Annotated in this window: 49 protein-coding genes; 19 read left to right on the top strand and 30 right to left on the bottom strand. The window is 39.0% G+C overall.

What is annotated here, in order from left to right:
• Positions 1 to 278 precede the first annotated feature (278 nt).
• Positions 279 to 2,237 carry a DNA topoisomerase III gene (locus ACQ96U_RS24430; RefSeq protein ID WP_431723893.1) on the bottom strand — a complete coding sequence of 653 codons (1,959 nt, stop codon included), beginning with the start codon at positions 2,235 to 2,237 and terminating at the stop codon, positions 279 to 281.
• Between the two features lie 305 nt (positions 2,238 to 2,542).
• Here ACQ96U_RS24430 and ACQ96U_RS24435 point away from each other — a divergent pair, with 305 nt between their 5' ends.
• Positions 2,543 to 3,085: a hypothetical protein gene (locus ACQ96U_RS24435; RefSeq protein ID WP_431723894.1), complete on the top strand. Its 543-nt coding sequence runs from the start codon at positions 2,543 to 2,545 to the stop codon at positions 3,083 to 3,085.
• Between the two features lie 17 nt (positions 3,086 to 3,102).
• On the opposite strand, the gene ACQ96U_RS24440 is transcribed toward ACQ96U_RS24435, so the two are convergent.
• Together ACQ96U_RS24440 and ACQ96U_RS24445 are read right to left on the bottom strand one after the other, a co-directional pair.
• Complete coding sequence (locus ACQ96U_RS24440) at positions 3,103 to 3,309, bottom strand: hypothetical protein (RefSeq protein ID WP_431723895.1); 207 nt, start codon at positions 3,307 to 3,309, stop codon at positions 3,103 to 3,105.
• A gap of 933 nt (positions 3,310 to 4,242) precedes the next feature.
• A complete protein-coding gene (locus ACQ96U_RS24445; RefSeq protein ID WP_431723896.1) occupies positions 4,243 to 5,661 on the bottom strand; it encodes a hypothetical protein in 1,419 nt (472 codons plus the stop codon).
• Between the two features lie 308 nt (positions 5,662 to 5,969).
• Here ACQ96U_RS24445 and ACQ96U_RS24450 point away from each other — a divergent pair, with 308 nt between their 5' ends.
• Both ACQ96U_RS24450 and ACQ96U_RS24455 read left to right on the top strand, forming a co-directional pair.
• Positions 5,970 to 7,064 (top strand): NAD/NADP octopine/nopaline dehydrogenase family protein, encoded by a 1,095-nt coding sequence (locus ACQ96U_RS24450; RefSeq protein WP_431723897.1) that lies wholly within the window; start codon positions 5,970 to 5,972, stop codon positions 7,062 to 7,064.
• A 177-nt stretch (positions 7,065 to 7,241) separates the two neighbouring features.
• Complete coding sequence (locus ACQ96U_RS24455) at positions 7,242 to 7,859, top strand: hypothetical protein (RefSeq protein WP_431723898.1); 618 nt, start codon at positions 7,242 to 7,244, stop codon at positions 7,857 to 7,859.
• A 169-nt stretch (positions 7,860 to 8,028) separates the two neighbouring features.
• Here ACQ96U_RS24455 and ACQ96U_RS24460 read toward each other — a convergent pair whose 3' ends face one another.
• Entirely contained in the window at positions 8,029 to 8,445 is a 417-nt protein-coding gene (locus tag ACQ96U_RS24460; RefSeq protein WP_431723899.1) for a hypothetical protein, read from the bottom strand.
• Positions 8,446 to 8,755: 310 nt separating this feature from the next.
• Between ACQ96U_RS24460 and ACQ96U_RS24465 the strand changes: the two genes are divergently transcribed.
• The 3 genes from ACQ96U_RS24465 to ACQ96U_RS24475 are packed head-to-tail and all read left to right on the top strand — an operon-like array spanning position 8,756 to position 12,229.
• A complete protein-coding gene (locus tag ACQ96U_RS24465) occupies positions 8,756 to 10,387 on the top strand; it encodes a DUF7401 domain-containing protein (RefSeq protein ID WP_431723900.1) in 1,632 nt (543 codons plus the stop codon).
• A gap of 48 nt (positions 10,388 to 10,435) precedes the next feature.
• On the top strand, positions 10,436 to 11,194 hold the full coding sequence (tsaA, locus tag ACQ96U_RS24470) for a tRNA (N6-threonylcarbamoyladenosine(37)-N6)-methyltransferase TrmO (RefSeq protein WP_431723901.1): 759 nt from the start codon (positions 10,436 to 10,438) through the stop codon (positions 11,192 to 11,194).
• A 54-nt stretch (positions 11,195 to 11,248) separates the two neighbouring features.
• Positions 11,249 to 12,229, top strand: a complete 981-nt coding sequence (locus tag ACQ96U_RS24475) for an NADPH:quinone reductase (RefSeq protein WP_431723902.1) — start codon at positions 11,249 to 11,251, stop codon at positions 12,227 to 12,229.
• On the opposite strand, the gene ACQ96U_RS24480 is transcribed toward ACQ96U_RS24475, so the two are convergent.
• The 3 genes from ACQ96U_RS24480 to ACQ96U_RS24490 are packed head-to-tail and all read right to left on the bottom strand — an operon-like array spanning position 12,226 to position 14,417.
• The gene (locus ACQ96U_RS24480; RefSeq protein ID WP_431723903.1) at positions 12,226 to 12,960 is read right to left on the bottom strand and encodes an amino acid ABC transporter ATP-binding protein; all 735 of its coding nucleotides are present in this window, start codon (positions 12,958 to 12,960) and stop codon (positions 12,226 to 12,228) included. The genes ACQ96U_RS24475 and ACQ96U_RS24480 overlap by 4 nt on opposite strands.
• Before the next feature lie 3 nt (positions 12,961 to 12,963).
• Positions 12,964 to 13,635, bottom strand: coding sequence for an amino acid ABC transporter permease (locus ACQ96U_RS24485; protein WP_431723904.1), 672 nt, complete (start codon positions 13,633 to 13,635; stop codon positions 12,964 to 12,966).
• Complete coding sequence (locus ACQ96U_RS24490; RefSeq protein WP_431723905.1) at positions 13,632 to 14,417, bottom strand: amino acid ABC transporter substrate-binding protein; 786 nt, start codon at positions 14,415 to 14,417, stop codon at positions 13,632 to 13,634. Before ACQ96U_RS24490 ends, ACQ96U_RS24485 begins: the two co-directional genes overlap by 4 nt.
• Before the next feature lie 549 nt (positions 14,418 to 14,966).
• On the opposite strand from ACQ96U_RS24490, the gene udk reads away from it, so the two are divergent.
• Together udk and ACQ96U_RS24500 are read left to right on the top strand one after the other, a co-directional pair.
• On the top strand, positions 14,967 to 15,587 hold the full coding sequence (gene udk / locus ACQ96U_RS24495; protein WP_431723906.1) for a uridine kinase: 621 nt from the start codon (positions 14,967 to 14,969) through the stop codon (positions 15,585 to 15,587).
• Positions 15,588 to 15,984: 397 nt separating this feature from the next.
• A complete protein-coding gene (locus ACQ96U_RS24500) occupies positions 15,985 to 16,371 on the top strand; it encodes a hypothetical protein (protein WP_431723907.1) in 387 nt (128 codons plus the stop codon).
• Between the two features lie 112 nt (positions 16,372 to 16,483).
• Here ACQ96U_RS24500 and ACQ96U_RS24505 read toward each other — a convergent pair whose 3' ends face one another.
• Complete coding sequence (locus ACQ96U_RS24505) at positions 16,484 to 17,452, bottom strand: DUF3137 domain-containing protein (RefSeq protein WP_431723908.1); 969 nt, start codon at positions 17,450 to 17,452, stop codon at positions 16,484 to 16,486.
• A 373-nt stretch (positions 17,453 to 17,825) separates the two neighbouring features.
• On the opposite strand from ACQ96U_RS24505, the gene ACQ96U_RS24510 reads away from it, so the two are divergent.
• Together ACQ96U_RS24510 and ACQ96U_RS24515 are read left to right on the top strand one after the other, a co-directional pair.
• A complete protein-coding gene (locus tag ACQ96U_RS24510; RefSeq protein ID WP_431723909.1) occupies positions 17,826 to 18,977 on the top strand; it encodes a TIM44-like domain-containing protein in 1,152 nt (383 codons plus the stop codon).
• 833 nt (positions 18,978 to 19,810) lie between these two features.
• Positions 19,811 to 20,236, top strand: a complete 426-nt coding sequence (locus ACQ96U_RS24515; RefSeq protein ID WP_431723910.1) for a hypothetical protein — start codon at positions 19,811 to 19,813, stop codon at positions 20,234 to 20,236.
• A gap of 34 nt (positions 20,237 to 20,270) precedes the next feature.
• On the opposite strand, the gene ACQ96U_RS24520 is transcribed toward ACQ96U_RS24515, so the two are convergent.
• From ACQ96U_RS24520 to ACQ96U_RS24545, 6 genes are read right to left on the bottom strand one after another with little or no spacing between them, the layout of a single operon-like run.
• Complete coding sequence (locus tag ACQ96U_RS24520) at positions 20,271 to 20,765, bottom strand: hypothetical protein (RefSeq protein ID WP_431723911.1); 495 nt, start codon at positions 20,763 to 20,765, stop codon at positions 20,271 to 20,273.
• Complete coding sequence (locus ACQ96U_RS24525; RefSeq protein WP_431723912.1) at positions 20,762 to 21,469, bottom strand: OmpA/MotB family protein; 708 nt, start codon at positions 21,467 to 21,469, stop codon at positions 20,762 to 20,764. The genes ACQ96U_RS24520 and ACQ96U_RS24525 overlap by 4 nt, the downstream gene beginning before the upstream one ends.
• 49 nt (positions 21,470 to 21,518) lie before the next feature.
• Complete coding sequence (locus tag ACQ96U_RS24530) at positions 21,519 to 22,733, bottom strand: hypothetical protein (protein WP_431723913.1); 1,215 nt, start codon at positions 22,731 to 22,733, stop codon at positions 21,519 to 21,521.
• Positions 22,734 to 22,786: 53 nt separating this feature from the next.
• Positions 22,787 to 24,133 (bottom strand): sodium ion-translocating decarboxylase subunit beta, encoded by a 1,347-nt coding sequence (locus ACQ96U_RS24535; protein WP_431723914.1) that lies wholly within the window; start codon positions 24,131 to 24,133, stop codon positions 22,787 to 22,789.
• 16 nt (positions 24,134 to 24,149) lie between these two features.
• Positions 24,150 to 25,937: a sodium-extruding oxaloacetate decarboxylase subunit alpha gene (oadA, locus tag ACQ96U_RS24540; protein ID WP_431723915.1), complete on the bottom strand. Its 1,788-nt coding sequence runs from the start codon at positions 25,935 to 25,937 to the stop codon at positions 24,150 to 24,152.
• Between the two features lie 46 nt (positions 25,938 to 25,983).
• Positions 25,984 to 26,244 carry an OadG family protein gene (locus tag ACQ96U_RS24545; protein ID WP_431723916.1) on the bottom strand — a complete coding sequence of 87 codons (261 nt, stop codon included), beginning with the start codon at positions 26,242 to 26,244 and terminating at the stop codon, positions 25,984 to 25,986.
• 764 nt (positions 26,245 to 27,008) lie between these two features.
• Here ACQ96U_RS24545 and ACQ96U_RS24550 point away from each other — a divergent pair.
• Positions 27,009 to 27,215, top strand: coding sequence for a YgdI/YgdR family lipoprotein (locus ACQ96U_RS24550; protein WP_215819589.1), 207 nt, complete (start codon positions 27,009 to 27,011; stop codon positions 27,213 to 27,215).
• A gap of 418 nt (positions 27,216 to 27,633) precedes the next feature.
• Complete coding sequence (locus ACQ96U_RS24555) at positions 27,634 to 28,551, top strand: glycerophosphodiester phosphodiesterase (RefSeq protein WP_431723917.1); 918 nt, start codon at positions 27,634 to 27,636, stop codon at positions 28,549 to 28,551.
• Between the two features lie 31 nt (positions 28,552 to 28,582).
• Here ACQ96U_RS24555 and ACQ96U_RS24560 read toward each other — a convergent pair whose 3' ends face one another.
• A complete protein-coding gene (locus ACQ96U_RS24560; RefSeq protein WP_431723918.1) occupies positions 28,583 to 29,737 on the bottom strand; it encodes an acyltransferase family protein in 1,155 nt (384 codons plus the stop codon).
• Between the two features lie 381 nt (positions 29,738 to 30,118).
• Positions 30,119 to 30,655, bottom strand: a complete 537-nt coding sequence (gene yfcD, locus ACQ96U_RS24565) for an NUDIX hydrolase YfcD (RefSeq protein WP_431723919.1) — start codon at positions 30,653 to 30,655, stop codon at positions 30,119 to 30,121.
• A gap of 309 nt (positions 30,656 to 30,964) precedes the next feature.
• Between yfcD and ppnN the strand changes: the two genes are divergently transcribed.
• Complete coding sequence (gene ppnN, locus ACQ96U_RS24570; RefSeq protein ID WP_431723920.1) at positions 30,965 to 32,344, top strand: nucleotide 5'-monophosphate nucleosidase PpnN; 1,380 nt, start codon at positions 30,965 to 30,967, stop codon at positions 32,342 to 32,344.
• Between the two features lie 129 nt (positions 32,345 to 32,473).
• On the opposite strand, the gene ACQ96U_RS24575 is transcribed toward ppnN, so the two are convergent.
• The 11 genes from ACQ96U_RS24575 to ACQ96U_RS24625 form a co-directional block, all read right to left on the bottom strand.
• On the bottom strand, positions 32,474 to 33,259 hold the full coding sequence (locus ACQ96U_RS24575; protein ID WP_431723921.1) for a substrate-binding periplasmic protein: 786 nt from the start codon (positions 33,257 to 33,259) through the stop codon (positions 32,474 to 32,476).
• 211 nt (positions 33,260 to 33,470) lie between these two features.
• Positions 33,471 to 34,631: a serine hydrolase domain-containing protein gene (locus ACQ96U_RS24580; RefSeq protein WP_431723922.1), complete on the bottom strand. Its 1,161-nt coding sequence runs from the start codon at positions 34,629 to 34,631 to the stop codon at positions 33,471 to 33,473.
• A 4-nt stretch (positions 34,632 to 34,635) separates the two neighbouring features.
• Positions 34,636 to 35,811, bottom strand: a complete 1,176-nt coding sequence (locus tag ACQ96U_RS24585) for a hypothetical protein (protein ID WP_431723923.1) — start codon at positions 35,809 to 35,811, stop codon at positions 34,636 to 34,638.
• The gene (locus ACQ96U_RS24590) at positions 35,811 to 36,908 is read right to left on the bottom strand and encodes a DUF3419 family protein (protein ID WP_431723924.1); all 1,098 of its coding nucleotides are present in this window, start codon (positions 36,906 to 36,908) and stop codon (positions 35,811 to 35,813) included. Before ACQ96U_RS24590 ends, ACQ96U_RS24585 begins: the two co-directional genes overlap by 1 nt.
• A 163-nt stretch (positions 36,909 to 37,071) precedes the next feature.
• A complete protein-coding gene (locus ACQ96U_RS24595) occupies positions 37,072 to 37,809 on the bottom strand; it encodes an iron-containing redox enzyme family protein (protein WP_431723925.1) in 738 nt (245 codons plus the stop codon).
• A 2-nt stretch (positions 37,810 to 37,811) separates the two neighbouring features.
• Positions 37,812 to 38,435: an FMN-binding negative transcriptional regulator gene (locus ACQ96U_RS24600; RefSeq protein ID WP_431723926.1), complete on the bottom strand. Its 624-nt coding sequence runs from the start codon at positions 38,433 to 38,435 to the stop codon at positions 37,812 to 37,814.
• Between the two features lie 100 nt (positions 38,436 to 38,535).
• Entirely contained in the window at positions 38,536 to 39,222 is a 687-nt protein-coding gene (locus ACQ96U_RS24605; protein WP_431723927.1) for a GNAT family N-acetyltransferase, read from the bottom strand.
• A 3-nt stretch (positions 39,223 to 39,225) separates the two neighbouring features.
• Positions 39,226 to 40,047, bottom strand: a complete 822-nt coding sequence (locus tag ACQ96U_RS24610; RefSeq protein WP_431723928.1) for an aspartyl/asparaginyl beta-hydroxylase domain-containing protein — start codon at positions 40,045 to 40,047, stop codon at positions 39,226 to 39,228.
• 513 nt (positions 40,048 to 40,560) lie between these two features.
• Positions 40,561 to 41,340, bottom strand: coding sequence for an RNA ligase family protein (locus ACQ96U_RS24615; RefSeq protein ID WP_431723929.1), 780 nt, complete (start codon positions 41,338 to 41,340; stop codon positions 40,561 to 40,563).
• Positions 41,341 to 41,401: 61 nt separating this feature from the next.
• Positions 41,402 to 42,670: an AAA family ATPase gene (locus tag ACQ96U_RS24620; RefSeq protein ID WP_431723930.1), complete on the bottom strand. Its 1,269-nt coding sequence runs from the start codon at positions 42,668 to 42,670 to the stop codon at positions 41,402 to 41,404.
• Positions 42,671 to 42,703: 33 nt separating this feature from the next.
• Complete coding sequence (locus ACQ96U_RS24625) at positions 42,704 to 43,354, bottom strand: RNA ligase family protein (RefSeq protein ID WP_431723931.1); 651 nt, start codon at positions 43,352 to 43,354, stop codon at positions 42,704 to 42,706.
• Positions 43,355 to 44,057: 703 nt separating this feature from the next.
• On the opposite strand from ACQ96U_RS24625, the gene ACQ96U_RS24630 reads away from it, so the two are divergent.
• Positions 44,058 to 45,509 (top strand): hypothetical protein, encoded by a 1,452-nt coding sequence (locus ACQ96U_RS24630; RefSeq protein ID WP_431723932.1) that lies wholly within the window; start codon positions 44,058 to 44,060, stop codon positions 45,507 to 45,509.
• A 109-nt stretch (positions 45,510 to 45,618) separates the two neighbouring features.
• Here ACQ96U_RS24630 and ACQ96U_RS24635 read toward each other — a convergent pair whose 3' ends face one another.
• Together ACQ96U_RS24635 and ACQ96U_RS24640 are read right to left on the bottom strand one after the other, a co-directional pair.
• Positions 45,619 to 46,089 (bottom strand): hypothetical protein, encoded by a 471-nt coding sequence (locus ACQ96U_RS24635; protein WP_431723933.1) that lies wholly within the window; start codon positions 46,087 to 46,089, stop codon positions 45,619 to 45,621.
• Between the two features lie 36 nt (positions 46,090 to 46,125).
• Complete coding sequence (locus ACQ96U_RS24640) at positions 46,126 to 46,413, bottom strand: coiled coil domain-containing protein (protein WP_431723934.1); 288 nt, start codon at positions 46,411 to 46,413, stop codon at positions 46,126 to 46,128.
• A 578-nt stretch (positions 46,414 to 46,991) separates the two neighbouring features.
• On the opposite strand from ACQ96U_RS24640, the gene ACQ96U_RS24645 reads away from it, so the two are divergent.
• The 5 genes from ACQ96U_RS24645 to ACQ96U_RS24665 all read left to right on the top strand — a co-directional run bounded on the left by ACQ96U_RS24645 (position 46,992) and on the right by ACQ96U_RS24665 (position 55,348).
• Entirely contained in the window at positions 46,992 to 48,020 is a 1,029-nt protein-coding gene (locus ACQ96U_RS24645; protein ID WP_431723935.1) for a hypothetical protein, read from the top strand.
• A gap of 53 nt (positions 48,021 to 48,073) precedes the next feature.
• On the top strand, positions 48,074 to 48,244 hold the full coding sequence (locus ACQ96U_RS24650) for a hypothetical protein (RefSeq protein ID WP_431723936.1): 171 nt from the start codon (positions 48,074 to 48,076) through the stop codon (positions 48,242 to 48,244).
• 560 nt (positions 48,245 to 48,804) lie between these two features.
• Positions 48,805 to 49,836 (top strand): hypothetical protein, encoded by a 1,032-nt coding sequence (locus ACQ96U_RS24655; protein WP_431723937.1) that lies wholly within the window; start codon positions 48,805 to 48,807, stop codon positions 49,834 to 49,836.
• 53 nt (positions 49,837 to 49,889) lie between these two features.
• Positions 49,890 to 54,734: an OmpA family protein gene (locus tag ACQ96U_RS24660; protein WP_431723938.1), complete on the top strand. Its 4,845-nt coding sequence runs from the start codon at positions 49,890 to 49,892 to the stop codon at positions 54,732 to 54,734.
• Positions 54,735 to 54,937: 203 nt separating this feature from the next.
• On the top strand, positions 54,938 to 55,348 hold the full coding sequence (locus tag ACQ96U_RS24665; protein ID WP_431723939.1) for a VOC family protein: 411 nt from the start codon (positions 54,938 to 54,940) through the stop codon (positions 55,346 to 55,348).
• A gap of 133 nt (positions 55,349 to 55,481) precedes the next feature.
• On the opposite strand, the gene ACQ96U_RS24670 is transcribed toward ACQ96U_RS24665, so the two are convergent.
• Positions 55,482 to 56,432, bottom strand: a complete 951-nt coding sequence (locus tag ACQ96U_RS24670; protein WP_431723940.1) for a hypothetical protein — start codon at positions 56,430 to 56,432, stop codon at positions 55,482 to 55,484.
• Between the last annotated feature and the right edge of the window lie 332 nt (positions 56,433 to 56,764).

Here is a 56,764-nt window from a genome sequence, read left to right on the forward strand (position 1 = left end):
CGTCAAATACTCTCTGAACGGCTAAACGTCTTAATAATGCTTTTTCTTCTGTTGATAACTGTCGGGCATCATATTTCATACTAATAAGTATGGCATAATTCTAGAAAGTATCCATTATTTCCGACTCGTTAGTATTTTTATAAGCACCCAGCAATGCTGTTATATAAATTAAAGTAGCTACCGCATGCTTTACAGCAGTAAACGTACCCTGTGGCTTCATCACTTTACAGCTATTCCCTTGTGTCTTAGGACTATAAAAACCCTTCATAATGAGTATATTAAGACTTTTTTTTACTTTTATATTTTCTTTTGATTTTTTTTTGCACCACTTGTCCCTTCCCTTTTAACTGCCTAAAAGCGCTGACATCCACTTGAGTAATTAATTGATGGAGTGTATTCACCATCGGCTCCATAAAACTTTTATAATTGGTTTCTTTATTACTGATGGACGTTAGTTGCGACTCCCATTGTGCGGTCATATCAGGAGTCGAGGCAATTTCAGGCAAACTAGCAATGAGCTGACGACCAGTCTCAGTCGAACGAATTGTTTTACCCTGTCGAATGAGAAATTGTCGCTTAAATAATAACTCGATAATACCTGCTCGAGTAGCTTCAGTACCAAGACCATCCGTTTCTCTTAATATTTTTTTGACTTCAGGGTCTCTCACAAAGCGAGCAATACCTGTCATGGCTGAAAGTAATGTGGCATCAGTAAAAGCTTTAGGGGGTTGAGTCATTCTTTCAGCTAGCTCACCCTTTAGACATTGAACAACGTCACCTTTCTTCACATTAGGGAGCTTTTGTTGATCTTCTTGATCACTGGCTTGAACATTGGTTTGCGTTACATCCGGCGCTTGAGTTCCAGCTTTTTTATTTTGGGTAAATAGCTTCTTCCAGCCTAAGTCAAAGGTTTGCCTAGCTGTGGCAATAAACTTACCACCATTGATTTCTACCTCTACTCGGCGATCATCATATTGCCATGCGGGGTAAAACTGAGCGAGATACTGTCTTGCAATAAGTTCGTAAATTTGTAACTCCACTTTCGATAGCCTGTTTGCATCGAGTTTACGCTCTGTGGGAATTATCGCATGGTGCGCTTCTACTTTTTTGTCATTCCAAGCTTTACTTCTTAAGCTGAGGTTAGCCTCATTAACTACAGTTGCTAATGAGTCACATACATGATCAATCGCAGCCAATACAGTATTAATCTGATTTAAGTGCTCTATGGGCAAATAACGGCAATCTGAACGCGGATAGGTAATCAGTTTATGCTTTTCGTATAAATCCTGACAGGTATTCAGCACCTGTTGAGCATTAAGCCCGTAACGTTTAGCCGCATCAATTTGTAAGGCTGATAAATTATAGGGTAATGGGGCTGCTTGTTGTTTACGCTTGTTGGTAGCGGCTGTAATGAGCCCTGGTTGACCAGTAATGCGTTTGACGACGTTTTCAGCCAATTTTTTTGAGAGCACTCGTCCTTCATCATCTTGATAGGGCTGACACGCTTCACTGGGTTGCCATTTGGCTCGAAATTGCTCACCTTTCTCTGTTTCCAATAAGGCAAATACTTCAAAATAAGGCTTTGATTGAAAATCTTCAATTTCAAGATCACGCCTAGCCACTAGACCTAACAATGGGGTTTGTACCCGCCCCACAGAAAGTACACCCTGATAACCTGCTTTTCTACCCTGAATAGAACACACCCTGCTCATATTAATACCATACAACCAGTCTGCCCGTGCCCTCGCTAAAGCAGAAATAGATAGAGGAATAAACTCCCGATTACTCCGTAAATTTGCCAGTGATTTTTTTATAGAGTTTGGGTTTAAATCATTAATCAGACAGCGTTTAACTGCATTACGCTGTTTATCTGGTACACCTGTGTAATTAATAACCTCATCGACCAAGATTTGCCCTTCGCGGTCGGGGTCGCCTATGTGTACTAAGTCACTTGCCTGCAGGATCAGTTTTTTTAAAATTTCAAATTGTTTTCTTGTTTTCGGTTTAACTTTCAGTTTCCACTCATGCGGAATAATCGGTAAATGGCCTAAATCCCACCTCTTATATTGTGGGTTATAGTCCTCAGGCTCTGCTTGCTCAAGTAAGTGTCCTATGCACCAAGATACACAGTCACCATTTCCTACCCGAATATAGCCATCCTGTCGTTGATGTGGTTTTGGTAAAACATCAGCGACAGCGCGTGCCATACTTGGTTTTTCAGCAATATAAAGCTTCATGCGTATACTTAACCAACCCGCATACTGTATAAATACACAGTCTAACTCAGTTTACCAAATAACTAAAGCATCAGGATGTGAATCAGATCCTATACAGCAAAGGCTATTCAATGAACAATTAACCTCTACCTTAGATGCTACCTCTATTGTAGTGGTTGTGTTAGGGAGGGCTTAAGTAAATGACAGAAGTTCAAGAAAATACTTAAGCTTGTTAAAATTGATACAGTACTTTTGTATCTCCCCTTTTTAAAGAGCCAGCACAACAGGCATCAGCTATAAAGTATACATAATGTTAAGGAAACCTCATGCCTTTTAAAACCTGCTTACTTGTTGTTTTTACAAGTTTTATACTTCTTGGTTGCAGTGGGCTAAACAAAAAAGGAAGCTCCTCAGTTCCAAATCAAGTCACACTACTCTTGAACCAACGTTTATTATTACAACAGGGGTTAGCAGATTACAGCCAAGCATTTCCTATACTAAGCTCAATTAGAACGTGCACACTACAAGACAAATCACGCCCCTTTTGTGGTTTTGCTTATTCCGATTACCAACGTCAATATATAATGGTAGAGGTTTGTTCCACACGAAAAGGTAGCGCAGATCGTCCTGGTGAAGGGCTCTACTTTATAACACCTGATAAGCAGGTCAGCTATTATCCCTGGTATTCACCACAGTTCAATAAATCTGCATGTCAAACTAAAAAGGGCACCTCCACAGAAGAAGCCAAATATATTCTTAAACTCGCAGGCAATCGTGTAGATAGATTAATTTATCTATTTAAGACAAATAATAAAGAAGCTTTCATCCAGTTAAACGTAAGCGAAAAGCAGTTAACTATTGTACAATAGATTTACTCTTTCAACGATTATCTATGCCAATGATGGCGCTGGTATTCCCATAAAGGATACCAGTGACTTGAAGCAAAGCTTTGTGACGAAAGATGCTGGTCAGCCGCTGATTTTTGAATAACCTGCATCCGCTGACGCCGCCTTAACTTAATCCAGTGCCATGATAATAAAAACCATTGCACACCTACATGACGCTGCAAGTGCACCTTAAAACTCTTTTTCATTACTTTTTACCTTCCAATTATATACTACATTTACAAGCAGCTTTTAAGGGTAACCATCGAGCATTGTTGGTATAACACTATTTTCCAGCCAGAACGTCAACAGGTAAGACAATCCGTTAACAACTCATAACCACGGTAAGCTAAAATGGAAAACCAGCTTGATGCATTAATAAAAATGACACTCCCTATCACTTCTTAAACCTTAGAAAACAAATGCTGTAATCCTAAGAACATTCCACGAAATATATTGCAATCCAGCAGAATGAATATTCACTATGCTTTATATTCATTTTATACTCAAAACATAAGCTTTAGATAACGGTGCTAAGCTACTTTCCCATATAAATTGAATGTATAAACAGCTGATAAAAAAAGTGCAACAACTAAGTTTAAAAATCACACTGTGATATATCTTCTTGTGCTGCAATTTAACAGCTACTCATAAAGCAATACTTACCACCAAATCCAATTCAGGTTATTGATAATAACAAAATAAATTAAATTATTTTATACGGTAATACCCGTATTTATACCTAAGAATAAAATGAGATGAGATGGTTTTCTGTAGTGCCTTATTATTAACACTATCTATGACAATTGATTGCTGCTTTATTGACAGCATAAGGAACTATTTTAGTCATTCCTAACAACTTTTTGTCATAAACCTGAAAACAATATTCTTTTTATAAATAGAGCGTCTATACAAACATCTGAACAATCACTCGCGGGAAGTTAAGAGGCAACATCTTTATTGTGATTTTTTTATTCATTAATACTTAACGATTTACGGCTATGCCTAGCTTAATTCAATCCGGCAAGTCAACTAGACAATAACCCACTATACTACAATTGGCATAGAGCTTCCATACTACACATCTATTCCAAATTAGGCAAATAGTATTACTGCCATCTTTCCGCTAAAGCAGACTTAACTTAACGGGGCATTGCCTTCTTCTCACATATCACCGCTAATTCCAATAATGGTTTAACATGATTACAAACAAAAATAATATGTTGCTTCGCTTTTAGCATCAGACTATATAAGTCAAAACGCTTTTGCTGGTATGCTGTTTCACATAATGCTTTATATCGCACTTCAGGAGGTCTTCGAAACTTCCAAAACTGCTGCACACCAAGCACAATAATCACATCAGCTTCTAGCCCTGCCAAGTTAGAAGTTAAGCTAAATAGGAGTTTAGGCTGCTTCTCTTTATGGTCATTATGACAGTTTTCATTAACAACAAGCGTCTGAATATATTTTGACCAGTGATCATTCAGTTTTTTCAATAACCACCCCTGATGAGAAACAATAAGCAACGTACTCACTTCAGTGGCAAAAAGTAATTCTTTGATGAGCTTATGGGTTAAATTTATTTCTTCTACAATATTTCTTACAGAATACAACCACGGACGCTGACCACTTCCTTTTTGATCCGCAACCCTTAATGAAGGCTTACCTAAGTTTAATAGCCCTCCCAATCGCAAAGCTGAGCGAACTTGTAGTTTCGATGATCGTAGTTGTGATGATAATACGATAGTTTCGTTTAGATTAACACCTAAGCGCTGTTGATCACTATCATCCATTGAGTACGCACTGGATAATATGACAGATGAAGCCGATTGGATTAAATGCTTAATCATTTCCCGCTGGAGGGGACCTGCTAAGTGGATATCATCTATAATCAGTAAACGACTTGTAATAGCAGAATTAGCATAAGCCTTTTTTAACAAAATAAGCCTATCATCTGCATCAATTCGGTAGGTATCCTTTCGTAGTAAATGTTGATATCCAGCATATACATTGAGTATAAACGCACGCTCTTGAGCATTTAATGTCTGCAACCACAATGTGATCTGCTGATTTAGTACTTCATCAGCATAAGAAAGCTGTTTCACCCAACGTAGCAATACACTTACCCACTCTAACTGCTGTATTTCTGTTTTTTTTCCTGAAGCCAGAATAGTTTCATATATCAGTTGTATACGTTCACCTTCAGAAACTACTTTCGGTAATGGGGTTAAAAGTAATGAGTCTAAAGTATGACAACAATTGAGATAGTGCCCCCCACTCTTTTGTATTTTTTTTTGTAGTTGCCAACAACTGTATGAGTTGGCCGAAATAACAACAATGTCCTTTTCCTGCCACCTCTGTTTCTCCAACTCCGTAATCAAAAGAGCCAGTAGTGAAGTTTTACCAGTACCACTGATACCTGAGACGCCAACAGCTTGTGCAGTATGTTTTACCTTATCCAATAAGACATGCAACCACTGATGTATGGAGAATTCAGAATAATCTATAGCCCCACAGGTATTCGTCAATGAGTGAACTGGTACAGTAAGATCATTATGCATTGTTTTGATTCTCAGTTCCTCATTGACACAAAATGTTTTAAACCTAATATAAAAGGAATTCCAGGTCAGTACCCATAGCCATAGCATCCTACACTTGTTTTACATTTTATCATGTCTTAATTAGGTAAAGACTAATAAGCACTTCATACTATTGACATGAAAATGCTATTTAAATGCTATTTGCGTTAGCTAAATAGCTTTGCTTTGCTTAAACGTATGCGATTCAAAAAAATGACAAAAATTCCCCATTCGCATACGTTGATCTTGTTTAAGTCCTACAAATGCTGGTTGGAAAGGGAGTTTAACCGATGAAAGTAGCTGTTATGGGCGCCGGTGGTGGTGGCGTTGCACTTGTAAGTCACCTTGCCCATTTGGGCTTCCAAACTGCCCTATATGCCCCACCTGAACACGCCAAGAATGCTTATGCTATTTCAGAGCAAAAGGGTGAAATCCATATTACAGGACATCACCCCCAAACCTGTAATGTTGACTTAGTCACACTTGATATAAGACAGGCTGTTCATGGCGCAGAAATCATTTTCATGATTGTTCCCGCCTTTGGTCAGGAAGCTCTTTTTGAAAATATGCTCCCTTTTTTAGTTGACGAGCAAGTCATTGTTGTTATGCCTGGTAACTTTGCTACCTATCCCCTGCAATACATGCTCGAAAAAATTCGTCCGACGCTAGATATTACTTTAATCGAAAGCTCCTCATTACTGCACGTTGCAGAAATAGAAGAACCAGGTACCGTGCATATAGCATCTCAGCATAAAAATCTGCTTGAATTCAGCGTCTACCCAGAATACCAAACAAAAAAAGCACAGACACTTTTACAAAAGTGCATGCCTGAAACTCACATCAAAATTGTCAATAATTACTTAGCCATTGGCTTAAATTCGCCAAATGGCATTGTTCACCCCACCCTAACAATTCTCAATTGTGGGTATATTGAAAGCACTCATGGCGAATTCTATTTTTACAAAGATGGAATGACGCCTGCCGTTTGCAAAATTATTAATGCTCTTGATAAAGAACGCCAAGCTATAGGTAAAGCTTATGGCCTAGAATTACCCCCCTTACTTGATATTATTCACCACTACTATGGTATTAATGCATTATCATTACGGGATTTTGCGCTAACCTCAGCCGTACATAATCAGCGTTACAGTGCACCAACCTGTTATAACCATCGGTATATTTCGGAAGATGTCCCTTATCTCTTAGTACCTTGGCTGTCTCTCGCCAAAGCCGCTAATGTAAATACGCCTATTCTGAAAAGTATTATTGCTATTGCCTCAGAACTGGTAGATTGCAACTTTGTGAAAAAAGGTCGGTTAATCAGTCGTTACCTCCCCTCTCAACCCGTCATCCCTCTTCATCTAAACAGCCAACAAGCCGTATAAAGATAACCACTTCACATAATAACTAAAACCATTTATCATAACTGGAGAGAAACACACCTCTCCAGTTATATGCTCTATTTCACCCAAATAAACCCTATTGCTTCCATTTCTCCTAGGAACATAGATCTGCAAACAGAGCATGTTGTAAAAATCTACTACCGTTACGCTTTTGTTTATATGAAGTCTTTATCTATCTTAGTCATCATGATCAGTATGATGTCTGGATGTGCAATTAAATCTGATCTATTACCTGCTCGTCCCCCCAAACCACTTGAGCCACAAGTGATGTCGGCAATGACAGTAAGGGTAGTTTCGTTTACTAACGGACAACTTTCTCCGCTTGGTGCAGCATACCGTACGAGTAATGATATATATCACCTTACAAAGTCGCTTGGCCTTCCCCCAAGCTATAGCCGAAATCACACAAGCCCACTGCAAATAAAACTGACTGTTGATCGGAGTGATTCACTCTATGAAGAGGGTTCATTGTGGTTTTACTCCACTGCTATGCTAGGTTGGCTGATACCAGCAAAAGTCACATATGCCAGCACTCTAACAGCAGAAGTGTTCCATCAAGATAAACGCCTTAAACGTTACCAATATCACGACCAGTTTGAAACTTGGTATTTTACATTTGGTTTTTTAGCCGGTTCTTCCCACTATCCAAGACAAGTAAGAGCTGATGTAGAAAGAAATATGCTGCATCATTTAATGCATGACATCCGGTTAGATCAGATGTTTTACAAAAAACACTTAACCCCCAAACTTATCGCAGACACCAAGCCTACTGACTAACCGAATGTTAATAGCATAATTAATTTTCTGTACGACTTACCAAGCAGAATCAGGTAGAAATATTAAACTTGTAGAAAGTTTGGCGGGAAAACTCTGCCAGTCAAATTGCTTTTTTCACTGGCAGATATTTTTAGAGGAAAGGTAATAACATTATTTTTAGCGAGTTTTTCTAGATTAGGGCAATAACCACTATGCTTAATAAAGCGGCACCTGCTGCAGTACCCACACAGGCAAATTGCCACTGCTGAACAAGCTGTTCTGCCCCATAAACTTGCTTTTCTCGATTTTTATAACTTTGAACCAATTGAGGAATCATATAAAAGCCCGCAGAGAAAAGGCCGGCCGCCACCGTCACCATGATAACAGCAGCAATAAATACTGGTTTAGATAATAAAAACATGAGAAAAACACAAAGTGTGGATACGGCTCCTAACACAGGAAAACCAAAGGGCAAGACTTGCTTTAATAGCAGTTGTTCACGAAGTTCATCAGTCAGTCGCCAAAAGCACTGAGGTAACAAAACACAAGCAAGTATAGCGGCTGCTAGCGTCAACAAACTAATAAGGGTAATGATTAAAAACGCCATGATGAGTCTCCGTGCTCGCTTTCGGCAAACAACTAACCTGACTTAGCTGTTATGATGTATCTTAATTATTCGTTTTTACTCAATAGATCAGTCGAAATAATCTGGTAAGCACTGTCAAAACGGACAGTGAGTATTTTATACACGATTAATGAAATACAAACTGCTGATTAAGTCTCTATTTCACATTCAAGTTGAGAACAACCTTCAAAGGCGTCAGAAAAAGTAGATTTATTTCACAATATATTGATGCTAGAGTGACTATCCGTGTTTAATCACTCGTAGCACGTTTCAAAAGAAAGGTTAATTATACATGCCATCTAACCAAGCTCTTGCAGCTCAGTTATTAGCATCAGTAGCACAAGAAATTGAACAAGCAGGCGACTCAACAGCACCAGACTGGCGCGCTATTTATTCAATGGGCTGGCGGACACCTGCCGACTTTATCAGTGAGCTTTTACCTATTGGCTTAGAATCATCTAATACTTTACCCTCATCACCTTTTCAAAACGAAGCCTTTGAACGACTTCTGTTTGCCAGCTTACTGCAGCTGATGATTGACATTCGAGAAGGCCGAACCAATGCAGAAGCTGGTTGGCAGCAAATACAGCTACAACTTGCCAAATACATGAATAATGAAGATATCAACGGCGAGGCAATGATGAGTATTATTGGCCTTCTTGCCAGCCTTGATTTGCCAATGGATGGAGAATTTATTGAGCAAACTAAAGATTGGCAGTCTGACTACTATTCCGACAAAGTAGATCAAACCTCAGAACTTGTTACTTTAGAACCTCAAGAAGCCCTTCAACTTTTACTTGATGAGGAAGCAATCCAAACGGAGTACGACTTCTATTTATTATTTGCTGAGCAGTTAACCTTTATTCGTGATTCCATATTAGACCCTTTACTACAGTCATTACTGCAGACTCATCATGATGATATTCGAGAAGGTACACTGCTATTTTTGCTTCACAAACAAAAAGAAGTACGACAAACCTTACTTAAGTTACTGCAAACTCCACAGTACCAACGATTAGTAACACCATTAGGACTTCGTCGTCTTATTACCATTCGAAACTGGATTGAAAAGTCCGAACAAGCCACTCTAGACCGCATAATTCGCAACGTCAGAAAACTTGGTACACCCTGTGCTCAATATGAAGTACCCAAAAACGCTCATATCGAGAAGGTATTCAGCTCTGCAGTCGATGGGGCTGGAGCCCAATCAATCGTCATTTTATGCAAAGAGTACGGCCAATATCGACTTATTGGTATTTTACTGAAAGAAAAGCTAGGGATTATTGATGGTTGGTTAACCCCCTTAAGCTCTAAGCGTAGTTGTGAAAACATTATTAGTCATTTACGACAGGAAGTGTATACGTTACCTATTTCTATTAACTACTTACAAACGGTATTACCCCATTTTTTAGCCTTAAATTCACAGTCAGGCCAGCCACTCACAGCAGAAGTTTTAATGACGTTAGAATATTGCGGTCTAAAACAATGGCAGCCCCAACCACTTGATTACCAAGAAATTTTGGCTCGCTGGCAAAAAGAATACCCAGAAATATTCACCTCTGATGCCTTACAGCAAGCCATGCGTAGAAATAAATTATGGGTTGTCAGAAACTTTGATTCACTCATGTGGTTTGAAAATGATGCCGACACGGTTAAAAAAGCACAGCATGTATTAGAAGAACAGCACGAAGGCCCCTTTGTTAGCTACCTACTTGAACCCTATCGTACTAAATGGCAAGCCCGTTTTATTCGATTAGCATTATGGGCTTATAACAATAGTCAAAAGCGTGGCCCTAAATGGCAGGACTTTGCCACACTAAGCTGGGCATTGAGCAATGATACTCCACTAGAAAGGATTTCAGTGTTTGACTGTATTGCTGCCGAGTCCCTTGCCGTTGCTGAAGATGAGTTATATGCTGAGTAGCCGCTGTTAAAGCGGCTAACTGTGCTGATTTAAAACAGGTTTCGCACTGTGTCTATTACCCCCATTTATTTAAAACCTATTGGTATTATCCACTCCTGTTTCAAGCAAAAATTTGGCATACCACGACAATCAAGGCTAGCACCCGCAGCAACAGCAGAGTTAGTGCTTTTACCACCTTATAACCGAGCAGAAGCGGTCAAAGGCCTTGAGCAATTTTCACATATTTGGATATCATTCATTTTTCACCAGATTCAAGGCGATGATTGGTTACCCACAATTCGTCCTCCCCGCCTTGGAGGTAAACAACGATTAGGTGTTTTTGCTACACGCTCTACTCACCGCCCAAATCCTTTGGGACTTTCCGCAGTAAAACTGGAAGAAATCTGTTTTCAAGGAAGTGAAATTTGTTTAAAACTAAGTGGCGTAGATTTTTTAGATAAAACACCTGTTGTGGATATTAAACCCTATCTGCCTTATGCTGATATCATTACTGATGCAACTTATGGTTATGCTGACCAGCCTTTTGATGACCAATCTCCACACAAGCTACCGATTTTATTCACCGCAGATGTACAACAGTTTTGTACTAACTACCAAGCACAAACGGGCCGAGCCTTGGCTCAACTTATTCAACAAACATTAACTCAAGATCCAAGGCCTGCTTATCTGCGTAATAAACCCGTATCAAAGAACGAACAACCTCGCTACCACGGTATATCGCTTTGGGATCTAAATATTCGCTGGTATTACTCCACAGCAGGAATCGTCGTGGATGATATTCAGTTTATTAATACAAATAATGTATAACTATATAATGTGAAGAGTATACATACACAATACACGTGTATTGAGGGACATAACATGCAAGCTATTCGTGTACATCAACATGGTGATATAGATGTATTACAAGAACAAATTACAGACATACCACAAGCAGGAAAAGGCCAGGTTTTAATCAAAATAATGGCCGCGGGTATTAATCCTGTTGACACCTATATTCGCGCAGGTAGCAATAATTACACGGCACAATTTCCATACACACCGGGCAAAGATGGCGCAGGCATCATAACCGCGTTAGGCGATGATATTCAGCACCTTAATGTGGGTGATCGGGTCTATTGTGCAGGCAGTATTACTGGTACCTGTGCTGAATATGCATTGTGTGAAGCAGCCCAGGTTCACCCATTACCTGATAACATTACATTTGCCCAAGGTGCCTGTTTGGGAACACCTTATACCACGGCTTATCGTGCACTGATTCAAAAGGCTCAGGCCAAACCCGGTGAAACAGTATTAATTCATGGTGCCTCTGGCGGTGTAGGAACAGCAGCGCTGCAAATTGCCAAAGCCCATGGTTTAAAAGTGATCGCCAGTGCGGGTAGTGACTCTGGAAGGCAACTGCTTACCCTACTAGGGGCTGATTATGTCATCGATCATCATCAAGCCGATCACCTGACACTTCTTCCTAAAAATATTATGGGTCACGGTATTAACATTATTTTGGAAATGTTAGCCGATAAAAATTTAGGTCATGATTTACCCGCATTAGCATTTAATGGCCGCGTTGTTGTGATTGGTAACCGTGGGGAGGTCAATATTAACCCTCGGTTACTTATGGCAAAGGATGCAACAATTATTGGTATGGCACTGTTTAATAGCAGTTCGGCAGAGTTATCAGAAGCACATGAGTATTTATACAGCGGACTGTCTCAGGGTCTGCTAGACCCGATTGTGCGCGATGAGTTTGCTTTAAGTGATACGGCTAAAGCCCATCAAGCCGTCATGCAGCCTGGTGCCGCAGGTAATATCGTGGTCACCCCCCATGGCAACCACGAGCATTAAACACCAAGGTGTTCTAAAAAGCGCTGAGTACGTGGATCTTGGGGAGAAGAAAAGAGTTGGTGGGGTGTTCCTCGCTCCACAAGCTCGCCATCACTCATAAACCACACTTCGCTGGCCAGTTGTTTTGCAAAACGCAGCTCATGAGTCACTACCATCATGGTGATTTCTTTTTCAGCAAGCTGCCGTAGTAATGTTAAAATATCAGCAACAATTTCTGGGTCCAGAGCCGACGTAGGCTCATCCAATAACATGACCTTACTATCAGTGGCCAAGGCACGGCCAATACCTACTCGCTGCTGTTGTCCTCCTGATAACATCGCAGGATACACATCGTGTTTATCCGCCAGCCCTACTTCAGCAAGAATACCCATGGCTTTCTTCTCTGCCTCTGCAACAGGCATTTTTTTTACCATAAGCAGGCTTTCCATAATATTTTGAACAGCCGTTTTATTTTTAAATAAAGCAAAATTTTGAAAAACAAAAGAAGTATATTGACGCAACTTTAACACTTGTTGTTTAGTATAGTGTTGGCTATCCAGTGTTAAATCATCAATCGTAATCGTTCCCGAAGTGGGCACTTCCAGATAATTTAAACAACGTAAAAGACTAGACTTTCCTGTACCTGAAGGACCAATAATAGCAATAATGTCCCCTTTCTTAATCGAAAAGTTTAAGTCATTAAAAACGGTTTGCGATCCATACGTCTTGCTGAGTCCACTTACCGAAATCATGATTTATCGATACCCCCGGCTTAGCCTTACTTCTAACCATTGCTGCCCTTTAGTAAAGAAAACAACAATAAGCCAATATACTAAAGCCACAACTAAATAGCTTTCAAAAAACTTAAAACTACTCGCCGCTTCTAACTGCGCTTTTGCCATGATCTCAGCGACACCTAATGTAAATGCGAGTGATGTTGACTTGAGTAAATCGATAAAATTATTCATTAACGGTGGAATGGCTATGCGGGCTGCCTGAGGCAAAATAATACGACGCATTGCCTGAATTTCAGTTAAGCCAATACTGAGTGCAGCCTCCCGTTGTGAGGACTCAACACTTAATATTGCTGCCCGCATGCTTTCTGCCATATAGGCAGCAAAATGCAGACTCAACCCAGCAATAGCCGCTTGAAAAGCTGTCATGTCTTTTAATGCGGGGAATAATTGAGGCAATCCGTAATACAACAAAAATAGCTGCACCAATAACGGTGTGCCTCTAAAAAATGAAATAAAAAGATCTGCCAGCCAAACCAGTCCTGACCACTTAAAAACTTTTATCAGTGCCAGCAACAGCCCTGTTACCAGGGCTATTACCAACGAAATTGCCGCCATACCAAGTGTAATATGTAAATACTTTAGAATTATTGGCAGTAACTCTAACGCATAATGCACATCAAATTGAATCATGGCTTCGCCGTTATATCTGCATCAAACCAACGTTTTGAAATACGCGCCAGAGAGCCATCAGCACGCATTGACACCAACGCATCATTAACCTGTTGTTGAAGCTTTTTTCCCGACTCATTGTTTTTGAAAGGTAAGGCATTAGCGATAGTTTCAACAGGTTTTCCAGCCAGTTTCAAAGGTAAACCCGACTTTTTAATCAGCGCCAAAACAGACACTTTATCCATCATAAAAGCATCCATCCTGCCTATCGCAACATCTTGCTCCATGCCCCCATCATAAGCAGTAACATTAATTTGGTCACCAACAGATGAACCTCGTAAAACCTGCTCAAAATTAGAGCCTAAGTTAACCGCCACTTTTTTGCCCACCAAATCATTAATACCTTGTATTGAGGTATTATCTTTATGGACCACCAACTGAGCACCATCGTAAACATAAGGAGCAGAAAATAAATATTTCTTCTCTCTTTCATCGGTAATAGTGATTTGATTTGAAATCGTATCGACTTTTCCTGTTTCCAACATGCCAAATAAACCCGAAAATTTAGCCGTTACAAACTCAATCTTATATCCCTGACGTTTACCAATCTCATTCCAAAGATCAATCTCAAAGCCTTGCAGCTTATCCTTTTCAACAAAGGTAAAGGGATAGTAACTGCCAGAACTGCCCACTCTAATTGTTTTTTCTGCAGTAGCACTTTCTGATGACTGCTCACACCCTGACAACATTACCATTAGTGGAAATAACACCCAAAGGGTACGCTGCAGCATACTATTGCTCATAAAAGTTCACCTACTAAAACTAAAAGTACCGATATGTAGTGGTTGGGTAATGACCTTTTACTTTGATAATATTTCATTACCTATCTTGTGATATCGCCACAAACGTCTATCCAGAAATGCCTGCTTTCACACTCACATGTAAAACATGCCCGCTGGGACTTACGTTTTGACGCGGAAGCATACCGGAATCTTAAGCTATTGAATAATAATAAAAAATAACACATTTATATTAATAGTGCATATAAAAGCACCATAGACTCATTATTCTCTTTTGAACGGATCTATTAAAGCAGGAATCGCCTCCCTTGATTTAATCTCCTCCCAGCAATGATATTGGCTTCGACTTCTTATCACTGTTGATCATAAACTCAATGTAGAGAAGAGATAGCCTATAATACCCACAGATATTCTCTTATTACTCAGTTACGCTCTTACAAACAAGCTAATATCGCAGATAGGTAAAAAAACTGATGCACTTCACATAGAATTTTCAGTAGAATCGCAAAAATTTTGACTCTGTATCGTGCAAGTTCCCTAAGGCTGTCATCGATGTCTCAAAAAACGATATTAGTGGGTATTGCTGGCGCATCAGCATCTGGTAAAAGCTTATTAGCACAGACGCTGGCCAAAGAATTACCATCAGAACACTTAGTTGTTATCTCTGAAGACTCTTACTACAAAGACCAAAGCCACTTAACCATGGAGGAGCGCGTCAAAACGAACTACGACCACCCTAGCTCACTCGATCATGGTTTGTTAATCCAGCACATGCAGGAGCTTAAAAAAGGTAATTCAGTGCAAGTTCCTGTTTATGACTATTCCATCCACAATCGCCGAACAGAAACACGTACTGTTCAACCTACCAAGGTAGTCATTATTGAGGGGATCTTGCTATTAGCTACTCCAGAGTTACGAGAAGAGTTTGACCTTCGCTTCTACATGGATACGCCACTGGATATCTGTTTAATTAGACGATTACAGCGAGATATCATCAGCCGTGGCCGAGATATCAACATGGTTATCTCTCAGTATCAAGAAACCGTTCGCCCCATGTATTTAAGATTTATTGAACCCTCCCGCCAGTATTCAGACTTAATCATTCCGCACGGCGGCAAAAACCGAATAGCGATTGACCTCATCAAGACTAAAATACACTCCTTAATTAACTAAAACGTGACTTTTCTGTAGTCATTCAGCAAATCATTCATAATAGTGCCTGTAAGCTGCAGGCACTCACTCTTCCACCCTCACTATCTTCTCCTTGTCTTGCCTGCGGCTGTTAGTCAATGAGTTATCCATTTTTTAATGTTGCCATAAAAAAGCAGTTTAACATCGCTGTCATCTGACTCGATTGACGTTTAAACCCATGTCGTGCTGAATTTAGCTATGTTTACAGGAGGGAAGAATGCATATTGTAAAGGATTACACTTTGAGTACTGTTTATCGCAGTGCACTTAAACCTTTAATAACCTTTGAACTGTCGTCCAATACACGCACACTAAGAATTCGGATATACAACTATTTGATAACAAAACACTTAAATCAACGCTAAAGTAAGGGCAAGGCAATGCAAAAAAAAATATACTTTTTAATCGCCTGTTGGTTAAGTTTTATACTTACTGGCTGCAGCCACATTGAAAAAATGCATGCAAAATACCCTCTTGCCGTATATTTCTCAGCCATCAACGATTATATTACCGTTCGCGCATATAGTCAGGAAGGAAACCCTATTGCAGGAGGCAACATCAAAGTTTTTAATGACTTTGACCGAGTTATTATTGATGAGTCTTTAAGTGATCGCGGAATTTACCGTTTCCGTTACCCCATTAACACCATCAAACTAACGGTTATCATCACAGATGGTGAAGGCAAGCAAGGAAAACGTTATATAGAAAAAGAAGATATACGTCCTGTCTACCCTGACCGTTATAGTCAATGGTGGCTAAATCCTTAGGACTTGTCTTGGTTTATAGCCAAAGTCAGTAGAAAAAAGTGAGTAACAACAACATAGAATGACTCTACTTATGAAGAGAAATAACCCTATTGTTGTTACTCAACTTGTTTGATTATGATGCGCGTGAAGTCAAACCAAGATCATAAAAAATTGTAAATACGCGCATTAAATCTCCATACCAACTCATCACATCATCGGCATAGAAATTTTCAAAGTATATATTTCTAGAACGGTCAAATATATGCTGACCATTGACAGCAATTGTAATATGACCCTTTTCAACCGTGATATACACATTATTGCCAAACTTTTGCTGCAAAGACAGTACCCTTAGCATAAAACGCTCTGATAGTAAGGTTTTGGCTAACATAGGGTCTGAAGTAAGAACGGCAAAACTACGTTCAAACTCTGCAAACTTTGTATGGTAACGTTCTAACCTTGCATAACATTTTGCATCCAAATACTCAGGATCAAAATCTGGCTTGCATTTTGGCAAAATGACAACCTGACTGTTATTAGCCTGCTCAAACTCTGCACGAATCAATACACCGTTAAACAGCGCTTTATCTTGAGCTAAGCACTTAATAACAGGATTTGAAGACTCATTTTGATGCTTTACAACAATCGTTGATGCTTCAAAATGAACACCATCATACTCTCCAGACAAGTAATCCTGACCAGAATAAGCATTGAATGGCAGAGGGATAAACTTTGCATCAGTGAAAATATGCTGTGAAACAATACGCGCAGGAGCGTAATGTAAATTCCCATCAACAAACTTAACAAGTTTGGGAAATATTTCAGCATAACATCGTTCATTAAATGCTTGTTTAGCCTGCTTGTACTGGTCATTTAACAACCAGCCAATAACAGCAGCGGAGATTAAAATAAAAAATAAAATCAATGTACTACTGGAAAAAACTAACGCAGCAATAATGATTGCAGCCAACCAAACCAGTAGACCTTTCTGCACACTTTGATAAAGGGTATTGCCTATCAGTTCGCTCTGCTTAACCAAATCTCCCTTACCTTCGGTAAATGCATCTACATAAAACGCGGTGAGTTCATCAATCGACTTCATGAAATACCTCAGTATTCCCTGTTTTATCATACTTTAAGGGTGAGCTTTTACATTATAAACATAACTAAGACGTCATGTTGCAAAAAAATTTCCCTGACAGGTTAATGGATTTGCAGCACTAAGTCCCAAAACAACATACTGACTTAAATCAGCTCAACCCCAAAATACATCTTCTCATGATGTAATGAGGACGGTAATTGAGCAACTTATGAATAAACAAGACACATGAATAAGCGTTCGTTAACGTGTACAAAAGTTGTTACTCTTGACACTCACCACATTCCTGAAGATAAACGCCAATTGCAGCAAACGTCCTGACTGGGCATAATTTCATCTTTAGCAGTAACCTTGTTTGAAATTTGGAGCTATCGCATTGAAGCGTCTGCAACTGGCTATCCTATACTGCATTGTCAGTATAATGTTCCACTGCCCCTTACTCTTAGCTGAGGAGGCCGCATCACCCGCCCCCTCGACAGAACAACAGGAATCCTCAACAACGGATTCTGAGAAAGATGACCGTATACTGGCAAATATTGTGGGTTCTGGGCTAGTCGCCTGGTTGCTATACGGTAGTGAATTTGATGGGCTTGAGCTAGTGGATATTGTTATCCTCTCTTGTGCCGTCTGTCTGGTAGTCTTCTGGCTCAGGCGTCAGTCTGGAACATCTCCATCTCAAGGGCATAATAGAGTCAGAGAAGAACCCACCTTTGTGGAACAATCACTGCGTAATGAACACTACTCAGTAGAAACAGGACTACGAGAAAGCAATCTACATCTTCAAGCCCAACGTACTGTCTATTCTGCGCCGCAACCGCAACCGCAACCGCAACCGCAACCGCAACCGCAACCGCAACCGCAACCAAGTGTACAGCCTGTTCGTCGGGATATCACAATTCCTTACACACCCCCCGTTCAAGCCCAACAACCATCTGCCGACCCCAAGGTACACTCTCCCTCACCTTTCTCAACAGAACCCACAGCATCTAGTCAGATGCCACCGTCTTCTCTTGGACAACAAACAACAACAGCAGATGTAGATCCAGTCGCTGAGGAAGTTGCCAACCCACCTCCTCAACCCAATACTCGGTCAGCAGCCGTTCAAGCTCTTGCTTCTTTGGAAGCAGAGCAAGTAAACCCCCACTATAACCAATTTGATCTACCACCGGACTTCAATCCTGAGCAATATTTAGAGCAAGCCAAAGAACACTTTAAACAACTCCATATTGCACTTATGACTCATAATGACAGTGTGCTAGCCAATCTAACCTCACCTGAATTATTTGAACAATTATTAAGCGAAAGGGATAGCATGGCTAACCAGCCATCTACGTCTATTGTCACTGTTTTCAATGATATTACCCATGCTAACCATATGGGAGATATCAGTATGCTCAGCATTAAGTTTCATGGCTGGATGAAACAGTCTGATCAAAAAGATGTGACAGCCTACGCTCATCTTTGGCACTTGGAGAAGCTGGCCTGTGATGACAGCTGGAAAATAGTAGGTATACAAAAACTTCGATAAGCCTGTTGATTACCATGATAACCAATAGTTTAAGCATCAAAAAAACAAAGTAAAAAGGCGCACAATAATGCTATATGGTTAAAGGTCTTCGATTATGGCAAAACGGTTAGCTAATACATAATTAGCAGCATGACTTTAATTGGTATTAATCTAATATAATTTTTTGTATTGTGATTCAGTCGATTTTATAATAGAATCAAAGACCTCTTGGTAGCTTCGGCGTAGTAAGCCATAAAAATATACGACCTTAAGCGTATACAGGCTTGGTTTTACTGACTAATTGAGTTATTTGCACTCGATTTATAGTCATTAAGAAGCAAAGAGAGAACCTGCAGAGCCAAAGGACCCAAATAGCCTCTGTATTGTTTTTACCATGGTTTTTCCTCATTTTAACGTGCTAAGGAAGCTTGTTAGTGGTTACCATTGGTGGAATTTAATAGTTGCATTTCTATTTTATATGAAATTAAGAAGTTACTTGTTTCTTTGGAAGACAATGTATTGTAATCGACCCTTTAATCATACATTAAAGCAACACAGTAAATATTTCGTGTAAAGCTTTTCTAAGTTTATAGTTTCTTGTCAAACCAAGAATAACCCTGAATTTATGCTTCAAGTAGCCTATGCTACTAGAAGGTAATTGTTTTTATGATTTATCTATAGCGAACTCATTACGTCAGAATTTAACCATTTATTTTCTGTTTTTTTTTAAATATCTGTTAATTCGTTAATCTCAGATTGAGCAGATATTTCTGACGAAAACTGCAAAATTAGCACTAGCAGGGTTGGTTCGTGAATAAAGTAGTGAACAGGCTTAATGAATAGCCGGAGTTAGTATGCCAAAATATTTATACCCTACAGTCTACGAACAATTTACTGGTCAAAAACCACCCGAACCCCAAGTACGGGAAGAAAAACCCAAACGTCCTCGCCGTGCCCATGGTCACCCATATCGGATGCGCCACAATATGCAACAGGCCCAAGATCAGTTACCCACTGATACTTATTACCCTCAACAGCAGGAAGTTAAAACCTATAACCACAGAAATAACCAAAAACAAGGTCAAGGTCAATATCCATACACACGAGGCAATCGGCACTTTACATCAGGTAATACACATGATTACCAGCCTACAGATAGCGCTTATCCCAGCCGACGTAATAACAACGCCAATACTCGTGTAACGTATAAGAAAAAACGTCAGTATAATCAGCCTCAAATAGGTATATTTCAACCTAAGCACGATTATAATCAATATTAAGTAATACTTTTATAGCATGTTTGATTACATGCTTTTAAAAAACAAGTGGGTAGGGTGGATAGGCTAAAAAAAATGCCGGAAGCGAAAACTGCTGTTGAATCAGTTGGTTATACCCTACCCTGCGCTTAATCCGTTGATCAAACCCTTTATAACGGATTTTTTGCAGGCACAAATTACAAATAGTAAAACACTGAAACTCTACTGAATTTAACAAATTTTCATTAGCGGATATCACCAGAGATACTGACTGTTTACACGCCTGTTCAACCACCTCGCACCCACTAATGTGCACAATTTGATCAGCACCAGCCACAATAATTCGACTATTTTTATAGGCTATTGTTTGATCACAGAGCATTCTTATATAGTGACTTTCAATGGTAAGCGTTGCTTCAGATAAGGAAATTCGCTCATTACCGGTCACATGTTTTTCCGGGTTAAACAACTCAAAATAACCCAGTTTCTTAGCCCCCATTTTTTCTCTTAACTGATTGAAAGGCTCAAACGTTAAAAAATTAATGAGCTTCACTGAATACCCTCAATAATTTCAGCAATTCTGGCTTCAGCATTCGTTCTGAGTCTAAATTCAACCCGACGCGACTGAGCACTGTTTTCCTCATGATTTTTGGTATAAATAAGCTTTGAAGAAGAAAGACCATTTGCCGTCAAATGTGCTTTTAGCCACTGTTTTTCTTGTTGTACCAACACTTGGTCAAGGGCCAGTAAATAAGCAAGCGTTGTTCGTGTTCTCGCTTGTGATAAAGCCATATTTTTAACATAAGCATCATCCTGATCTAAAGCATTATCCCAACCACTATCGGTATGCCCTTCTATTCTTATCTCTTCAATAGCCCCTCGAAAGTCATCATCCGTAATAATTTTTAAGTAACGAGGAAAAAAATCAGCAAGAATAGATTGAAATTCCGTTTTTAGTTCTGCCTTACCACGATCAAATAAAATATCCGTATTATTAAACCGAATACTGGCATCATCACTTAATGTTGCTCCCCAGCGGGGTAAATCGTCTTTAAATTCAGCATACAAGCTAGTATGTAAATCCAACTTTAACCGCTGGTAGATAAGCGCTACATTACGAATTTTATTACGTTCATGCTCGATAACCACTACAAACAATACTGCAATTAACATAAATATCATTAACAGGCCAGCCATCAAATCACTCATGGCCACCCAATGAGATTCACTCTCCGCAGCATGTTCTTCAGTAAACATCGTAGAACCCTTACCTCTATATCAACCTTCCCTTTAGCAAAAGGTATCGCTAAGCATCCATAGCTTCCGCGATTGTTATTATTTTTCGTAATTTTTCAGTCAATGGCGCATAGTCACTGACAAACTTTTCTGACAATGCGGTTAATTGATAGCCAAAGGTTTCAAGTGACTTATTTAACTGAGTGGTCAACACACTGTCTAATTGCTCCCAGTGCCTTTCTGTAAGCCCAACTAAACTTTCACCCTGCTTGTCCAATACCTGTTGATAACGCTGTAATTGGGTGCTTAAATTTCTATGTTCAACCACAAGGTCATTAGCTGTTTCGGTTAGCAGCTGCTTCATTTGTTGCTGATTCATTGTTAATGTATCAGCCAGCCCTGAGGTTAAACTGATAATTCGCTCCTCCAGCTTAGGTAAACCACTGGAGGCTGAATTAACAATTGTCCCCAGTAACTGAAGATAATCTTCCAGTCCTTTCGCTTGTTTTTCTAGCCCTCCTAGCAATTGTTCAAGTGCACCTGACACCTGAGTAAATATACTGGTTTGTTTAACCACACGTTCATGAGCCGCTGTTGCTTCATTCATGATTTGCAGGGATACCTGCTGTTGCGCCATAAAACTATCCAGTTGTTGTCGTGTGGCTTGCTGCCAGTCAAGCATCCTGCCAACAGCTTTATTTAACGCTTGGAAATTTTCACCATATTGCACTTCTATTTTTTCATTAAACTCAATCAATAGTTCGCGTAAACTTGCTTGAAGTGCCTCCGTTTGCTTCGCCGTGAGTGCCTGCTGATGCTGTTCATAAATAGACTGCAACTGAACGATAGCTTGTTTAAGGTCATCATGCATACCAACAACCGCCTGTTGCTGGTTATTACCTTGTTGTTGAATTGTATCCCGTATTTCCCCTAATAACTCTAACTGGGTTTGATAGTGTGTTGTTTCTGCCCGGCTTGGTTTACTGAGCACAAAGCGTGCTTTTATGGTAAGTGCCGCACTTAACCCTGCAATCGATGACCAAAAAGCAGTTTTAAGTCCTTCAATAAGCATAGGGACACTGGCTTGAATATCCGTCGTATCAAAATTTTTTAAACCTAAGGCAATTCCTAAAAAGGTTCCAAAAATACCAATACTAGTGAGTAATGTGGGCGCATGATTAACCGTTCGAGGTTGAAAGGCCACAGTATGAAAATAGACGGCCAATAAAACAATAAGACCAATAAGAATGGCAGTCAGCCAGGAAAGTTCAATGTGCGCATCCATGTGCTTATGCTTGGTTGGGCGTCGTCCAATTATTAGGACGACGCACAGGTGACTTACAAACCAGAAACGTACTTAATCATAACACCCGCAGCAACTGCTGAGCCTATAACCCCTGCCACATTGGGTCCCATGGCATGCATTAATAGGAAGTTATGTGGATTAGCTTCCAGTCCCAATTTATTTGATACTCTAGCAGCCATTGGAACAGCTGACACACCTGCAGAACCAATCAGTGGATTAATTTGATGCTTGCTGACTTTATTCATCAATTTAGCCATTAGTACACCTGCTGCTGTACCAATACCAAACGCAGCAATACCTAACGCCAAAATACCTAAGGTTTCTGCTTGTAAAAACTTATCAGCAACCAACTTGGAGCCAACGGATAAACCTAAAAAGATAGTCACCGTATTAATTAAAGCATTTTGTGCAGTATCACTTAATCGGTCAACAACGCCACACTCACGCATTAAGTTACCAAAACAAAACATCCCTAATAGTGGTGCTGCATCAGGTATAAATAACGCGACCAAGATAAGCAACACTAGCGGGAAGCATATTTTTTCGGTTTTAGAAACATGACGTAGCTGAGTCATTTCAATTTTTCGCTCAGCCTCCGTGGTCAACGCTCGCATAATAGGTGGTTGAATCAATGGGACCAGTGCCATATAAGAATAAGCGGCTATAGCAATTGCACCCAGCAACTGTGGGGCTAAGACACTAGATACATAAATCGCTGTAGGTCCATCGGCACCACCAATAATCCCAATCGCCGCCGCATCGGCAACAGAAAAGTCCATTAATCCTGTTGCGGAAAGTCCTAACGCTCCCAAAACGGTTGCAAAAATACCAAACTGAGCCGCAGCACCAAGAAACAACGTTTTAGGATTGGCTAATAGCGGCCCAAAGTCAGTCATAGCCCCCACGCCCATAAATATTAAGAGCGGGAAGACACCACTACCAATTCCAACGGCATAAAAATAGTACAGCACGCCATGATTATACTGTAAGTCAAGTGCCGTATTCATGGCAGCTGTTTGTAAATGGTGGCTGGCTGCAGCGTATTCTTTTAACAACAATAAAGGATCTGTCGTTTTTGATTGCAAAGCCCCTGCAATGGCTGTTACCACATGCTGTGCATGCTGCTGTAAACCAATATCACCAGAAGCCAGGTAATTAGCCGCCTGATATAAGGCTTTGTCCATAGCAGAAAAAGCTAAACCAGCCTCAGGAATATTCGCAAGAATCCCCCCAAAACCAATAGGTACTAATAACAAGGGCTCAAAATTTTTACGAATGGCAAGAAACAACAGCAAGAAACCAATCAATATCATTACAAACTGGCCAATGCTTAAATTATACAGCCCTGACCCTTGCCAAAGTGCGTAGAGTTTTTCCATTGGAGCTACACCTTAATTACGCCAGAGTCAGCAGCGGATCACCCACTACAACCGCATCGCCATCCTTCACACTAACAGTGATAACTTTACCTGTTTTATGGGCACGTATCTCTGTTTCCATTTTCATCGCTTCCAACACCACCAATACATCACCCTCTTGTACGGTTTGTCCTGGTGTCACATGCACTTTCCAAATGGTCCCTGCAAGCGGTGCTATTACTGGCTCACCACTACCAGCATTCTGACTGGCACTCACTGCTGCTGGAGGAGCTGCAGATACTGACTGAATATCCCCCCCTTCAGCCACTTCCACGACATAAACCTGACCATTGACTTTAACGGTATACACCTCGTTTCCATTGACTGTTTGTGGTGCTGCTTTAGCCTGAGCGGGTATAACCTCTTCCCCTGTGGGCACAGGTTCGAAGGCAGCAGGATTGCCTCGGTTCTGTAAAAACTTCAAACCAACTTGTGGAAACAGTGCATAAATCAATACATCATCCACTACCTCATCGGCCAAGGTAAATCCTTTTTCTTTAGCAAGCTCAGCCACTTCTTTGAGCAGCTTATCCATTTCAGACTGAATTAAATCGCCGGGACGACAGGTGATGGCTTCCTTACCTTCCAGGACTCTGTTCTGCAGCTCTGTATTAAATGCAGCAGGTGCGGCTCCATACTCACCTTTAAGAATGGCAGCCGTTTCTTTTGAAATATTTTTATAACGCTCACCGGTAAGTACATTAAGTACTGCCTGTGTACCCACAATTTGTGAGGTAGGCGTCACCAGGGGAATATGCCCTAAGTCTTCCCGAACCTTGGGTATTTCTTCCAGTACATGGTCAAATTTATCCAGCGCACCTTGTTCCTTTAGCTGGTTTTCCATGTTCGTTAACATACCACCAGGCACTTGCGCCACCAGTATACGAGAATCGACGCCTTTTAATTTACCCTCAAATTTGGCGTATTTTTTTCTAACCTCACGGAAATAAGCAGCAATTTCTTCGAGTAATAACAAATCAAGTCCTGTATCGCGATCAGTATTTTGCAATGCCGCGACTATTGACTCAGTGGGTGTGTGGCCATAGGTCATACTCATTGAAGAAATGGCCGTATCAACATTATCAATGCCAGCCTCAATGGCTTTCATCAACGTCATGGGAGAAAGCCCTGCAGTTGCATGGCAGTGAAGTTGAATAGGAATGGACAATGAGCGTTTTAGACGTGTCACCAGCTCGAAAGCATCATAAGGTTTTAAAATACCCGCCATATCCTTAATTGCTATCGAATCAGCGCCCATATCTTCAATACGCTTGGCTAGATCCACCCAGTTTTCAATAGTATGTACAGGACTTGTGGTATAAGAAATCGTCCCTTGTGCATGCTTACCCTGTTTCTTAACAGCGGCAAGTGCAGTTTGTAAATTACGCGGGTCATTCATAGCATCAAATACCCTGAAGACATCTACGCCATTTTTAACTGCACGCTCAACAAATTTTTCTACCACATCATCCGCATAATGACGATATCCAAGCAGGTTTTGCCCCCGTAACAGCATTTGCTGAGGGGTTTTTGGCATGGCTTTTTTCAACTCGCGAATACGGTGCCAGGGATCTTCGCCTAAAAAGCGAATACACGAATCAAAGGTAGCACCACCCCACGACTCCAAAGACCAGAAACCAACCTGATCAAGCTTACTGGCAATAGGCAACATATCGTCTAAACGAAGACGTGTTGCAAACAATGATTGATGTGCATCCCGTAATACAACATCGGTAATTCCAAGGGGCTTTTTATTTTCACTCATGAGGAAAGGCCTTTTCCATCGCTAACCAAAAATGAATTGTTATCTGTTAGTCCCGATCAGTATGCTTTTTACGGTATTGCTGGATAGCTGCAGAGATAACCGCAATCAGTTGGGTATCCTCTGTTTCTGCAGGGACAGGACCTGTTTTTGCTAACTTAGTTGGTATTAGTTTTTCGGGGAAATATTTCTGAACAATAATTGACATGAGCTCTGTGGCATAGACCAGCAGCGTCAAGAACACAAATACAAACCCCATTCCGAGCAACATTAAGTAAAGACCTTCGGTCATTAATTCAGCAGGGGCCATAGACTTTCCTTAACTAGAATTCCACGCTGTTAAGCGATATCCAGTATAAACGATATCCACGTCTTATGTTGTCCATTCCTTACACGCCTGATGTCTTCCTTCACAACAACAATCAGGCATGGTTATTCATAATTAGATATCGACTAGCGACTGGATTCTGTATTTAGTGTAAAAATTTTATAGAAAACTTATGTGATTTCGGGTCATTAATGTACATTGAATCAATTCGTTAGGCAAACATTGCTGTATTAATACGTATTGTGTTTGACTTAATTCAATTTTTTTGCTGACAGGTGATGGTTATTATGTGTCCACTCAGTCATCACAGACACAGTTACCTGCTACACAGATTTAAAACATCCATATCATAAGTGAACCAAATTAATGATACAGGTCTCAATAATTTTAAAGCATGGCTGGAGCTTTGAATATTACTCAGTAGAATAAGTTAAAACTCAGCATCACAAGCATGTTGTTTACCCAATAATAAATGATTCTATAAAGCCTTTTCTTTTTAACGGAAAAGACTTGAACTTAAAAAGGAAAATAACGTCTGGAAGACAAGGGCAAGCGTTAGCTGAGTAAATCTAACGTTTAAGTGCATGACTAAGCATTGTAATGATCAAGTAGAAACCCTGAAAGACAGCCCTATGAATAGGAAGTAAACACAGCATAAGCCGCCTATTCTTGCGTCAATCAGGTATACTCCTAAGCTTAATATAATAAGCGAGTATAATTGATCACCCTATTATAGGAGTTGTCAAATGAGAGCTGTATTACCGCTTGTATTATTTGCTGCATTAACTGGCTGTTCTACCCCCCACTTGATCACGCTTCAAGATGGTACCCATATCCAAACTGTAGATACCCCCGATTTTAATGAAGACACTGGCTTTTATGAGTATGAGACAGACAACGGCAATGATGAGTCTGTCAATAAAAATGTAGTCAAAAAAATCAGAGAGCTATAACGTCTCAAAGACATTGGATATCTTCATAGTACTTGGGTTTTAAAACAGATTAGCTCAAAACAAAATGGTCTATAGAGGACTCACCGCTCGCTATAGACCATTTCAAGTTCAAGCTGAACACTCGCCTCATGTTTGTTCCTCTAGCTCAACTGTCAAATTGTCTATCAAATATGTTTTCAACATTTACACAAGCATATTGCTGCAAGTTAAGTTGCATGACAACGGCTTGAGCAGTACATTATTGCACTATAAAATCCTGTGACCCCTTTTCTGCAGACGGGATATTTGCAGTAATAACCGACAACCAGAATAAGCAGCAATCTTATGTATTTCCTCTTTGATTATTGCTTTTTCAGATGACAGTCGCCCAATAAAAGAGCTGTCGGTTAATAACAACAAAAACAACAGTGAGATGAGCATGAAGCGCCTTGCAACAATCGTCATATTACTATTGATAAGCCTATACCTTATTCCTTTTACCATAACTGCACTATCATCCCCCCCGAATGCCCCCACCATAACCCAACCCCATGACTCACCTTTGGTGATTGCACATCGAGGTGGTAGGGGGTTATGGCCCGAAAACACTTTATTTGCGTTTAATAATGCCGTTAAGCTTGGGGTAGATATGTTAGAAATGGATGTTCGCACTACCGCAGACGGCACCCTCGTCATTATGCATGACCAAAAAGTAGACCGCACAACAAATGGCCATGGTAGTGTCAATGACCTGTTATGGACAGACTTGCAACACTTGGATGCTGGATATGCTTGGACAAGTGACAAAGGACAAACCTATCCCTTTCGAGGCAAAGGCATCACTATTCCTACACTTTCCTCCGTGTTATCGTCCTTCCCTCAAAAGCCCATGATTATTGAAATCAAAGAGGTTGGCATAGAACAAAAAGTTTGTAACACTATCCAAAAATATAATATGCAGCACAATGTCATTGTTGGCTCGTTTATAGAAACATCGCTTTATACATTTCGTGACATTTGTCCAGAAGTCGCCACATCAGCAAGCCATATCGAAGTCAGGAACATGGTCATTCTTGATACTGTTGGTTTAGGTCATTTATACCGTCCGCCCGCAATCGCCTTACAAATCCCTGAATATCACGATGAACGACTTATAACCTCCCCCTCTTTACTCGCCACCGCTAACCACCATCAACTGTGGGTACAAGTATGGACAGTCAATGATACGGCACAAATGCAGCGTTTAATGAAACAAGACATCAATGGCATTATTACTGACTTCCCAGATCGACTGATTAACCTAAAACAGCAGTTATTCAAACAACCCATTCAAGCTTCAAATGAATATTCTCATTAACACAACAACGCATCGATTTATTTAACTCCCCCTATTTGCCATTGAATAGCAAGCGCAATAGGGGTAAGCGAAGTATCAAGAAATGATGAATACATAGTGAGAGCAGCATAGCGCTAATAACAATGAGGCTGAAGCCTAAATACATATTCATTTCCAACTGCACAATCCATATACCAAGAGTAATGACGATCAAGTGATGGAAAAGATAAATACTATAAGAGGCATCTGATAAATAAAAAAATACACGTGATTGCCGATTAAATAATTTCGAAAAAAAGCAAAAGCAGAGCTGACAGGCTAGCCAAGTAATCAATCCATGCAGATAGATGTTTACTACTTCCAAGCCAAGCCCTGAAATTAATTTAGGGGCAATTTCAACACCAATACAGGCAATCATTAAAAATAACAAATACACCCATTGAAAACTGGCAAATAAATATTGCATATTTTTATTACGATAAAGGAACAAGCCAAATATAAAATACTGAAAGTAAATCAACAAACCAAATAACGTCACACCTCCCAGTGAAATACTGTAAATAGGTATAATCTTGCCCAGAATAATGACTAAAAAGTCATATCCTGGTAATAGTAGAATAATCCAGCGCCTCGACAGAATTTCACTGGCACTGATGGCCAGCATACCTTTTAAAAACGGGAGTTGCCTAGCAACCCATACCAAAAATACGGCGATTAAAAAATACCAACATAAATTAACGAGAAACCACAAATGAGAAAGCCACCCTGAATCCAAAAAGAATCGCTGAACAGTAAGGTTACCTAACAAATACTCTTGTACTGAGTTAACCAATAAAGCTGTTGAGATTAGTGGAACCATAATTCGTTTTGAACGCAACTTAATAAATACAGGTTCACCATATTTAATAACCGTCATCAGACAAAAAAAACCTGAAACAATAAAAAAAGCCGGCATTCTAAACAGATGAATAATATTACTTAATTCTGAAAAAAATATGGCACGTTCGCTACTAACAACCTTCCAGACATGATCAGGGTTATATATTTGCGCCGCATGCAAAACAACACCAAGCAGCATTAATGTGCTGCGCATTGCATCCATGTAATAAAGCCTCATGCTAATTCTCACTCTACACTGAAAACCCGGCAATTGCAGTGCAGAATCCACGCCAAACAAATTAACCAGAAAAATAATTGTATTAGTCATAAACAAATACAAGGTTATGAACGATTACTAAAAAAACACGACAACAACATTTCAAAAAAAGATGTATAAGGTGTAAAAAAGTACAACAGCTCTATCTGAATAGCGAAAACTTAACTCAAGATATAGGTAATTCAAGAAAAATACTTACTGGAGGTGTTATCAACAATAACATCAAAGGAAGTTAAAATTGCTAAATACGCTTCACGCGTTTTTATGCAAGTTTTTAAGTAGAGGGGCAGAAAGCCTTTAAAGACTTTCTGCAAGGATATAAAGCCCAACGCGTTTATGTATTAACGATATTCTGAATTATTTTAATTTAGTATTTACTGATTAAGCATATCGCAAAACATATCTAACAAGTAGAACTGACTTAGTGGTTATTTAAACGGCAATGGCAAGCTTAGGCCACAGTCGCTGTAACGCAATCAGACTATCTGGTGTAAATTGCAGTGACTGTGGCGAGCGCAAGATGTCTTCAGGCCACAACAATACGACATCTTCCACCTCTTCAGCCTCTAACGTCAATGGACCATCGTATTCACAGGCATACACCTTACCCCATACCCGCTGATCCTGTTCTTGAAAGTAAAAATGGAAGTAGCTGTCCAATGGAATCCCTGTAATACCCATTTCCTCTTCTAACTCACGATAAGCTGCTTGCTCATATTCCTCTCCTGCTTGCACCACCCCTCCTGCTGCAAGGTCATAAAATCCAGGATACACATCTTTGGTGACTGTTCGCTTTTGAACTAACAATTGCCCAAGCGGATTAAACACAAACACATACACAGCCCGATGACAAAGCCCTTGTTGACGCATTTCTGAGCGGGTACTTTCACCAATACACTCATTTTGTTCATTAACGATGGTTACTCGTTCATGATGGATGCAAGGTTTTGCTATTTGTTCACGTGGCATGGCTCTCCCTCATTATTTTTATCATATGAATAGCCATCATTGTGGCTATTGTACTAGGCTTATCACACCTTATCATGATGTTGACTGATGGCCCACCCCCTGCAGGCCAATCTCATCCTCAAATTACCAGACGACTCTCTTCTATCAACCATCTTCAAACAGGCTCAAAGTTGAATGCCTTAATCTTGCAGTTTCAACCAATTCTTCATGATGTGGACTATTTCTTTTGTAGGTGATTGAACTCATTCACTAAATGTTTTATCTACAATGAGATTAGGTACGTTAACACAAGAAGCAGATAGAATTCATATGAGTGAAACATTAATCTCAACGTTAGTCAGTCCCAGTGGAAGTATGAGTGTCCTCTCCAATAATGAAGTTAAACAGCTTCAAGACACGTCCAAGGGGGGACTTTACCAACTTTTTCGTCAGTGCTCGCTGGCTGTCTTAAACTGTGACGAGCACTCAGATAATCCCTATAAAATTCTTCAACAGTATCAGAGCTTTGATATACGCATCATTCAAGAACACCGTGGTCTTAAATTACAACTGATAAATGCACCCGGTAATGCCTTTGTTGATGGGCAGCTCATCAAAGGGATCAAACAAAATCTCTTTGCTGTTGTCCGCGACATTCTCTATGTTGCTAATGAAATTAGGCAACATGCCGCAGTTAACGCTGAAAGCTCAACGAACATCACTAATATGGTATTCCATGTGTTACGCCATGCGAATGCATTTCGCCCTAAAGTACATCCCGATATTGTTGTATGTTGGGGAGGACATTCCATAGGTGAAGCTGAGTATAAATACACAAAACGTGTAGGCTATCAGCTAGGGCTACGAGGCATGAATATATGCACAGGCTGTGGTCCTGGTGCTATGAAAGGCCCTATGAAAGGTGCCAATATTGCTCATGCCAAACAGCGCATCACGGGCAGTCGTTTCATAGGGCTTACGGAGCCAGGTATTATTGCCGCTGAATCTCCTAACCCTATCGTCAATGAGTTAGTCATCATGCCCGATATAGAAAAGCGCCTAGAGGCGTTCGTCCGTATGGGACATGGTATTATTGTGTTTCCGGGGGGGCCTGGTACTTTTGAGGAAATTCTTTATATTTTAGGTATCTTATTACATCCTAGTAATCATGACATACCATTCCCCGTCGTCTTTACGGGTCCAAGTTCTGCAAAAAACTACTTTGAAGATATACACCAGTTTATTGGTAAAACACTCGGCCTTGAAGCCCAGCAACGCTATAAAATCATTATTGATGATCCTGAAACAGTTGCTCGGGAAATAAAGTTTGGTTTGGACGAAGTCACTCGTTTTAGACGACAGACAGGAGATGCATTTTACTACAACTGGCAGCTGACTGTAGACGATGAATTCCAGCAGCCTTTCGAACCAACCCATGAAAATATGGCTGATCTTGAGTTATCTAAACAATTACCTGCTTACAAGCTGGCGGCCAACTTACGGCGTGCGATGTCAGGTATTGTTGCTGGCAATGTCAAAGAAATTGGCATCACAGCAATTACTGAGCATGGTCCTTTTAAACTGTTCGGTGATCCAGAGCTTACTGAAGACATTAATCATCTACTGCATTCATTTGTCATCAATCAGCGGATGAAGCTTCCAGGCAGTGGTGACTACGAGCCTTGTTATGAAATTTTAGGCAATCATTAAATTAATCAGGAGTACCTGTCATTTCTTTATTCAAGAGAAACAGGTACTTCTGAATTTAAACATATACTTCAACACCGTATAAGCATCACTTAAAACCATTTATATTTAGCGGTTATCCTTAACCAAATGTCACTTTTTATAAGCGCCCACTAATAAATCTTCCCGCCATTTATCCAGTAAGCCCTCACTTTGTAATTGCTTAATCCCTTTATTAAAGTCTTTCACAAGCTGTTCTGACCCAGTATGTTTTCGGGAAAATAATAAATGTCCCTTCGCTTCAACAAGCGGCTTTGGATTAAAATCAATTAAATGTACAACAGATTGATCAAACTTTTCGGCTAATAGGCCAAACCCGGCAACAGTACCCATTGGAAACAGGTCAATTCTCGAAGCAAACAGCTTTTTAAAATTTTTATCATCTGCTGAGGCTGTTTGTACCTGTAGTTTTCCAGACTTAGCTAAATCCCAGAATTCTTTTGTGTAGGTATAACCTATAGTGGCACCAATCGTTCTATCTGAAAGATCGGTCAGTTTATGCCACGCTTTTAGTGGATTTGTTTTCAAGTGAAAAAATACCGTTTTCTCTGACATCACAGGTGTGCTATAAATAAAATCATGTTCTCTGTCTGCCGAATGAAACCAAAAAGACGTTGCATGGTAGTCCCCTTTTTTAGCAGATTCATAAGCACGTTTCCATGGCAGGAATTTAAACTCCACTTTATAATCACCAGCCCTTTTAAACGCCTCGTCAATGACATGACTCACAAATCCTTTATGCTTTAAGCTTTCTGAGGCCCAGGGTTGATACTCCCCTGTCGCAATTAATACCGTGGTTTCTGCCATACTGGTTATAGAATAACCAACACTCAATAATACAATGCACCACCTGTTGAGTAATCGATAACCCATCTTCATGTAATTACCTTAAAAACATCACAATACTGTCATTTTAAGGTTAGTACATCATTTACGCATCATCGAATATAGAACAGATAGCCTAATTATTACTTGCTATTTCTATTCAAAATCATATTCTTGGAGTCGATTTATTATTACATTATTTTTTAAGATGTATTTATTGAATATGTTTTCAACACAAGGTGTAGGCTGAACTTAATGCGATGATTTAAGCCTTATTCTTTTTTAGTACAGACATAGTTATATCTAAATAATTAAACATATCATCAGCCATATAACGGGTTCGGTGAGCACTTTTCTTTTCTCCTAACCGAACAACAACAGCATTCATTGCTGGAATAACCAAAATATACTGGCCTTTGATACCCTGAACGATAACAACCTCCATATGCTTGTAAGTCGTAAGCCAAAAATGATAACCATAAAAATCCACTTCTTGGCCATCCTTATGGTCTTTGAGGTATCTTGCAGGACGTAATGCATCAACCAAATACTGGTAAGGAACAACTTGCTGATCCTGCCATTGACCTCTGTTTAATATCAACTGGCCAATACGCGCAAAATCTTGAGCGTTACTAAAAAAGCAACAAAAAGCCTTTTCTTCCCCATTAGCCTGATCTAAAGACCATAATGCAGGCTGTGTTGCACCTATCGGTTGCCATAGCTTTGTTGCTGCATACTTAGAAATAGTTACACCCGTCGCCTTTTCGAGTACTTCAGCTAAAATTTGCGTATTAATACTGGCATAGCGAAAGTGTTTCCCTGGCGATTCAGCCACTTGCATCGTATTTACCAAACCTGATAAACGCTGTCCATAATAAGCCTGTGCCGTGACAGAAAAAGGACTACTATAACGCTCATCCCAATTTAGCCCTGAGCTCATTGTAAGAACGTCTTTTATTTTTATTCGTTTTCGTTGACCTTGGTTAAAAGCAGGTAAAAAATCACTCAAATTTTGTTCTAAATCATGAATATAACCTTCAGAAATCGCCACCCCTAATAATAAGGAAACAATACTTTTTGCCATAGAAAAAGAATTAGAGCGGACATTTTCATCATATCCTTTCCAGTATTTTTCAAATAGTAACTCACCATTGTGCACAACCAAAAATGCTTTTGAGTCATACTGACTTAATATCGACTGAGCGTCATGAGTCAAAGTAATTTTATTATACATCTTAGCCTTGGGCCAAGGCATTGACTTACTGACCTCAATAATTCGATTATCAAATATTTTATGATCATCAAGATCAGCTTTTTGATATATCAAAAGAGAAGGCAAGTAACGATAAGGGCCAGCTATTAAAAGTAATGTAATAGCAATTAGCAATGATAATGTGCAGCCAATTATCCATTTTAAAGGTTGCATTAAGTTAAACCTTCATCGTTGTAAAAATTTTCTTTGCTAATGTATTATACATTAAAGCTAATAATCGCCATCCTAACTGCTGCCATTTCGATAAATGATGAATATATACAAAGTCAAATTCAAAGCTTGGCTTGGCACCACGTCGACGTTTAAATTCTCCAGCCCCCGAACTTAGGTTAACGGGTAGGTTTTCCTCCTTAGACTGCTTACATAAATAACTAATACTACATCGATAAAGCCCTGTATCTTTCGCCTCAAGTGTTTGATGCCCGACTAAAGAACTGATTAACTGCTGTTCAGACTTATAATAAGAAATAAATCCTTGCAGTGTTTGCTCAGATGCCTTATGAAAAAAACCAACAAAATTAAAACACTCACTTGCCAACGTATGCTGAAACCAACGATCATTATATTGAAGACTGTACCTTGAGTATTTTTTTACATACAGTTCTCTATATAAATTGCATAATGCTTGGGAGTAATCAAGCTTTTCAGCATGCTTACCATTCATGCATGATAACTGGTAAGGTGTATTCTTTAAAAATTTTTGATCTGTTTTAAATGTACGTCGCTGTTTAGCGGTGCTTAAATTAATATCTTCAATTGTTGACTGGTCCCAGGTATATACCTGTCGATGAACAATTTTTAGCAGCCCTGTTGCGGTCATTCGATTCAACTGCTCATGTGCTGCTTCAGTACAGCCTTTAAAAACAATAGCATGTCGTGGAAACTGGCAGCTTAATTTTTTAATGAGTAAGTCAATTTGTTTTCGCTCTAATGCTAAAAATGGACCTGTGGGTAATAACCAGTTGTTAACATAAACGACTCGGTTTAGCTTAAGGAAGCCAAATATGTGTTTCAACCCAGCAATTAATAACTGCAAACTAATGCGAAGAGGTTTGTGGTTTATTGTTCTTATAAAGTCAGCTACATAATGAATATAATAAGCGATAGGTGAAGTTAAATAACACTGATCTTGTTCTCCATTATTAATAACCAAAGGCACAATCTCATTATCAACCTTTGCAATCAGTAACGGTTGATCAACATTATCGATATAGCTTTTTGTCCCATTTTTGACTATAGGTACAAAGTAATCTGCAGCAAGCCGACCAGAGCTTGTTTTAGGAAAATGTAATTGAATAACAGATTCTCGATCATAAAGTGCAACTTCTGCCATTAACAGGCTCTCCGATAGACTTGGATATGCCAAAGCTGAGTGACGTCTTCCGCAAATAATGTCTGGTACTCATTGGCTATATCAATAAATCCTGTTGTATCTGCTGGAGCTAGCCTTAAATGTCCTCGACTAACCACTTTACTTTCTGGGAGTAGCTTAGCCTTAATGTCTTGTAAAAAAACTTTTTCTCGATGTGTTTCGAAAAATGAAGGTACATCAGATAAAGAAACAAAATCAATGGGGTTTTCCTGTTCTTTGATGGTATGAATAATATCACCAAGAACATAGTTTATTTCTGTTATATTCAGTGCTTCTTTAACCTTATCAAAAACATGTTGCTCCGTTTCAATAGGGTTACCTGCCTCAAAACGAAGCTCACCTAGCAATAATAGCTGTAAAAAAAAACTGTTCTTAGCGAGTACTTGCTGAAACAACTGTTTAAAAATACGTTGATAGTGCAGATAAGCAGAGCCTGGGATATTTTTCTTGGGAAAACTTCCTTTATAAAGCAAAGCATTTAATACATTAGCATTCCCAAGTAACAATACGATTAAGCGCCATAGTTTATTTGGAAAATCAGCACTATTAACAAAGTTTTTTTGTTCTTGTAGGGTATTAAAAGTAAAAAGCGTATCAAGTTTACCTCGGGTAACCCAGCGAATAATGCGGCTAAACTTGATCAATGTTGACTCAAAATTTCCCAAATAAATAATTGGCGCCCACTGATGACGAGAAAACAAACGATGTAGTTGCTCTTTTAATTCAATAGTTAGAGGTAATGTATTAAATAAATCTTCTCTTTTTTTATGAGAGCAAGTAGCCGGTGGATATCCTAAAAAACCAATAAAATCATCATATTCAAAATGTTTAGCCGCCATAATTCTAAGCTGTGTTAAAGCCAATTGTTCCTGAGATATATCAACACAGGTAAGTTTTTTTGGTTGCCTTGCTAATAACGGCAATATTCTCGCTCCACTCCCTGCAATGGAAATCACATGATTAACATTATCCTCTAACAGCCTATATTCAATCAGACTATCTTCGTCCCCTAAACTATAATTCAAATGTGTAAAATAAGTCTGCATGCTTTTCGCCATAGGAGCTGACCTTAGATTATGGGGCTAACGAACGGCATTATTACCTAAATTAAGATCTTCTTCATAATGGATCTATATGTTAGATGTTAGCCCTTTCTTTCTAGATCAACCCTTAAAATCCTTTACTTAATGTTCAAAGAAATTTACAACTCGTTAATTTCACTTAATTTGTTTTTTTTAACACATTCAAAAATTGATATGTGTCTGAACTCCCTTTTTCAAGTGAAACATAAGCATCATATACTGCATTAAGCAATTGCCCCGTCAAGCGTAAGCTGGTTTCCATTACCTTCTCAACATCTTTTAAATCATCCTCTGACTTACAATGAGTAATGATCATGTTATTAACTTCTTCGGCATGCTTCTCATCAATGGTAGAGTGCGCAATAAAAAATGTTAGCTGTGAAGATTTTAAGCCAAGCTGTTCCTGTAAGCTATGTATTATCGGATTAATATACTGATAGCAATTCTCAGCCCAAAAACTATAACCCAAACGTTGTAGAGGGTTTCCTTGCATAGATATCCAGTAGAGATACCCAATCAATACCTCAGTAGCAGGCAATGGTGATGGAAGATCATTTTCTTCTATATTCAATCCCATTGATTTGACATCATGCAAAGCCATAAGCTCATGACCCGTTTCTTCTGCCGCATGATCAAAACAAAACTTGATATAACTTGGAGCAGCTTGAAAACTACGGACTCCAACCAAAGCCTGATTTCTAGCATTATGGCGTGTATAATGATAGGTTTCTAACATATATAAAGCAAAAAGACGTTGATCTATACGTTTTTCATTAATAGCTTGGACGAGTTTTGATGCTGAAAGAATTTCGTCCCAAACCTGTGCCAGTTTCTCATTAAGCTCAGTCAGTTTCTGCTTAATTTCTTCTTTAGTCATTTTTACTCCCCTTTTTTCCTGTGCTCTTCAGTAAACTTGGCTAATAAATGGCTATCTACATCAGGCTGTGCTTTTAATCCAGCAATAATACCTTCCTGATCGTTTGTACTTCGATTTTGACCAAGCTTATATTTTCCTTCAATATCAGTAATTTCAAATTGAACCCCGACAATTGCCTGCATCAGTCGTTCTTTGAAATCATCAGGAATCATTGTATGATCACCTGACAATACAGGATCATATTTCTTTACCAGTTCACTTAAATCATGGTCAAGCACATCACTACTAATAATAGAGGCTTTTGCCTTAACATGTACGGCTGCATAATTCCATGTAGGGACAGCAGGTTTTTTTTCATACCAGCTAGGGGAGATATAAGCATGTGGTCCTGAGAAAATTATTAATACTTCACATGCCTTCTCAAAAACTTTCCAATGATCATTTTTAATCGCCATATGTGAACGTAGACAGCCTAATACACCTTGATCTCTATTTAATAAAAATGGTACATGAGAAGCTAATAAATTACCTTCACGCTCACTCACAATAATGCCAAATGAATGTTGCTCAATAAAGCTATGTAATGTTTCCAAATCACTAATCCTGAATGATTCAGGTATATACATATACGGTATCCTTGTTGCTAATAACTGCTTGTATTTATTGCTTTTTTAACAATTCTAACAGGCTTGAGTTTATCCATAAATCATGCAGTCTAAGCTGCATTTAAACGATAGGCATCGCTATATTTGCTACTGTTGTTTTATTATCATAATGTGTAGTTGAATCAATATGCATGATAAGCCGTCTAAGCGTTGTGTGCATCAAATAATACGGCTGATAATGCCTAGAAGCAACAATAATAGGCTTGGAGTGATACTTTTCCAGACCATAACGGCTAAAAACCATTGCTGTTGACCGTTTACATAAAGCAACAATGCCTTTTGCTTGCAGGTCAAAAGCCAGCTTTATGGCCCGCGTTATGAGTAACTTGCCAATATCTGCTCGCCATCGGTTATGATCAACAATTAAACGACTCAACTCAACATATTGATCAAACTCACTTGGTATACCTTCACTTACAGGAAGAACTTCTTTAAACTCAAAAGGCGCACAGGTGACACGCAAGCTACCAACAATCTTACCTAGAATTTCAATATGAATATGATAGCTACGAGCGTCAATCTCTAAATCATGTTCAATTTTTTTGTAAAATTCGTTTAGAAAATAAGGCATCCGATCCTGATATGCATTACAACGATACTGGCTTACTTTTTGATCAACAACTCCCTGCTTAATATGTGTATTGATAATACTGTCTGTCGACTGTTTGATAATACGATCCAGTGGACCTAACTGATCATAAACAATGGCAGATACCTGATCTACAGGTATCATCTCTGAGGGCAACATGACTTATAACACCCACCACTTTTCATTATCTAGAAAATGTTTACCACCAATATCCTGTGTACGCTGCTGTTGTATAGCAACGTCATACATACCCTGTAATTGAGATAACACAAAAACTTCAGCGTCTGTTAAATCTGGATGCCAAATATCAGCAAAAAGCGTAATACGCGTGGTATCTGAGTTATTCCAAGCTTCATGTTCAAAGCTATCAGCAAAAATCAAACAATCGTGATGTAAAAAAGCCTTACTTTCGTCCGCTACACGCAAAGCACAATCATCAGGCACAATTAAACCTAAGTGTAAATTAAGTTTTAAGTTAGTATCTCCAAAATGGGCAGGGATAGATGAATGTGGATTCAGCGCCGAAAACCATGCAGTTCCAGCGAATCGAGGTAAACGCTTTAACCCTTCTAGTGTTGAGGGACAACTTTGCTGATTAAATTTAATCCGTTCGTCAACCAATAAGGGTGAACGAGATAAATAAAAAATATTCCATTGGCCATTATAGCCCGTCTTATCAGAACACTCGTAATTTTTTTTCAGCATCAAAGCATCTTCCAGCTCACCTTGTATCGCATTAGCCATACTTATCAGTGTTTGGACTCCATCTATTTCTTTACTTTCATACCAAGGTTTACTTTTAAGAAAAGGAAAAAATATCTTAGGCTGTTGCCATCTATTGTCTTGAGGAGGAGATAAGTCTTGAGAAAATAAAGCCTGCTTTAAGCGATCTAAACTAGACTGTCCAAAACGTTGAGTAGACAACGTAAATAACTGTTCTACCTGACTAAGCTGCTCTGTAGTCAACCCTAATGATGATAACATAAAAATATCCTAATATAGCACTCTTTATTATTAAGACGTAATACAGAACACTTATAGCACGACTAGCCATCCATGCTGTATTATACTTTAGTATGATTCTTCCATAGCCAGTGTTAACTTTTCAGTCATCACCCCTAGTATATTCCTAATTGATACTGTACCCACTTATCAATATCAGGCTCGATAATAAATATACTACGTGAACTGTATATATTATTACAACGTTAACTTTGAGGGTAAACAGAAACTCAAACAAAAATGTGATGTGTAAGTTTAATTCATAAACCACAGTCACTTATTAACGTTTTTATTATTATATTACTTCACTTAGTGGTATGTTATGTTTCTTATACTAATTCCATAGTTTGTATAGGTCAATAGCCTGGCTAAACAGTCCAACATACATTGTCTTTACTAATAAGAGAATACTTAATATACCCATCAAAGTATGCAAGTGTATATTGTACTCATTACAAATACAGTTCCTCTACAATCAACTATTTATGAATAACACTAAAGGCTAATCAAACCGTTATGCGTAACAGATAGTTTGGACAAATGTGCGTTTACTGAATTGATTCTTGTGAGAAAATCACCTCGAATAAACTTATACCTAGCGACCACTTCAGCTTTATTTTCCACTTTAATATATAGTCCTTCCATATAGCGATCCAACGTATCAGTAATTTTATCAAGAGTAGCATTTTTTACATTTTGCTTTAAAAAATTCGTTCTATAGTTTTTACTAATAAATGCTGAATAGCTAATCAATGCTATTAGTTCTCCAACATATTTAAAACACCCTGAATCAATAACTCGAACTGAATGTATAAAAGAGCATCCAGCCAGTCGCTTTTTTCGTTCCTCTGTACTTAAAAACACTCCATTCTTTTTATCATAAATATCGAATTCTAAAAAATATGCTGGCAGTACATCATAAAAAATCGTATGACGATAATATAACCATTCACCAAATAAAATATATCGATCTTCAAGCAGCTCCCACAATTCAGTATGATATTGCCATCCCCACTGTTTTAATAAATCAAACTCACCTTCACCTTTTCCTCCTTTTAATATTGTTCCTCGAGACTGAAAAACAGGCTGCTTTGATGGTAAAAAGCTAACGCTTATTTGCGTTCCATCCATTTTTTCTTCAATCACTAGATATTGGCTTTGCACACTCTGTAAAGGTATCTTCATCAATGATTGATTTAATTCAACTGGAGCAGTTATTTGAAATAACTTTGAACCTTCAATATGATAGGTTTTTGGGTACTTTATAACTGACATATTCGTGCTCCCTCCCCCCTTTTACTAGGACCTGTTCACAGCCCCTAAAATAACAGCACGACTAATCTGAATAAAAACCATGCTTTAATAAAATCTGTCCTTGATCATTAACAATACAGTAGCGGTGGGCTTCATCGGGTGTTGGCCACTGATATGAATTAAACTGTCTTGCTAAAACCTCATCTGGCACAGCCAACGCACGGTTTCGGTTACCTTGATAAATTGTCGAACGTGGAACTTGAAATACAACGAGCGTTACGAGTGCATGATAGTCTTTCCCAATATCACACACAATTTTTCGAAAGTCATAGCGTAAATTAGTCGCATCCCAAATAACATTCACGCCTTTACGTAAACAGGCTTTTAGGCGATCCTTTGCCAAGTGTAATACTTTACCAACATTCGCTTGACTGGCTGCATGTCCGTTAATTTCCTGACGAATTGCATCAAGTGAAACCACCTGATAATTTGATTGTTGCTTTACCCATGCCGATTTACCTGAACCACTAGGCCCACATAAAACCATTAACTCAACAAAGCATTCACGTCGTTGATAGGTTTTAGCAACCGCTTCCTCAACAGTAGTAATCGTTGCTCGTTCCATATCATAAATAGCTCGGCTATATACATAATCACAACTACTGGCTGATAGTGGTTTCAACGTATTCTTAAGCTGATGCTGCCATTCACGATGGATGTTTGATTGCCAAACCCTATATTCTTTACAAAAAAGCTTGAATTCTTCTAAATGCATTAACTGATTTTTTATATCTGAGCAAATACGACCGCGCATATCAGCAACTTCTAGCCAATATACAAGCTCGATATCAACACATCGAGACAACAACCAAAAGTGCTCTGGTTCTTGATTTTTAACCATCAATAATTTTGGTCGATGATGCTCACCTACTAACCCCATAATGAGGTAAATAACCTCATGGCTTAATTCCAACTCAGGTAATAAAAAAGCCAAATAAGACCGACCAACAGCTTCATGTTGTGGTGAAACAATACGACGAATCGCCTGTACTTCTCTTTCTCGTGCTGTAACTGGCTTACCTATATCATGAAATAAAGCCCCCAAAATTAAAGCCTGACGCTTTTCACCCGTAATGTGAGCAGCCTGATCTTTTAACAATCCATATAACTCATCAAGAACCATACCTGTATGGATATAGACATCACCTTCTCCATGCCATTCAGGATCTTGTGGTGTTGATTTTAAATCATGTAACCAGGTACACACGCTGCCTAAGTAATGAATACATTCATCAATACCAGGAAATGCGTCTTTTTTTAAAGCATCTAACCAATCTCTACGTTTCATCATGTTACTGCTCTTATTCTTTATTTATATTCCATCTTATTCAACTTCATTAGAGAGCAATTTATTTGCCACTACTACGGTATGCATCCAATGCTCTTCTGTTTGAACATGGGATTTCCTTACCCATTTCGCAACAGACTGTGCAAATTCACTATAATGAAAATGTTCACTAACCCGTACCACATAACCTTCCATAAGCGTGGTATCAATTTTAAGTTGTTGAATGAGTCCTTTATTCCATTCGCCCTGATATAACACAGGAGGAGGTGTCAAATTTAGTAACTCAAACCACTGCTCAGTCTCAGCCCAGGACAAGCAATAATTATGTTCATCCCAAATCGAAAAAGCCATAAAGTATGAGGGTAACTGATCATAACCAATGGCATGCTTAGCAAAAAGATTCTCCCCACAAATTCGCCATCCAATAGGAATATCTGTCGCTATGCTGGCATGTAATGCTTTCACCCAATCCCGAGAAGCATGATGACGACTATCAATTGAGCGCGCATGAATATAGTCACAATATAAGGAGGTATTTTCACCATCCATTTTTTCCGTGACAATAACCTGTTTACCTTCAAACTGACTGACATCACAACACCGCACATCATCACTGGATCCTCCTGGAGACCACGGTAAGTGAGGTGTTCGTGGGTATTTGTATCGTTTTATGTTATTACTGCTCATTATCAATGTACTCCGAACCTACCAGCCAAGGTACCGTTTTTCAGCCCTGGACTTGAGCTGCAGGGATTAACGTATAACATTTCTGTACTTGGCTTTGGCACAAGAGAATAGACCCTCAAACATGCTATGCCATTTTTTAAGCATAGTAATCGCTTAAAGGATCGCTTCCACAACTAGACTGTGAGTACAATCAACGGTTATTTATACATAACACAAGGCAGTGCTGGATTTTACTTATGCGCATAACAATGAGCCTATATGCTTCTAAAGAAAAGAGCGCAAACACATTTCATATAGAACAGCACAAGCACTACAAGGCGCTAAATACCGAACAAAATACCTATCCATCGATAAGGAAACAATCCAAGAGCGTGAGGCATACTCAATAAAGAAGGTAGCTAATGCTACTAAGTAAGGTGGGATGTATTACATTGATCTAAACGAAAGCTTGACTTTCATTCCTCATTATCAAAATTCATGTTAGAGCCGCAAATTAAAAACGATCTTTGGGGCAACGTCAAGCACAGAAATTTTTGAGCTTTACTATAGGGCACCTCTAAAAATAGTGTTTTTTTTGTGTAAAGAAAAATAAAAACAGTTACAAAAAATAATAAATATGATGCGGTACAGTTAAAACTCTCGATACGTCAGTTTTGTTATTATCTTTTATGATGGTGTTGAAGTATACGGCAGGAACCTAGTCATGCGTTTTAAACCTATTGATGTGCGCCCTTTCAGTGAGCGATACAAAGAGGACCCCTCTTTTGACATTGCAGAAGACCGCTATTGGGAACCAGATCAAACCATGTCAATCTATGGTGACCCAGAACTGGGAACATCTGTTTGGGATGACGTACGCAGTCTCGAACAGACAGACTATGGTATACCACTGTTACCTTACGTTATTCGAGAAAAGGTGCCTCCCATCCCCGAACGAGTAGTACCACCGGTCCCGCCCCCAAATACTGAACCCGATCTGAACTACAAAATTGTTATTGAAGTTGCAGGCATCAAACTTCCCTCAACGCAACGACTTTATCTGGATGCCAGCCGGGAAAATAATTTAGCACAGGAGCTTCAAGCGGCTGAGACCTATCGAAAAGACAACAGTCCCTACCGCAGTCTGGTTGTCTTCCATGGCATTCCAAACATACCTCGCAAGCTAGGGTTACGCATTGCAATGCATGGCCGTGGTGAGCCACCTTTACTGTTACCACTAGTAGACAGTATTCAGCCTATTCCCAAAGAGACTGACAAAGAACGTTGGGAAAGTATTATTATTCCCATTAAACCACTTGGGTATATCACTGAAAATCAAACCCGTCCAGAATCAGATGTTTTACCTGAGTCTGGATGGATTTATGTTTTTTGGAAAAACAAGCTCTGGCGAGAGCTTCAAGTTGGTAAACACCAAACCTATCGTGATACTCGTCTGGGATTTTATCGGAATACACGTCATAGTAAGCTCAACCCCACTAACAACATGGAACGGGAAGCATTGGGTACAGCTTATGATTCTATCTGGATTCCTTATAAACTGAATGGCGAGGTTCAACAAGGCGCTACAGGCGTCAAAATGATGTATAGTAAACGGCAACTTTCATGGGAAGAAATAGACCGTCTGGAAAGTAACCCTGGCCGATTAAACTCCCGAGCCACATCGATTGATGCCGTTAACATTTATGAAAGTAGTCAGGGCTTTGAACTGGAGGATGGTCCTGTAGGTCCCATAGCACCCGCGTTATTAGACCAAAATCCAGAGGTTTTGCCTCCTCGTCAGAACAGCCGTGTAAAACCTGCACAATACTTAGACCGAAACCGGCAAAATAAAATATCAGTCGCCTATCTTGATGCAACGCCACGTGGCTTAGTAGTCAAGTTTGAGTATGGAATAGGTAAAGAAAAGCCTAAAGATCAAATGCTCACGCTACAAACTGATGATGGCTGGAGCCAAACATTCTCGACAAAAGAGATGGAAGAAGTCGAAACAGGCTGGCTACAGGCCATTTTCGAGGACTACCCAGAAGGGGCAACCTTTGATTTAATCAAGGATTCAAACACACCCGGTGTCCTTCCACAATACCTGTTTTATGATCTTACTATTGAAGATATTCAAGCAAATGACCAAATATCACAGTCATTTGCAGAAGGTTAGCTTTTCACACACCACTTTTCTCTTTTGAACATTAATCTGCTAAATTAAGGGGGGGCTTGAAATAACAGCCCCTCATTCATTTTTTCCACTTAACTAAGCAACAGAAGACTTATTTTTCATCACTGTCCTTAAATTCACTTTTAGCTTTTTCCCAGGCCTGCTGAAAGGATGAAAATGCATTCGAAAATCCCTGTCTCATATCATCCCACGCATCAGCGGTACTATTTTTCATCCCTCCATACCATTCAGCCAGCTCGTTACGCTGTTTATGTAACTCATTGAGTGCTGCACGTGTTTTTGTTCGCGTAGCCTCACTCATTTGATCCCAGTTTTTATCAATATCTTCTTGCATTGCATGAATACGCATATCGACCTTATCTAAAGCAGAAGATACTTTTTCCATAGCCTGATCCCGCTTTTCCACTGAGTAATTTTTGACAGCGTGAAGCGCTTCTTGAGACTCTTGCTTTACCTCTTCAATTGATGTTGTACTTTCATCTTCTTGAGCCATACCAAACATACTAAATAGTACTGCCCATGACAGTATGAAAGCTGTATAAGTAGCCTTAAAAACAGTCATGACTAACACCTCAATATATACTATGGATTAGACAACTTACTTAAAACGAGACGCAGCAGATTTCACCGCCTCACTCAACGAGTCCCAGGCTAACTCAATGCCCGCTTTTAAATCTTCCCAGGCATCATCACTTGCTGCTTTTAATTCTTGTAGTTTAGCATGAGCCTCTTGACGTTTCTGTCGTATATGCTCAAGCTGCTCGTGATATTCGTGGCGAGTATCTTCTTTAACATGCCCTGCTTTGGATTTGAGTCTATCTATTTCCTCATTCCAATGATCAAGTTGTTCTTGTAGCTTTTTTTCGTATGTATCTTTCATGCTCATGATGAGATCCCCATAATAATTTAGTCACAACGTAACCTTAACAATACACCTCTTACGTTACATCTACTCTGCATCAATTATTATCTTATCATGACAAAACATTCGACCAAGTCGGTACCCATTAATTCCTGCGCTATAGAATGAATAACTAAATCCTGTAGTCTTTTGGCCTCATACTACACATTAAAATTTAAATTTATAAATCAAAAAGAAAACATACTTTTATAATCAAAATAATTCTACAGCACATTTATTCCGCCCGTGCAAAATGGTCATCATTGATCTCTGGCATTCATGATCCGTCCCTCGCATCAGCGCCATAAATAACCTACCTCACTGTCTTTAACCATCAAGCTTTTTAACAACACTTTCACCCTTTTAAAAGCGTGAAATAAACTAAGTCAACAATCCGCTACATAATATTACAATTCAACTACCTAAGCATAAATCAAAAACAAAAAACACACAGTGTATTGCTTTAATCTTCTCAGAGTCACATTACATTGAGGCACAGTTATAAATCCTAAACGACTGTTTTTGTTACCATTTAGAGAGATTAATTTTGGGGAAGCGACTTTATGCAAAAATCCATTTTTATTGCCCTATTCAGCCTTGTGTTGATAGCCGGTTGTGAACAAAGTAACGATCAACAACCTGGACAAACCAAAGATACAGTAAAGTCTGAACCTACCTCTGCTCAAGCACAACCAAAAGCTCCTGAGTTAAAGGTCATAAAGGAAGATATCAGCGATAGCAGCCTTTACAAAGAGCCTCGTATTCAGTTTATATGGGATGCTCCTCCTAACCGAGAAGACGGTAAAGATGAAGTCTGGAGCATGAGTTTAAATGGTGATGAGCTTCGCCAAGTGGCCAGTCATGAAGAGCTTATATGTGATGAAGATGGTAGAACGGGTCAAAATGGCACGACTGTCGTTCCCTCACCCAACAACCGTTATTTAGCTTATGCCTGGTCTCCTTTTGGGCCAAAATACTTACGTTGTATATTAGACTTAAAAACACGCAAAACGATTGTCGTTGCAGATAGTGTAGGCATACCCTCGTTTAATTGGAGTCAAGACAGTCGCTTCCTCTACTTCCTTGATGGGCGCGCAGTAAAAAAATACGACCTTAAAACGAATAAACTCAGTGATTATCCTCATCGTTTTGGTACGCCAATGTACTTATATGAAAATGATACAAAGGTATTTGCCAGAGATAATCAATCACTAAAAATTTATGACTTTAAGTCAGGAAAAGTTTTAAAGGAGTGGGATGCAGGTCAAGGACTATCGCATACTTTTTTTCAAGGCAGTCCCTCTAATCAAAAGTTTACGTATATCTCATTCAAAGATTCAAATAAAATGGGTATATACACATTCAAAAACCCATTAGAACCCATTTATCAGTTCCGGCTGCCAAGTATAACTCTCATCGGTCCAAAAGGTAAATTTCTTTATATGTACAATATTTCTAAGGGCTTGAGTTGGATGGATAAAATTCATATTGAAACAGATAAAGTCATTAAACTACCGTTCTTACCAAAACCAGGAAAAAAAAGGTATAGGATATTCAATCTAACTATTTACAACAATAAAAGATCAATTTAAAACGCATTCAAGTTAAATAAATTTCAAGTGTTTTTTTACAAAGGGGTAGTGAGTTGGCAGGATTTAAACAAATTAGTAAAGATAGAGTTTATTTATTTTCTATCCCTGTTGATAGCCAAGGAATACCATCAGGTGAAGCATCGCTTCTTCCCAATGTATTAATCGCAAAGAAATCAAAAGTAGTAAAATCATTCGCTATGTATGAGCACGGACAAGATAAATAATATGAAACCATTTGCAGCATGGATGCTGCAATTGAGCCTCCAGGGATGGATTCACGGCGCGTTGAATATTATTTATGTTGTTTCGTGCAGTTAAGTTAGGGCAATGCCATCACTCACAAAAATAGCTATATGTAATACTTCATTTGAAGCCATTAATGCAAGTCGCTACACAACAAACAAGGCCTGTCATTGATTGGTCCAATTCAGTGTATCAACAGTAAGGTAGCTCATTTATTCCACCCGTGCCAAAAGGCCATCCTTGGCCTCTGGCACTCATGATGCGTCCCTCGCATCAGCTCCATAAACAACCTACCTTACTGTCATTCACCATCGTGCTTCCTGACAATACCTTCTACCTTTTGTGTATGTGTGTGTGAAACAAGCCAACAATCAGTTACATAACATTACAGTTTGACTATCTGAGCATAAATCAAAAACAAAATACACACAGAGCATTGCTTTATTCCACTTAGAGTCATATTACATTGAGGCACAGTTAAAAATCCTAAACGACTGTTTTTGCTATCATTTAGAGAGACTAATCCAGGGGAAGCGACTTTATGCCAAGATCCATTTTTATTGCCCTATTCAGCCTTGTGTTGATAACCGGTTGTGAACAAAATAACGATCAACAACCTGGACAAACCAAGGATACAGTAAAATCTGATCCTACCTCTGCTCAAGCACAACCAAAAGCTCCTGAGTTAAAGGTCATTAAGGAAGATATCAACGATAGCAGTCTTTACAAAGAACCTCGTATCCAGTTTGCGTGGAGTCATCCTCCTCATAGAGAAGATGGAAAAGAAGAAGTATGGAGTATGAGTCTAAATGCAGATGAACTACGTCAAGTTGCAACGTTTGAAGAGCTTAGTGTAGGAGGTAATGGGCAACTAGGTTCACCTTCTACAACAATTGTTCGCTCACCTAATAATCGTTATTTGGCCTATACATGGTTTGTTGCGACAAAAGGAAAATATTGGCGTTGTATTTTTGACTTAAAAACAAGAAAACAAACAGTAATAGCAGATGGCGTTGGTATTCCATCCTTTAACTGGAGTAAAGATAATAACAATCTTTACTTCATGGATGCCCAAACCGTTAAAAACTACGATCTTAAAACTAATAAACTCAGTGATTATCCCCATCATTTTGGTACGCCGATATACTTATATGAAAATGATACAAAGGTATTTGCCAGAGATAATCAATCCCTTAAAATATATGATTTCAAGTCAGGAAAAGTTTTAAAGGCCTGGGATACAGGTCAAGAACTATCACACACCTATTTTCAAGGAAGCCCATCAACAAAAAAGTTTACCTATCTCTCTTCTGACAACACAAGCAAAAAAGGTCTTTACTCCTTTAACAGTCCATTAAAACCAGTTTTTGAGTTCCAAAGGCCTAGTACTAGCCTTATTGGACCAACAGGAAAATTCATTTATTTATATAGAATTTCTCAAGGCATGCGCTGGATGGAAAAAATTAACATTGAAACAGATAAAACAATTAAGCTATCGTTTCTGCCAAAACCAGGAAAAAAAAGGTATAGGATTTTTAATCTCACCGTTTACAATAATAAAAAATCTATTTAAGCAACACTTAAGTAAAATTACATTTTAAGTTTTTTTCACCAAGGAGTAGTAAATTGGCAGGATTTAAACGAGTTCGTAAAGATAGAGCATATTTATTTTCTATTCCTGTTGATAGCCAAGGAGTACCATCAGGTGAGGCATCACTTATTCCCAATATATTAATCGCCAAAAAATCAAAAGTAGTAACGTCATCCACTAAGTATGATAAAGGTGTTTTGTATAAAGGCATCAATGAACCTTTATTACTACAAACAGATGATATAGGTGCCATTGTCAACATTGATACTAATTTTGAAAACAAAAGTTCAACAAAGAATTCTCCAGGGTGGGGACTCGGTGATCCTGTTAACCTGCACCTTAAAGAGGATGAGTTTTTTATACCTCCCTTATCTGCAGCAAGCTTTTTTTACAGTGCTCACTATGGAGGTGGAGTAGAAACGGACACCACGGATAGTAATGAAAGTTGGACCCAAATCATGGCAAATGCTTTTAACCAGCTAGAGGGAGGATTTGAAGCCAACACCACAAAATTAAAAGCAATAGAAATACCTGTATCAAAAAAAAGTAATGCTAAAGTCTGGATGCGTCAGCCAGATAAGGAAAAAATTGAAAATAAAAATGAGGACGAAATCAAATACCAAGAGTGGTATAACAGTTACAAAGATAAGACCGTTCGTGGTTACTTTATTCCTTTTTTTAAGACTATCATTGTTAGTTTCTCACACTCTGATTTTTTAGAGTCTGAAATTGAAGTACTCGACAAAACGACTAATAATACTATTATTTCAGCTAGGTTAGTACAATCTTTAACAATTGAAAACACCACAATTACAGCAGCCATTTTACCTTGCCCTACTAATTTTCAAAATGATTTTTATAGAATAAAGGTTTCCATTTCTGAATCTGCCATTGAGTATTTATCATCATTATCTACAAGCAAAAAAATAATTGATGATGGTTTTTATATACTAAAAGAAAAGATCCGTTTTGGGATCAAAAAGCCATCAGGAGAGTTTGAACTAATCAACGGCGACCCTTTCAGCCTTGAAGAGGCCATGGTAAAACAATTTCCCAATCTTTATGCGAGCTATATTCAAAGAGCTACCGATATGGGAGATATTCCAAAAACTCAAGTAGATGATCCACAATCAAGTCCAGAGGGACTTGAATCAGTTATTCATGGTTACAATGTATTAAAGACGTATACAGATATTGGTACAGAAATTCTTGGTGCTGATGGTCCTATGGCATGGGGTACGTTATTTTTGAGTAACTTAAAGCGAGTAAGTGATGATCCAGTTTTTCACTCTGCAATTGACCTCGCTTTTTCTGGCAAAGACCTTATAGAAAATGCTAAAAAGCTTACTAAGCCCATTAATTTAGCAGAGCAAACAAAATTCACCGATTACTTTACTCGCTCATGGTGGCTCAGTCATGAAGACTATGATAAGACCTTTGCTCATGCCGTTCGTATTCCTAAGCGATTTATGGCGCCAGCATTAAAGGCATTGACCATTGTTGATGCTGCCGTATCTACCTACTCGTTTTACAATGATGTCAAAGGGGTCAGTGACTCTTATCAAAAAGTAGATGATGCCACAAATGAAATGGGTGGTGCTGTTAAAGCCTATGATGAACATATTGCAGTACCCGTAGAAGAAACAGAAGACAAAGAAAAAATAGAAAATTACCAAAACAAGCTTAAAGAACTGGAACTGTCGGGTGATGATACCCAGGTAACTGAAGATGAAAAAAATGGTTCGCTTTATCTTCGGGTTACCTTTCCATTCGATAAAAGCTCAACAAACTTCGATGAAAGCTTACAGAAGCTAGCCGATGCGTTAAAATTTCTGCCTTATTTATCCATTACATTAGAAGGCCATGCCTGCCCTAAGGGAACAGAACGTTACAATGAAGTGTTGTCATTAGAACGCGCTAAAGCTGTTAAAAATAAACTATTGGCAATCGCTGATGATGTCACTGCAAACCGAATTAACGTTATCGGTAAAGGTGAAAGCGAACCTGTTAAAGATGCCAATGGCAAAGTTGAATTCGAAAAAAGCCGTCGTGTGGTCGCCGTTGTCCCTAAAAATCCTGTTAATTTCCTCTATCCACCCAGCCGAGAGGGAATTGATATGCTGGAAAAACACCGTAGCCGAGCCGTTGCAGCTCAAGCAGGCATTGATGATGCCCTGATTGCAGCAGCTGAATCCGCTTTTGATATGATCACGGGTGTGCTGTCATTTGTTCCTGTTGTTCAGGCATTTGCCATTGGCATTCGTACTGCCAAAGAAGCCGCTAAAGCATTGTTTTCAGTCATTGATGAAGTCAACAATATTGTTCATGGTCATGGCATCCAAGAAGCTAAAAAACTATTTAATAGTCACCAAGAACTAGACTATGTTAATGCGACATTAAGCTTAATGGATAATAGTAAACAAAATGAGTACTTCCAAAAGCTTTATCAACAATTCCATATCCGAGCAATGGCGATCAATGGCTTGGTGGGCTTAATTTTTAGAGCCAGCAGTCTAGCCAGCAAACATAAGTCACAAGGAGATGCCGCCTACCAGGCTGCCATTGATGATTTATTTATAAATGAATATATCGAAAATTATATTTTAAAGGATGGCTGGTATGCTGATTACAACCCCATTGTACCCATTGGGCTCGATGAATACTGGGTAACACGGGTTGAGTGGGCTGGCTTGATTGACCGAGTTTCTCTGGGACACTATAAAAAAGAAGAAACCATTCAAAAATGGACAACAGAAGACTTTAGTGAAGAAGAAAAAGACTTTGTCCGTGACACCATTGAAACAGGAAAAGGAATTTATGATGTCACTATACCCATAGCGCTTAATACCGATGCAAACTCTGACTCTGATACTATTCCTCTCCCTATGTTTTCCAAGTTGGTAAACTTAAAGAGTACACATATTATTCAAGGCGCTAGTTACATAGGTGCGCGTTATAATGCCCCTATTGATGAAACGATAAAAGCACAATTCCAAGAAATATTCCCTATTCATTATATTAGTAACAAAAGCCTCATTTCGTTAATGCGTGCTTTTAAAACAGATTATAACGCTGAGCTTGATTACGATAGCTATGAACACACATTAATCTATGCGCGAGCGCGTTTTTCCAAAAACAAAGATGATTGGCAACCTGTCAGCTCACATAAAACCATTACCCCCTATCACCAAATACGGATTATTGTCATATTAAAAGCTGAAGTAGGACAAAAATTTAAAGCGTGGGATGAACAAGGAATTACCTATATTATTCCAGCTGAGTTCCAGTGTATACGCTGTGATTTGAAAAACATGAATGGTCCAAAGCAAACCACTTGGATACGTAAACTCACCGCTAATGACTTATTACCACAAGATAAAACTGATGCCGTTAATCAAATGCTGAGTGATGGGACGCTTTATGGTGTTGTTTATCATCCTTCCTACCAATACGGCAGTCAAGTCATCTTTGGTACTAAGCCTATGGCATCTCAGTTTATTTCTGAACGTCGAAAAGGACTTTTTACGTACCTCGGTGCTTGGTTAATGCAATACTACTTTACTGTCACATTGGCCAATAATGGCAGTACGAATCGTCTCATTCGTGTCTCAGGTAATGAACACCAAAGTGAATATATGCACCTAATTGAACGAAATTATAATGCAGTCTTTGAGTTATCATTAGACCCTGAACGTGAATATCAACGACCTGACCCCAAAGATACCAGTAAAACCATTAAGGTCAAAGACGAACATTTACTGCTTGACCCTGCTTTCTTAGCGATTGCTGAAGAAGGCGTAAAATATCCCGAGTTATTTAACAATCCCAAAGTGCATATGCTGGTTAGATTGGATGGTATGAAAAAGTATATCTTCCCCGATCAGCACTATATCAATACACTTAATGATGAGCGCGTTCACTATTATAATCCTATCGGCGCCAACTATGGCCCTATGACTAAAATAAAGTATGATTGGAAAAAACCTCTGGAAATCGTGGTTTTGGTGGTGAGTGATGAAATAGAACAATCTACATTGGAATCTTACAAAAACCAAAACATTAACTGGAAAAATATCCCTGCCACACTGTCATTATCAGAGTTTACAGATAACACTGTGTCCTTATCAGATTTTACGGGTGGCTCTGATAAAGGGCCCAGTTTTAATGTTCAGCTTGAGTATATTGGCGATATTGTACGAGAAGGACGAGGTGAACAAACAATCAAGTGGGATTTAGTGGATAAAGAAAATGCCAGTTCACTGACTCAAGAATTATTAGACAGTTTATCCAGTAGTGAAGCCCTAACGTCTATCACAGATCTCACTGAAGATCCGATTAGCCGTAGCTGGGGATTAAATTTAATCGACCTTATTGCAGGAAATGATATTTATGCAGATAGACGAAAAAATATTTTTGCAGTAAGAATTATTCCGGAATACCACAATTTTACAGGTAAAGCAGTGAGAGCGCTCAGACCTTTTGGTATTACAGATAAACACTGGGACTATTCAAATGACCACTCTAAAGAAGGTAGACCAGGCGTAGGCCGGGGAAGCAGTACAATATTCTGGGGATTCAATGCCAAAATAACGACCAGCGGTGATAGTGGTTTAGACAATGAAGATATTGAAGGGTCATATGTACTGTCACTCCCAGATAAATTGTACGATTTTAAAAATACGCCGTGGACCGCCTATAAAAATATCAATGAGACTAAAGAGGCCGCCCAGTGGTTCAACAATAATAAAGGCGTAAAAACCTATAAACCTCTTGATGTTGCATTTTACTTAAGCTCAGAGCAAGAAAAGAAAGAGGCTATCAAAAAATGGATTACCGAAGATTGTAGTAAAATGGTTGTGTATCAAGAGTATTTTAACTAAATAGCATGTAAGACTCACTGTGGTTTAGCTCATACCACAGTGAGCATATTACATGTGATAGATTCTAGAAATTGACCGTAAAACGTATATACTCAAAGAATCAGTAGTGTATGTTTAAACATATACATATCAGTCACTGATAAATATACCCTTCTCTGTGGGTATATGTTTATTAAACATGACTTTTTCATGGAAGAAATATTATGCTAAACCTTATTCCCGACGAATATGCTTTTGTCGCAAAGATAGAAGTACGAGATATCAAGAAAAGTGTTGAGTGGTATAGTAATAAACTTGGCTTTAAAGTAGACCCTCGTTTTACAGAAAATCCTCGATGGCGCCAGTTGAATATGCCAGGTATTAAACGAACAGCTATAGGCTTATGGGAAAGCAAGAATCCAGCCACAAACGGTGGAGAAGTCAACACGATCGTTGTAAAAGATATTGAAAGCGCCCGTAAGGAGCTTCTTGCCAGAGATGTTGACGTCAGCCCAATTGAAGATGCTGGTCAGGGTGTTCAACTTGCCTATTTTAAAGACATTGATGGCAACCAACTTGGTTTAAGAGAAAATGCCTCTCATGAGCCACCACCAAACCAAGTAGGCGATATTTAACATATCACTGTTTCATAACAGAATGAGCCATTAACAGCTCAAGCCATTATGAAACAACAGCCTCATACTTAAGGTTTATTAAACCTAAGTATGAGGCCCTGCCAAACCTTATGTCTATCACAGAAACTTACGTTTAAAAATAGTCTTTTGCCAATGCCTGCCAACGTTGACTACCAATAATACCTTCAATTTGCTTTATAAAGGCATTACTAAGCTTATGTTGAGTGGTCTCAGTATTTAACAAGGGTATAAAGGTATCCAGTGTTTTTTGCTTGTCCTGTAAAGCCTTATCCAAAGCCTGCCAAAAAGCAGCGCCTTTTACATAAAATAACGGATAATAACTCATGTCATGTTGTTCTGCGACCTTCAGATTAGCTTCATACAAACCTGTTTTAACATGTGGGATTACATCTCGCTTCTGCTTCCACTCAGCCAGGGGATCATTCACTGTATAGAAAGTTAGTTGCATGGATTTATAAGCATAATATTCAGCCAAGCTTTCACTCATCCAAAGAGGAAAAGAATATTCCGTTATACTATGTACCGTTTCATGCGCTGAAACCTTGAGTAACATTGGAATTGATTGTTTGGTTAATTGTTGATTATCAACCAGGTAATTTGAAATATAGGCACTACTACCCGCTGCACCACCTAAGGATTTATGTTTCTTATCGATACCTACCCAGATCAATGACCAGTCGCGCATCTGCTTCATATGCTCTGGTTGTGAAAATACAGTCTGTATATAACTATACTGTTTCTGTAGTGATGCTTTGATTGTTTTTAGTTCATGAATCAACAATTCATTATCTGCAAAGACGGTTAGCTTCAGGTTATTAATATTAAGTTTTGTTGTGGACTTGCCCCAAGCTAATAATAAAGGAGGTTGGTCTGATTGTGGCAAAGGTTTACATAATGCAGTATTTTTTTTCTTTGTTGGTAAGGATTTATTATTCGCTATACATACTTTAGCATTTTCGATTCCCTTAAAGCGGTGAAAGTTGTCCCACTCAAAAAGTAGCCACCAATCTGAAGGTGAGTAAATACTTTGCTGAGAAGAAGCGTTATAATCAAAATCTGACAATACGGCTAATTCAGTATGCCATGTAATGCTTTGGCAAGAAACCTGTTGATTAAAATTAATTTTTACCGCTGTTTTTTCACCCGATTTATAGCATGTAATGTTCGTTTTATTCTGATTTTCATTTTGGTTTAGTGAGCGGGATGGCTCCAGAGAAAAATGCTCAAGCTTAGAGGTATCTACTTTAATATCAATCAGGTTAGGATTTTCAATACTGTGGACAGTTTTTGGCTGAGAATGGTAGGTTGTACCAAAGATAGAAACTGCGAGAATGCGGTTGTCAAAGTCGTATTGTCACAGGAATCTATCTTTGGAAAGCATAGTAAAAACTGTTT

This window comes from Zooshikella sp. RANM57 (genome assembly GCF_050749885.1).
Classification (GTDB): Bacteria; Pseudomonadota; Gammaproteobacteria; order Pseudomonadales; family Zooshikellaceae; genus Zooshikella.

Coding starts and splice junctions, on each gene's coding strand:
- ACQ96U_RS24430 (WP_431723893.1), bottom strand. CDS start 2,237: ATGAAGCTTTATATTGCTGAAAAACCAAGTATGGCACGCGCTGTCGCT.
- ACQ96U_RS24435 (WP_431723894.1), top strand. CDS start 2,543: ATGCCTTTTAAAACCTGCTTACTTGTTGTTTTTACAAGTTTTATACTT.
- ACQ96U_RS24440 (WP_431723895.1), bottom strand. CDS start 3,309: ATGAAAAAGAGTTTTAAGGTGCACTTGCAGCGTCATGTAGGTGTGCAA.
- ACQ96U_RS24445 (WP_431723896.1), bottom strand. CDS start 5,661: ATGCATAATGATCTTACTGTACCAGTTCACTCATTGACGAATACCTGT.
- ACQ96U_RS24450 (WP_431723897.1), top strand. CDS start 5,970: ATGAAAGTAGCTGTTATGGGCGCCGGTGGTGGTGGCGTTGCACTTGTA.
- ACQ96U_RS24455 (WP_431723898.1), top strand. CDS start 7,242: ATGAAGTCTTTATCTATCTTAGTCATCATGATCAGTATGATGTCTGGA.
- ACQ96U_RS24460 (WP_431723899.1), bottom strand. CDS start 8,445: ATGGCGTTTTTAATCATTACCCTTATTAGTTTGTTGACGCTAGCAGCC.
- ACQ96U_RS24465 (WP_431723900.1), top strand. CDS start 8,756: ATGCCATCTAACCAAGCTCTTGCAGCTCAGTTATTAGCATCAGTAGCA.
- ACQ96U_RS24475 (WP_431723902.1), top strand. CDS start 11,249: ATGCAAGCTATTCGTGTACATCAACATGGTGATATAGATGTATTACAA.
- ACQ96U_RS24480 (WP_431723903.1), bottom strand. CDS start 12,960: ATGATTTCGGTAAGTGGACTCAGCAAGACGTATGGATCGCAAACCGTT.
- ACQ96U_RS24485 (WP_431723904.1), bottom strand. CDS start 13,635: ATGATTCAATTTGATGTGCATTATGCGTTAGAGTTACTGCCAATAATT.
- ACQ96U_RS24490 (WP_431723905.1), bottom strand. CDS start 14,417: ATGAGCAATAGTATGCTGCAGCGTACCCTTTGGGTGTTATTTCCACTA.
- udk (WP_431723906.1), top strand. CDS start 14,967: ATGTCTCAAAAAACGATATTAGTGGGTATTGCTGGCGCATCAGCATCT.
- ACQ96U_RS24500 (WP_431723907.1), top strand. CDS start 15,985: ATGCAAAAAAAAATATACTTTTTAATCGCCTGTTGGTTAAGTTTTATA.
- ACQ96U_RS24505 (WP_431723908.1), bottom strand. CDS start 17,452: ATGAAGTCGATTGATGAACTCACCGCGTTTTATGTAGATGCATTTACC.
- ACQ96U_RS24515 (WP_431723910.1), top strand. CDS start 19,811: ATGCCAAAATATTTATACCCTACAGTCTACGAACAATTTACTGGTCAA.
- ACQ96U_RS24525 (WP_431723912.1), bottom strand. CDS start 21,469: ATGTTTACTGAAGAACATGCTGCGGAGAGTGAATCTCATTGGGTGGCC.
- ACQ96U_RS24530 (WP_431723913.1), bottom strand. CDS start 22,733: ATGGATGCGCACATTGAACTTTCCTGGCTGACTGCCATTCTTATTGGT.
- ACQ96U_RS24535 (WP_431723914.1), bottom strand. CDS start 24,133: ATGGAAAAACTCTACGCACTTTGGCAAGGGTCAGGGCTGTATAATTTA.
- oadA (WP_431723915.1), bottom strand. CDS start 25,937: ATGAGTGAAAATAAAAAGCCCCTTGGAATTACCGATGTTGTATTACGG.
- ACQ96U_RS24545 (WP_431723916.1), bottom strand. CDS start 26,244: ATGGCCCCTGCTGAATTAATGACCGAAGGTCTTTACTTAATGTTGCTC.
- ACQ96U_RS24550 (WP_215819589.1), top strand. CDS start 27,009: ATGAGAGCTGTATTACCGCTTGTATTATTTGCTGCATTAACTGGCTGT.
- ACQ96U_RS24555 (WP_431723917.1), top strand. CDS start 27,634: ATGAAGCGCCTTGCAACAATCGTCATATTACTATTGATAAGCCTATAC.
- ACQ96U_RS24560 (WP_431723918.1), bottom strand. CDS start 29,737: ATGACTAATACAATTATTTTTCTGGTTAATTTGTTTGGCGTGGATTCT.
- yfcD (WP_431723919.1), bottom strand. CDS start 30,655: ATGCCACGTGAACAAATAGCAAAACCTTGCATCCATCATGAACGAGTA.
- ppnN (WP_431723920.1), top strand. CDS start 30,965: ATGAGTGAAACATTAATCTCAACGTTAGTCAGTCCCAGTGGAAGTATG.
- ACQ96U_RS24575 (WP_431723921.1), bottom strand. CDS start 33,259: ATGAAGATGGGTTATCGATTACTCAACAGGTGGTGCATTGTATTATTG.
- ACQ96U_RS24580 (WP_431723922.1), bottom strand. CDS start 34,631: ATGCAACCTTTAAAATGGATAATTGGCTGCACATTATCATTGCTAATT.
- ACQ96U_RS24585 (WP_431723923.1), bottom strand. CDS start 35,811: ATGGCAGAAGTTGCACTTTATGATCGAGAATCTGTTATTCAATTACAT.
- ACQ96U_RS24590 (WP_431723924.1), bottom strand. CDS start 36,908: ATGGCGAAAAGCATGCAGACTTATTTTACACATTTGAATTATAGTTTA.
- ACQ96U_RS24595 (WP_431723925.1), bottom strand. CDS start 37,809: ATGACTAAAGAAGAAATTAAGCAGAAACTGACTGAGCTTAATGAGAAA.
- ACQ96U_RS24600 (WP_431723926.1), bottom strand. CDS start 38,435: ATGTATATACCTGAATCATTCAGGATTAGTGATTTGGAAACATTACAT.
- ACQ96U_RS24605 (WP_431723927.1), bottom strand. CDS start 39,222: ATGTTGCCCTCAGAGATGATACCTGTAGATCAGGTATCTGCCATTGTT.
- ACQ96U_RS24610 (WP_431723928.1), bottom strand. CDS start 40,047: ATGTTATCATCATTAGGGTTGACTACAGAGCAGCTTAGTCAGGTAGAA.
- ACQ96U_RS24615 (WP_431723929.1), bottom strand. CDS start 41,340: ATGTCAGTTATAAAGTACCCAAAAACCTATCATATTGAAGGTTCAAAG.
- ACQ96U_RS24620 (WP_431723930.1), bottom strand. CDS start 42,670: ATGATGAAACGTAGAGATTGGTTAGATGCTTTAAAAAAAGACGCATTT.
- ACQ96U_RS24625 (WP_431723931.1), bottom strand. CDS start 43,354: ATGAGCAGTAATAACATAAAACGATACAAATACCCACGAACACCTCAC.
- ACQ96U_RS24630 (WP_431723932.1), top strand. CDS start 44,058: ATGCGTTTTAAACCTATTGATGTGCGCCCTTTCAGTGAGCGATACAAA.
- ACQ96U_RS24635 (WP_431723933.1), bottom strand. CDS start 46,089: ATGACTGTTTTTAAGGCTACTTATACAGCTTTCATACTGTCATGGGCA.
- ACQ96U_RS24640 (WP_431723934.1), bottom strand. CDS start 46,413: ATGAGCATGAAAGATACATACGAAAAAAAGCTACAAGAACAACTTGAT.
- ACQ96U_RS24645 (WP_431723935.1), top strand. CDS start 46,992: ATGCAAAAATCCATTTTTATTGCCCTATTCAGCCTTGTGTTGATAGCC.
- ACQ96U_RS24655 (WP_431723937.1), top strand. CDS start 48,805: ATGCCAAGATCCATTTTTATTGCCCTATTCAGCCTTGTGTTGATAACC.
- ACQ96U_RS24665 (WP_431723939.1), top strand. CDS start 54,938: ATGCTAAACCTTATTCCCGACGAATATGCTTTTGTCGCAAAGATAGAA.